The 56,640-nt window shown below is 62.8% G+C and carries 51 protein-coding genes, 1 tRNA gene and 1 pseudogene (2 of these 53 only partly in view); 21 read left to right on the forward strand and 32 right to left on the reverse strand.

All coding sequences use genetic code 11. The features are described 5' to 3' along the window. Nucleotides 1–809, reverse strand: partial view of a two-component system response regulator RssB gene (gene rssB / locus DM807_RS24280; protein ID WP_012271371.1) — the 5' portion only. It extends 373 nt beyond the left edge of the window; 809 of the gene's 1,182 nt are visible here — the first part of the coding sequence; its start codon is at nt 807–809; its stop codon lies off the left edge, out of view. Nucleotides 810–1,079: 270 nt separating this feature from the next. On the opposite strand from rssB, the gene DM807_RS24285 reads away from it, so the two are divergent. Beyond that, nucleotides 1,080–1,379 carry a PilZ domain-containing protein gene (locus DM807_RS24285; protein WP_012271370.1) on the forward strand — a complete coding sequence of 100 codons (300 nt, stop codon included), beginning with the start codon at nt 1,080–1,082 and terminating at the stop codon, nt 1,377–1,379. Nucleotides 1,380–1,413: 34 nt separating this feature from the next. Here DM807_RS24285 and DM807_RS24290 read toward each other — a convergent pair whose 3' ends face one another. Beyond that, nucleotides 1,414–2,121 (reverse strand): MlaA family lipoprotein, encoded by a 708-nt coding sequence (locus DM807_RS24290; protein ID WP_012271369.1) that lies wholly within the window; start codon nt 2,119–2,121, stop codon nt 1,414–1,416. A 200-nt stretch (nt 2,122–2,321) separates the two neighbouring features. Between DM807_RS24290 and pcrP the strand changes: the two genes are divergently transcribed. Together pcrP and DM807_RS24300 are read left to right on the forward strand one after the other, a co-directional pair. After that, entirely contained in the window at nt 2,322–2,885 is a 564-nt protein-coding gene (pcrP, locus tag DM807_RS24295) for an HAD superfamily inactivated hydrolase PcrP (protein WP_012271368.1), read from the forward strand. A 122-nt stretch (nt 2,886–3,007) separates the two neighbouring features. Continuing rightward, nucleotides 3,008–3,271, forward strand: coding sequence for a DUF4404 family protein (locus DM807_RS24300; RefSeq protein WP_019471256.1), 264 nt, complete (start codon nt 3,008–3,010; stop codon nt 3,269–3,271). A gap of 39 nt (nt 3,272–3,310) precedes the next feature. On the opposite strand, the gene queF is transcribed toward DM807_RS24300, so the two are convergent. Continuing rightward, nucleotides 3,311–4,141: an NADPH-dependent 7-cyano-7-deazaguanine reductase QueF gene (gene queF / locus DM807_RS24305; RefSeq protein WP_179028052.1), complete on the reverse strand. Its 831-nt coding sequence runs from the start codon at nt 4,139–4,141 to the stop codon at nt 3,311–3,313. A 68-nt stretch (nt 4,142–4,209) separates the two neighbouring features. Next, nucleotides 4,210–4,737 carry a cupredoxin domain-containing protein gene (locus DM807_RS24310; RefSeq protein ID WP_179028053.1) on the reverse strand — a complete coding sequence of 176 codons (528 nt, stop codon included), beginning with the start codon at nt 4,735–4,737 and terminating at the stop codon, nt 4,210–4,212. A gap of 182 nt (nt 4,738–4,919) precedes the next feature. Between DM807_RS24310 and cinR the strand changes: the two genes are divergently transcribed. After that, entirely contained in the window at nt 4,920–5,600 is a 681-nt protein-coding gene (gene cinR, locus DM807_RS24315) for a two-component system response regulator CinR (RefSeq protein WP_012271364.1), read from the forward strand. Continuing rightward, entirely contained in the window at nt 5,597–6,949 is a 1,353-nt protein-coding gene (locus DM807_RS24320; RefSeq protein ID WP_179028054.1) for a heavy metal sensor histidine kinase, read from the forward strand. The genes cinR and DM807_RS24320 overlap by 4 nt, the downstream gene beginning before the upstream one ends. A gap of 40 nt (nt 6,950–6,989) precedes the next feature. Here the strand turns inward: DM807_RS24320 and DM807_RS24325 are convergent, their stop codons facing one another. From DM807_RS24325 to DM807_RS24335, 3 genes are all read right to left on the reverse strand, one after another. Beyond that, nucleotides 6,990–8,231 (reverse strand): lipoprotein-releasing ABC transporter permease subunit, encoded by a 1,242-nt coding sequence (locus DM807_RS24325; protein ID WP_060515335.1) that lies wholly within the window; start codon nt 8,229–8,231, stop codon nt 6,990–6,992. A 61-nt stretch (nt 8,232–8,292) separates the two neighbouring features. Beyond that, the gene (gene lolD / locus DM807_RS24330) at nt 8,293–8,976 is read right to left on the reverse strand and encodes a lipoprotein-releasing ABC transporter ATP-binding protein LolD (protein ID WP_171577286.1); all 684 of its coding nucleotides are present in this window, start codon (nt 8,974–8,976) and stop codon (nt 8,293–8,295) included. 7 nt (nt 8,977–8,983) lie between these two features. Further along, nucleotides 8,984–10,234 (reverse strand): lipoprotein-releasing ABC transporter permease subunit, encoded by a 1,251-nt coding sequence (locus DM807_RS24335; RefSeq protein WP_012271360.1) that lies wholly within the window; start codon nt 10,232–10,234, stop codon nt 8,984–8,986. A gap of 93 nt (nt 10,235–10,327) precedes the next feature. Here DM807_RS24335 and DM807_RS24340 point away from each other — a divergent pair, with 93 nt between their 5' ends. Together DM807_RS24340 and DM807_RS24345 are read left to right on the forward strand one after the other, a co-directional pair. Beyond that, on the forward strand, nt 10,328–10,912 hold the full coding sequence (locus tag DM807_RS24340) for a PilZ domain-containing protein (protein ID WP_012271359.1): 585 nt from the start codon (nt 10,328–10,330) through the stop codon (nt 10,910–10,912). Nucleotides 10,913–10,943: 31 nt separating this feature from the next. After that, the gene (locus DM807_RS24345) at nt 10,944–11,660 is read left to right on the forward strand and encodes a glycerophosphodiester phosphodiesterase (protein WP_012271358.1); all 717 of its coding nucleotides are present in this window, start codon (nt 10,944–10,946) and stop codon (nt 11,658–11,660) included. 48 nt (nt 11,661–11,708) lie between these two features. On the opposite strand, the gene sthA is transcribed toward DM807_RS24345, so the two are convergent. The 3 genes from sthA to DM807_RS24360 all read right to left on the reverse strand — a co-directional run bounded on the left by sthA (nt 11,709) and on the right by DM807_RS24360 (nt 15,927). Next, the gene (sthA, locus tag DM807_RS24350; RefSeq protein WP_012271357.1) at nt 11,709–13,103 is read right to left on the reverse strand and encodes a Si-specific NAD(P)(+) transhydrogenase; all 1,395 of its coding nucleotides are present in this window, start codon (nt 13,101–13,103) and stop codon (nt 11,709–11,711) included. Between the two features lie 186 nt (nt 13,104–13,289). Then, nucleotides 13,290–14,306 carry an FAD:protein FMN transferase gene (locus DM807_RS24355; RefSeq protein ID WP_179028055.1) on the reverse strand — a complete coding sequence of 339 codons (1,017 nt, stop codon included), beginning with the start codon at nt 14,304–14,306 and terminating at the stop codon, nt 13,290–13,292. Between the two features lie 157 nt (nt 14,307–14,463). After that, entirely contained in the window at nt 14,464–15,927 is a 1,464-nt protein-coding gene (locus DM807_RS24360; RefSeq protein WP_012271355.1) for a glyceraldehyde-3-phosphate dehydrogenase, read from the reverse strand. Between the two features lie 167 nt (nt 15,928–16,094). Here DM807_RS24360 and mfd point away from each other — a divergent pair, with 167 nt between their 5' ends. Genes mfd through DM807_RS24375 form a run of 3 tightly spaced genes read left to right on the forward strand, consistent with a single transcriptional unit; the run spans nt 16,095 to nt 23,445 of the window. Beyond that, complete coding sequence (mfd, locus tag DM807_RS24365; RefSeq protein ID WP_060494072.1) at nt 16,095–19,544, forward strand: transcription-repair coupling factor; 3,450 nt, start codon at nt 16,095–16,097, stop codon at nt 19,542–19,544. A 9-nt stretch (nt 19,545–19,553) separates the two neighbouring features. Next, nucleotides 19,554–20,126: a CsiV family protein gene (locus DM807_RS24370; RefSeq protein ID WP_012271353.1), complete on the forward strand. Its 573-nt coding sequence runs from the start codon at nt 19,554–19,556 to the stop codon at nt 20,124–20,126. Nucleotide 20,127: 1 nt separating this feature from the next. Then, nucleotides 20,128–23,445 (forward strand): SNF2-related protein, encoded by a 3,318-nt coding sequence (locus DM807_RS24375; RefSeq protein ID WP_179028056.1) that lies wholly within the window; start codon nt 20,128–20,130, stop codon nt 23,443–23,445. 64 nt (nt 23,446–23,509) lie between these two features. Here the strand turns inward: DM807_RS24375 and nagZ are convergent, their stop codons facing one another. From nagZ to DM807_RS24390, 3 genes are read right to left on the reverse strand one after another with little or no spacing between them, the layout of a single operon-like run. Beyond that, nucleotides 23,510–24,508 (reverse strand): beta-N-acetylhexosaminidase, encoded by a 999-nt coding sequence (nagZ, locus tag DM807_RS24380; RefSeq protein ID WP_179028070.1) that lies wholly within the window; start codon nt 24,506–24,508, stop codon nt 23,510–23,512. Nucleotides 24,509–24,516: 8 nt separating this feature from the next. Then, the gene (locus DM807_RS24385; protein ID WP_012271350.1) at nt 24,517–25,056 is read right to left on the reverse strand and encodes a L,D-transpeptidase; all 540 of its coding nucleotides are present in this window, start codon (nt 25,054–25,056) and stop codon (nt 24,517–24,519) included. Nucleotides 25,057–25,096: 40 nt separating this feature from the next. Then, nucleotides 25,097–25,804 (reverse strand): TetR/AcrR family transcriptional regulator, encoded by a 708-nt coding sequence (locus DM807_RS24390; RefSeq protein WP_012271349.1) that lies wholly within the window; start codon nt 25,802–25,804, stop codon nt 25,097–25,099. A gap of 215 nt (nt 25,805–26,019) precedes the next feature. Here DM807_RS24390 and lexA point away from each other — a divergent pair, with 215 nt between their 5' ends. Continuing rightward, complete coding sequence (gene lexA, locus DM807_RS24395; RefSeq protein WP_012271348.1) at nt 26,020–26,628, forward strand: transcriptional repressor LexA; 609 nt, start codon at nt 26,020–26,022, stop codon at nt 26,626–26,628. 13 nt (nt 26,629–26,641) lie between these two features. Further along, nucleotides 26,642–27,118, forward strand: a complete 477-nt coding sequence (sulA, locus tag DM807_RS24400; RefSeq protein ID WP_012271347.1) for an SOS-induced cell division inhibitor SulA — start codon at nt 26,642–26,644, stop codon at nt 27,116–27,118. 50 nt (nt 27,119–27,168) lie between these two features. Here the strand turns inward: sulA and DM807_RS24405 are convergent, their stop codons facing one another. The 7 genes from DM807_RS24405 to DM807_RS24435 all read right to left on the reverse strand — a co-directional run bounded on the left by DM807_RS24405 (nt 27,169) and on the right by DM807_RS24435 (nt 35,433). After that, the gene (locus tag DM807_RS24405) at nt 27,169–27,402 is read right to left on the reverse strand and encodes a hypothetical protein (protein WP_003248777.1); all 234 of its coding nucleotides are present in this window, start codon (nt 27,400–27,402) and stop codon (nt 27,169–27,171) included. Nucleotides 27,403–27,452: 50 nt separating this feature from the next. Next, nucleotides 27,453–27,980 (reverse strand): DUF6586 family protein, encoded by a 528-nt coding sequence (locus tag DM807_RS24410; protein ID WP_179028057.1) that lies wholly within the window; start codon nt 27,978–27,980, stop codon nt 27,453–27,455. Between the two features lie 91 nt (nt 27,981–28,071). After that, nucleotides 28,072–30,681, reverse strand: a complete 2,610-nt coding sequence (topA, locus tag DM807_RS24415; RefSeq protein ID WP_012271345.1) for a type I DNA topoisomerase — start codon at nt 30,679–30,681, stop codon at nt 28,072–28,074. 100 nt (nt 30,682–30,781) lie between these two features. Beyond that, entirely contained in the window at nt 30,782–31,033 is a 252-nt protein-coding gene (locus tag DM807_RS24420) for a DUF1653 domain-containing protein (protein ID WP_012271344.1), read from the reverse strand. A 76-nt stretch (nt 31,034–31,109) separates the two neighbouring features. After that, nucleotides 31,110–32,285, reverse strand: a complete 1,176-nt coding sequence (gene fadA / locus DM807_RS24425; protein WP_012271343.1) for an acetyl-CoA C-acyltransferase FadA — start codon at nt 32,283–32,285, stop codon at nt 31,110–31,112. A gap of 31 nt (nt 32,286–32,316) precedes the next feature. Continuing rightward, nucleotides 32,317–34,464 carry a fatty acid oxidation complex subunit alpha FadB gene (gene fadB, locus DM807_RS24430; protein WP_179028058.1) on the reverse strand — a complete coding sequence of 716 codons (2,148 nt, stop codon included), beginning with the start codon at nt 34,462–34,464 and terminating at the stop codon, nt 32,317–32,319. A gap of 531 nt (nt 34,465–34,995) precedes the next feature. After that, nucleotides 34,996–35,433, reverse strand: a complete 438-nt coding sequence (locus DM807_RS24435; protein WP_179028059.1) for a hypothetical protein — start codon at nt 35,431–35,433, stop codon at nt 34,996–34,998. A gap of 110 nt (nt 35,434–35,543) precedes the next feature. Between DM807_RS24435 and DM807_RS24440 the strand changes: the two genes are divergently transcribed. Then, nucleotides 35,544–35,984, forward strand: a complete 441-nt coding sequence (locus DM807_RS24440) for a universal stress protein (RefSeq protein WP_012271340.1) — start codon at nt 35,544–35,546, stop codon at nt 35,982–35,984. Nucleotides 35,985–36,047: 63 nt separating this feature from the next. On the opposite strand, the gene DM807_RS24445 is transcribed toward DM807_RS24440, so the two are convergent. After that, nucleotides 36,048–37,976, reverse strand: a complete 1,929-nt coding sequence (locus tag DM807_RS24445) for an ATP-binding cassette domain-containing protein (RefSeq protein WP_179028060.1) — start codon at nt 37,974–37,976, stop codon at nt 36,048–36,050. Nucleotides 37,977–38,197: 221 nt separating this feature from the next. Here DM807_RS24445 and DM807_RS24450 point away from each other — a divergent pair, with 221 nt between their 5' ends. Continuing rightward, nucleotides 38,198–40,123, forward strand: a complete 1,926-nt coding sequence (locus DM807_RS24450) for a transglycosylase SLT domain-containing protein (protein ID WP_012271338.1) — start codon at nt 38,198–38,200, stop codon at nt 40,121–40,123. An 81-nt stretch (nt 40,124–40,204) separates the two neighbouring features. On the opposite strand, the gene DM807_RS24455 is transcribed toward DM807_RS24450, so the two are convergent. Continuing rightward, nucleotides 40,205–41,008, reverse strand: a complete 804-nt coding sequence (locus DM807_RS24455) for an MOSC domain-containing protein (protein ID WP_012271337.1) — start codon at nt 41,006–41,008, stop codon at nt 40,205–40,207. Nucleotides 41,009–41,063: 55 nt separating this feature from the next. After that, nucleotides 41,064–41,999: a chemotaxis protein CheV gene (locus tag DM807_RS24460; RefSeq protein WP_012271336.1), complete on the reverse strand. Its 936-nt coding sequence runs from the start codon at nt 41,997–41,999 to the stop codon at nt 41,064–41,066. Between the two features lie 350 nt (nt 42,000–42,349). Between DM807_RS24460 and DM807_RS24465 the strand changes: the two genes are divergently transcribed. The 3 genes from DM807_RS24465 (at nt 42,350) to DM807_RS24475 (ending at nt 44,770) form a co-directional block, all read left to right on the forward strand. Continuing rightward, on the forward strand, nt 42,350–42,859 hold the full coding sequence (locus DM807_RS24465; protein WP_179028061.1) for a histidine kinase: 510 nt from the start codon (nt 42,350–42,352) through the stop codon (nt 42,857–42,859). A gap of 365 nt (nt 42,860–43,224) precedes the next feature. Beyond that, nucleotides 43,225–44,121: a sensor histidine kinase gene (locus DM807_RS24470; RefSeq protein WP_012271334.1), complete on the forward strand. Its 897-nt coding sequence runs from the start codon at nt 43,225–43,227 to the stop codon at nt 44,119–44,121. Then, on the forward strand, nt 44,111–44,770 hold the full coding sequence (locus tag DM807_RS24475) for a response regulator (protein WP_179028062.1): 660 nt from the start codon (nt 44,111–44,113) through the stop codon (nt 44,768–44,770). The genes DM807_RS24470 and DM807_RS24475 overlap by 11 nt, the downstream gene beginning before the upstream one ends. Here the strand turns inward: DM807_RS24475 and yegS are convergent. Continuing rightward, nucleotides 44,754–45,641: a lipid kinase YegS gene (yegS, locus tag DM807_RS24480; protein ID WP_179028063.1), complete on the reverse strand. Its 888-nt coding sequence runs from the start codon at nt 45,639–45,641 to the stop codon at nt 44,754–44,756. The two genes, DM807_RS24475 and yegS, sit on opposite strands and share 17 nt — an antisense overlap. Before the next feature lie 230 nt (nt 45,642–45,871). Here yegS and DM807_RS24485 point away from each other — a divergent pair, with 230 nt between their 5' ends. After that, a complete protein-coding gene (locus DM807_RS24485; protein WP_179028064.1) occupies nt 45,872–47,119 on the forward strand; it encodes a glycosyltransferase family 4 protein in 1,248 nt (415 codons plus the stop codon). Here the strand turns inward: DM807_RS24485 and DM807_RS24490 are convergent. Together DM807_RS24490 and moaB are read right to left on the reverse strand one after the other, a co-directional pair. Beyond that, nucleotides 47,108–48,334: a molybdopterin-binding protein gene (locus DM807_RS24490; RefSeq protein WP_179028065.1), complete on the reverse strand. Its 1,227-nt coding sequence runs from the start codon at nt 48,332–48,334 to the stop codon at nt 47,108–47,110. The genes DM807_RS24485 and DM807_RS24490 overlap by 12 nt on opposite strands. Next, nucleotides 48,318–48,857, reverse strand: coding sequence for a molybdenum cofactor biosynthesis protein B (moaB, locus tag DM807_RS24495; RefSeq protein WP_012271329.1), 540 nt, complete (start codon nt 48,855–48,857; stop codon nt 48,318–48,320). The genes DM807_RS24490 and moaB overlap by 17 nt, the downstream gene beginning before the upstream one ends. 187 nt (nt 48,858–49,044) lie before the next feature. Between moaB and DM807_RS24500 the strand changes: the two genes are divergently transcribed. Further along, nucleotides 49,045–49,266: a YgdI/YgdR family lipoprotein gene (locus DM807_RS24500; RefSeq protein ID WP_012271328.1), complete on the forward strand. Its 222-nt coding sequence runs from the start codon at nt 49,045–49,047 to the stop codon at nt 49,264–49,266. Nucleotides 49,267–49,346: 80 nt separating this feature from the next. Beyond that, nucleotides 49,347–49,423, forward strand: a tRNA-Pro gene (locus DM807_RS24505). Between the two features lie 56 nt (nt 49,424–49,479). On the opposite strand, the gene mqo is transcribed toward DM807_RS24505, so the two are convergent. From mqo to DM807_RS24520, 4 genes and pseudogenes are all read right to left on the reverse strand, one after another. After that, the gene (mqo, locus tag DM807_RS24510) at nt 49,480–51,060 is read right to left on the reverse strand and encodes a malate dehydrogenase (quinone) (RefSeq protein ID WP_069943105.1); all 1,581 of its coding nucleotides are present in this window, start codon (nt 51,058–51,060) and stop codon (nt 49,480–49,482) included. A 184-nt stretch (nt 51,061–51,244) separates the two neighbouring features. Then, complete coding sequence (locus DM807_RS28200; RefSeq protein ID WP_370739379.1) at nt 51,245–52,012, reverse strand: methyl-accepting chemotaxis protein; 768 nt, start codon at nt 52,010–52,012, stop codon at nt 51,245–51,247. Between the two features lie 165 nt (nt 52,013–52,177). Further along, nucleotides 52,178–52,939, reverse strand: a pseudogene (locus DM807_RS28205) (methyl-accepting chemotaxis protein); the annotation flags it as partial. Between the two features lie 92 nt (nt 52,940–53,031). Beyond that, nucleotides 53,032–54,786, reverse strand: coding sequence for an ABC transporter transmembrane domain-containing protein (locus DM807_RS24520; RefSeq protein WP_179028067.1), 1,755 nt, complete (start codon nt 54,784–54,786; stop codon nt 53,032–53,034). Nucleotides 54,787–54,995: 209 nt separating this feature from the next. Here DM807_RS24520 and DM807_RS24525 point away from each other — a divergent pair, with 209 nt between their 5' ends. Then, nucleotides 54,996–55,169, forward strand: coding sequence for a PA1571 family protein (locus tag DM807_RS24525; protein WP_176729473.1), 174 nt, complete (start codon nt 54,996–54,998; stop codon nt 55,167–55,169). A gap of 59 nt (nt 55,170–55,228) precedes the next feature. On the opposite strand, the gene pdxB is transcribed toward DM807_RS24525, so the two are convergent. Both pdxB and tusA read right to left on the reverse strand, forming a co-directional pair. Continuing rightward, nucleotides 55,229–56,371, reverse strand: coding sequence for a 4-phosphoerythronate dehydrogenase PdxB (gene pdxB, locus DM807_RS24530; protein ID WP_060494697.1), 1,143 nt, complete (start codon nt 56,369–56,371; stop codon nt 55,229–55,231). 60 nt (nt 56,372–56,431) lie between these two features. After that, nucleotides 56,432–56,640: the 3' portion of a sulfurtransferase TusA gene (gene tusA, locus DM807_RS24535; RefSeq protein WP_012271322.1), read on the reverse strand. Its footprint extends 34 nt past the window's final position; only the last 209 of its 243 coding nucleotides appear in the window; its start codon lies beyond the right edge, outside the window; it ends in the stop codon at nt 56,432–56,434.

Consider the following 56,640-nt stretch of genomic DNA (forward strand, 5'->3'; position numbering starts at 1 on the left):
CCGACCATGGTTACGTGCTTGCCCAGCTTGCTATTGATCAGGCCGCGGTTGATGTGACTGAGCACTTCCGACGGCTTGAACTCGCGCATCTTGCTGCGCCTGAGCTCGAACATGAGCCGCGTGGTCATGAATTTCAACAGCACGGTGACAAAGGCCGACGACGCGCCGTGCCCGGAAACATCGGCGAGGTAGAAGGCGATGCGCCGCTCGTCCACGCGGAAGTAGTCGACAAAATCACCCGACAGGTACAGCGACGGAATGATTTGGTGCTCGAACGCAAATTCACCGGCCACCCAAGGGCTTTCCGGCAACATGTTCATCTGCACCTGGCGACCGGCGGTCTGGTCTTCCTGCAGCAGGTGCAGGCTAGCCTCCAGTTCACGGTTGGCCGCTTCGAGCTTGTCGCGGTAGCGCTGGTTTTCCAGCACCAGGCGCGAGCGGTCGAGGGCACGGCGCACCGAATGTTCGAGCACGGCCAAGTCTTCCAGCGGCTTGATCAGGTAGTCGGCGGCGCCCAGGCGCAACGCTTCCACCGCATCGCTCATGACGCCGGCACCGGACACCACGATCACCGGCAACTGCGGCGCCCGCTCGCTGACCTGGCGGATCAGTTCGAGGCCGCCCATCTGCGGCATGCGCAGATCGCAGATCACGAGGTCGGGCTGGTGTTCTTCGAAGACCTGAAGCCCCTGCTGGCCATTGCCGGCCTGGAGGACGCTGAAGCCACTGTCTTCAAGGTAGGCGGCGAGGCTCGCACGGACCACGTCGTCGTCATCGATGATCAGCAGCGTTGCACTGGTTTTCTGCATGTGGGCGAACGGCGCCGATTTGGGTTGGTGCAGCGGTGTCGGCAAGGCAGACGGCCAGCTACGGGAATTCTTTATAGTCACACTCTACTTGAGTTGTAGGACAAGAACACTTGCCCGGCAACTGTCAGAGGTACCTTGTAAGGCGCAGACGGTACTCCCATCCGCCAGGGGTTTCAAGCATGCAAGGGTCGACCTTGTCGCTCTTTACAGGGCAAATCACCGGGAGTTATAAGAAAGTCGACCAGCGCAACCCGATGGGAAGGATGCAGCATGCCCCACACGCCCTCCAGCCACAGCGAGAAACGCGACTTCATTCGCATGCGTATCGATACCGAAGTCAGCCTTGTGCACGAAGGCCTGGTAATTGCGGCGGTGTGCCTGGACCTGTCCAGCGGCGGCATGCAGGTACAGGCGCCGCAGCGCTTTGCGGTGGGGGATCGGATCGAGGTACGGATCGACTCCGACCACCCGGCGCTCAAGGGGCTGCATGCCAGCACCGAAGTGGTATGGATTGCCGACCAGCCGGGCGGGCAACAAAAGTTCGGGTTGCGGATTCTGGCCATGCATTGAACCTGGAGCCGCACAGCGGCCCCAAGCTCACCGATTAGAAGTCGTCTTCGACCTCGCCATCCTTGACCTTGAACTCGCGGTTCTGCAGGTAAGCATTGCGAATGAAGATGTACTTGTCACCCTGAATCAGCTTCTCGGCCGAGAGCAGGCTGGCGCGGGTGTCGATCACGTCCAGGGCGAAGATCGAGTTGCGCGTCGGCACGTGGTCGATGTAGCGGTAGGGTTCGGTGTAGGTGTCCGGGTACTTGGCCACACCGTCACGCACGGTGCTTGGGCCCAGCAGCGGAATGACCACGTACGGGCCGCTTGGCACGCCCCAGTAGCCCAGTGTCTGGCCGAAGTCTTCGTCGCTGCGCTGCAGGCCCATCTTGGTACCCACATCGAAGAAGCCACCCAGGCCAAAGGTGGTGTTGACGATCAACCGCGCAGTATCCACGCCCGCCGCGTGGGGCTTGAGCTGCAGCAGGTTGTTGGCCAGGTTGGTCACGTCGCCCAGGTTGCGGAAGATGTTGTGAATGCCATCTTCAAGAAACTGCGGGGTGACAGCCTGGTAGCCCTTGGCCAATGGCTTGAGGGCATAAGTGTCGACCGTATCGTTGAAGCGAAAGATCGGGCGGTTGACCGCTTCCCAGGGATCTTCCTCGGTGGCGGCCTGGGTAGCTGCCACGGGCGCCAGCAGCATGCTGGCGCAGACACAGGCCTGGGTGACTCGTTCGATCACACTGGCACCGATCCTACGCATAGATGTTTCTCCATCGAATTTCTCGGCCGCAAGCGCGACAGGCGCGCTGCTATCAAGGCGGCAGTATAGAGGCTTGCGGGCTGATAAACAGCTTTACACATTTTTGCTCAATATTTTGTGAACAACTGTTGCGCAATGACCGATGTCACAGTGCGGTAACAATCAGCGCATAGCCTGCGGACTATTTGGGGGAAGTTGCCATGGACGCTGCACCCGCCTTCACTGCTGTGCTGTTCGGCTTGCGCGGCTGCCTGGTGCAGGCCACCAATGGCGCACCCTCGCCCGCCCCCGGCGCTCTGGCCACCCTCGCCAGCCTGCGCCAGCGCCAGGTGCCCTGCATCTGGCTGGATGACCTCAACAGCACGCAAAGCAAGCGCCTGGCCCATGTGTTGCCCGCCTGGCTGCCAGGGCATTCGGTCAACGGCGTGCGCTGGCCGGCGCCAAACGCCTGCTGGCAGGCGCTGATGACCCTGGACAGCGAACGCCTGGACGGCTGCGTGCTGGTGAGTGGTGACCCGCGCTTGCTGCAGTCAGGCTTGAACGCGGGGCTATGGACGGTTGGCCTGGCAGCCTGCAGCCCGTTCTGTGACCGAGGCTCCGAGCAATGGCAAGGCATGACCCCAAAGGAACAGGACCAGGCCCGCGGCAAGGCCACGCTGGAGCTGTTCAGCCTGGGCGTGCATTCGGTTATCGACCACCTGGAAGCGCTGGACACCTGCCTGCAGGACATCGCCCAGCGCCGGCGCAAGGGTGAAAAACCCTGATACAGCACCTTTGACGCGGATCATGCAAATCGGCGACAGGTGGATTACGCTGAAGACAGGCCAGAACCTTTGCCGCTTCGCTGAGGTCCATGGCTTGCCAAGCCCTTGATGGAGAAATGCCAATGCCTGCCCGCGAATTGCAAGAGCGCCTGAACAGCTTGCGCGAGCAACTGGACCGCAACGTACCGCTTTCGGAAGACGAACTGGCCGCGTTGCACGAAGAAGCGCGCCAGATCGAGGCGCAACTGAAACTCGAAGAAGCCACGCCCGACAATAACCTGGTGGACGGGGTGAACCTGGCGATCGAGCGCTTCGAGGCCGACCACCCTGACCTCACCGCTACCTTGCGCAGCATCGCCAACTCACTGCACAGCATGGGTATCTGAAGTAGCGGGGCCGCAAAGCGGCCCCCGCATTCCTTGAACTTACTGCCGAACCAAACGCTTGTTATCCGGATTGATTACCCCGGTACTGCGGTACGGGTTGATGTCCAGCCCACCGCGGCGCACATAGCGCGCATACACCGTCAAATGCTCTGGCTGCAGCAGGTTCTTCAAGTCCAGGTAAATTCGCTCCACGCATTGTTCGTGGAAGTCGGCATGCTGGCGGAAGCTGACCAGGTAAGTCAGTAGGCTGGCGTGGTCCAGCGCCCTGCCCTTGTACTCGACCACCACGCTGCCCCAGTCCGGCTGGCCAGTGACCGGGCAATTGGACTTGAGCAGGTGGCTGTGCAGGGTTTCTTCCACCACCTGCGCCGGGTTGCAGCGCAGCAGCTCTGGCTGCGGCTGCTCGTAGTTGCTGATGGCCACGTCCAACGCATCGATGCACTGCCCCGGCAACGCTACCACCCCCTGGGCTTCAACTTCGGCCAAGGTGCGCACCTTCACGCCCACAGGCTTGCCGGCAGCGGCGGACAGGTCTTTCTCCAGGCATGCCTGCAACTCGCCCAGCGAGGCGAACACTGTCTGGTTCAGTGAGTTGAGGTACAGCTTGAACGACTTGGACTCGATGATGTTCGGCGAATCGGCCGGGATGGCGAACTCGCCGATCGCCACCACAGGCTTGCCCGAAGGCAGCAGCCAGCTCAGCTCGAAACAGTTCCAGTAATCCACGCCCTGCCAGGGCAAGGTCTGTGCAGTGACGCCCAGCTCGGCCCACTTGGCAGTACGCGGGATCGGGAACAGCTGCTCCGGGGAGTAGGTGGCGATGTATTCGCTGGATTTGCCCAGCGGGGAGTGTTCGGCAGCGGGATGCATGGAAACTGACCTACAGGTTCGAAATTGCCCTTAGTCTACCGGTTTTGCACCCCGCCTTGCAGGGCCAGTCACTCGATGGTCAATGCCCCGACCATGCCGGCCTGGTAATGCCCCGGCACGTTGCAGGCAAACTCGATGGGTGCCGACTTACGGAAGGTCCAGGTCAGCTCGGCGCGCTGGCCGGGCATTACCAGCACGGTGTTGCCACCACCGTGGCCATGGCCACCGCCGTGACCCATCATTTGCCCGTGGTTCGCCATCTGACCGTGGTCCATGCCTTCGTGGTTCATGGCCTCGGTGAACATCTTGCCTTGCATGGCGACCATTTCCTTCTGGTGTTCGGCATGCATGGCCTTGTCGCCCAGGTTGAACTCGTGTGGCAGCTCGCCCTCGTTGACCAGCACGAAACGCACGGTCTCGCCGGCTTTTACCTGCAGGCTCTTGGGCTCGAAAGCAATGTCCTTGAGCACCACGTTGACCGTGCGGGTGGCCTTGGCCGCTGCAGCCGGCTCGCCAAAGGCGAAGGTTTGCGCCTCGCCGGCAAAGGTCGGCAGGCTGGCCAGGGCAAGGGTGGCGGCAATGAACAGGCGCTTCATGATGACTCCGGGAATACACAACGAGAGAGTGCCACCTTAGTCAGGGGCGACTGGCAGCTACCTGACGGGAAGATTACAACTTTGTCAGCTTGGGCGAGCCGGCGCATCGTCACGTATCATTTCAGCCACCGCATCGCCCGCTCCCACAGGGTAGGCACAAACCTTCAGATTATGGACAGTGCATGAAACTGCTGATCGTCGAAGACCAGGCCCGCACCGGCCAGTACCTGAGCCAGGGCCTGAGCGAGGCCGGCTTTGCCACCGAGTTGGCCACCGATGGCGAGACCGGGCAGTTCCTCGCCCTGACCGGCGACCACGACCTGCTGATCCTCGACGTGATGCTGCCCGGGCGCGACGGCTGGCAAATCCTTCAGGCCGTGCGCCAGGCTGGCCTGGATACACCCGTGCTGTTCCTGACCGCCCGCGACGCCGTCGAGGACCGCGTGCATGGCTTGGAGCTGGGCGCCGATGATTACCTGGTCAAGCCGTTCGCCTTTTCCGAACTGCTGGCCCGGGTACGCAGCCTGCTGCGCCGGGGCGCCAGCCCAAGCCAGGACACCACCCTGAGCCTGGCCGACCTGCGCCTGGACCTGATCCGCCGCCGCGCCGAACGCGCAGGCACCCGTATCGACCTGACCGCCAAGGAGTTCTGCCTGCTCGAACTGCTGCTGCGCCGCCAGGGTGAGGTGTTGCCAAAATCGCTGATCGCCTCGCAGGTGTGGGACATGAACTTCGACAGCGATACCAATGTGATCGAAGTGGCAATCCGCCGCCTGCGCCTGAAAATCGACGACCCGCACCCCAACAAGCTGATTCACACAGTGCGCGGCATGGGCTACGTACTCGAAGAACGCACTGAATGATGCGCCGGGTATCCCTGGGCAGCCGGCTGGCGCTGCTGTTCGCCGCCTGCACCGCCACCGTATCGCTGGGCGCCGGCCTGCTCTTCAGCCGGGCCAGCGAGCAGCACTTCGTCGAACTCGACCAACAACTGCTGGACTCGCGCCTGTCGCTGTTCCGTACACAACTGGCCGGCGTCAGCACGCCGGATGAGCTGCAGGCGCGCCTGCCCGCGCTGCGCGACGAATTGAGCCACCAGGCCGACCTGGCCCTGCGCATCAGCGGCAGCGACGGCGCCACGTGGTTCGAAAGCCGCAGCGGGCTACCGCAGGCACCGCTGCCCGCCGGGCTGGCCACCTTGCACGCGCAAGGCACCGACTACCGCAGCCTGGCTGTACACCTGGCGCAGGGCGCCGCGCAGTCGCCGCAACTGACCCTGTACCTCGACATCACCCACCACCAGCATTTTCTGCAGGGCATGCAGCGGCTGATCTGGCTGACTGTCGGCCTATCGGCGCTGGCCACTGCGCTGCTCGGCGCCTGGGCCGCCCGCAGCGGCCTGCGCCCACTGCGGCAGATGGGCCAAGTGGCCGCCAGCGTGTCAGCCCGTTCGCTCACCACCCGCCTGCCGCTGGCGCAGATGCCCGAAGAGCTGGCCGAGTTGGCCGGCAGCATGAACGCGATGCTGCAGCGCCTGGACGATGCCTTCCAACGCCTGTCAGCGTTTTCAGCTGACATCGCCCACGAACTGCGTACACCGCTTTCCAACCTGCTGACCCACACCCAGGTCACCCTCACCCGCCCACGTAGCCTCGAGGAATACCGCGAAGCGCTGCATGGCAACCTGGAAGAGCTGCAATGGATGGCGCAGATGATCAACGACATGCTGTTCCTGGCCAAGGCCGACCACGGCCTGCTGGTACCGGGGCAAGCGCCTTTGGTGCTGCATGACGAAGTGGATGCACTGCTGGAGTACTACGCGCCACTGGCCGAGGACAGCGGCGTACGGATGCTGCGCGAAGGCGAGGCGATGCTGCAGGGCGACCGGCATATGCTGCGCCGGGCGTTGTCCAACCTGCTGGACAATGCCTTGCGCTTTACCCCGGCGGGAGGGCAGATAAGGGTGACGCTGGAACCGGGAGCGAAAATCAGTGTGGCCAATACCGGGCAGGCTATCGAGCCGACTGCGTTACCGCGACTGTTCGACCGCTTCTACCGAGTGGACCCGGCGCGGCGGGAAGGCAGCAGTGAGCATGCGGGGTTGGGCTTGGCGATTACCCGGTCGATCGTGCAGGCCCATGGCGGGTGCATTCGGGCAGAGTGCGGGGATGGGTGGACGCGGTTTGTGATCGACTTCACTGAAGGCCGGTGAAATTGGGGCTGCTTTGCAGCCCCATAATTTCAGGCAAGCATCAAACCGCCAGACCGATCGCCGGCTGCACCTGCGACGCCCGGTAAGCCGGGTAAATGGTCGCCAGGAAGCTCATCACCAGGCCAGCCGTGCAAATCATGGCCACATCACCCCATTGCAATTGCGACGGCAAGCTGCTGACGAAGTACACATCCGAGGTAAAGATGTGCTGCCCGCTCACCCGCTCCAGCCAACCAACGATTTGACTGACATTGAACGCCGCAATCACGCCCAGCACGCCGCCGATCAGCGTCCCGACAACACCAATCAGGCTGCCCTGAACCATGAACGTGCCCATGATCTGCGCTGGCGTGGCGCCCAAGGTACGCAGGATGGCAATGTCCGGCCCCTTGTCGTTCACCACCATCACCAGGGTGGCGATGATATTGAACGCCGCCACCGCGATGATCATCATCAGCAGCAGGCCGATCATGGTCTTCTCCATTTTCATGGCGCTGAACAGGCTGCCCTGGGTGTGCGACCAGTCATCGGCGCGGTAGGCGTCGCCGAGCCCTGCAGCAATTGCCTTGGACACCTGCGGCGCGGCATACAGGTCATGCAGCTTCAGGCGCACGCCCTGCACCTGGCCCGGCGCCCAGCGTTGCATCTCGGCAGCATCAGCCACATGGATATAGGCTTGCGAGCCATCCAGCTCGGCGCCCACCTTGAAGATCCCGACCACGGTCAGGCGCTGCATGCGCGGGGTAATGCCACCCGGCTCCTTGCTGATTTCCGGCACGATCAAGGTCAGTTTGTCGCCAGTGTTCAGACGAAAACGCCGCGCCGTCAGCTCGCCGATGACCACACCGAACTCACCTGGCTGCAGGTCTTGCAAGCGGCCCTGCACGATGTGCTGGCCAACGATCGAGACCTTGCCCTCCTCGGCCGGGTCGATACCACCCACCTGAATCGGCTGCATCGCACCTTTGTACGACAGCATGCCTTCCATCTCGGTAATCGGCGCCACCGCCATCACCGCCGGGTTCTGCATGGCAGCGTCGGCCACCTTGTGCCAATCGTCCAATGGCTGCACGCCGAGGATGGCGGCATGCGGCACCAACCCGAGAATGCGCGAGCTCATTTCGCGCTGGAAGCCGTTCATCACCGACAGCACCACGATCATCGCCAGCACGCCCAGCGACAGGCCGATCATCGACGTCATCGAGATGAACGAGATGAAGTGGTTGCGACGCTTGGCTCGGGTGTAGCGCGCGCCGATAAAAATGGGCAAGGGTCTGAACATGTACGAAATCACCCAATGAAAACAGGAAAACGGGGCGGCACCAGCCACCCCGAGCAGTCGATCAGATCGCCACCAGATGGCCGTCGTCGAGCTTCAATACACGGTCCATCTGCCGCGCCAGGTTGAGGTCATGGGTAACCACCAGGAATGCCGTGCGCGAGGCGCTGGACAGCTCCTGCATCAGTTCCTGAATGCCCTGAGCGGTATGGTGGTCGAGGTTGCCGGTCGGCTCGTCGAGCATCACCAGGCCAGGGCGGTTGACCAGCGCTCGGGCAATCGCCACGCGCTGGCGCTCGCCACCGGACAGCTCGGCCGGTTTGTGGTTCAAACGGTGGCCCAGGCCTACGCGCTTGAGCAGCGCCTCGGCACGCTCACGGGCCTCGGGGATGGGCGTGCGGCCGATCAGCAGCGGCATGCACACGTTCTCGATGGCGGTGAACTCTGGCAGCAGGTGGTGAAACTGATAGACAAAGCCCAACTCACGGTTGCGCAGCAGGCCACGGGCACGCTCGCCTAGCGCGGACAGCTCTTCGCCCGCCAGCCACACGCTGCCTTGGGTCGGCCGGTCGAGGCCACCCAGCAGGTTGAGCAAGGTGCTCTTGCCAGAGCCCGAGCTGCCGACGATGGCGATACGCTCACCGGCGTGCAGCTCCAGGTTGAGGCCGGACAGCACCTGCACCGACTCCGGGCCCTCGTCGTAGGACTTGCCCAGGTTGCGGCAACTCAGAACGGCTTTATCACTCATGCGCGACTCACTCATAACGTAGCGCCTCTGCAGGCTGGGTGCGGGCCGCACGCCAGGCCGGGTACAGGGTGGCGAAGAAACTCAGGACCAGCGCCGCACCGCAGACCATGTACACGTCCTGGGCCTGGATCTGCGACGGCAGGTAATCGATGAAGTACACGTCGGCGTTGAGGAACTTGTGCCCGATCAGTTTCTCGATGCCGGCGATCGCCGCGCTCACGTTCAGCGCGGCGACGATCCCGACCACGGCGCCGATCAGGGTACCGATCACCCCGATCACCGTGCCCTGGACCATGAAGATGAGCATGATCTGCCCAGGCGTGGCGCCCAGGGTGCGCAGGATGGCGATATCGCCACGCTTGTCGTTGACCACCATCACCAGGGTGGAAATGATGTTGAACGCCGCCACAGCCACGATCAGCAGCAACAACAGGCCGATCATGGCCTTTTCCATGCGGATCGCCTGGTACAGGTTGCCGTGGGTACGGGTCCAGTCACGGCTGTAGAACTCCTGGTCGCCCAGCTGCTGGGCAATGCTCCAGGCGACGCGCGGCGCCTGGAACAGGTCGTCGAACTTCAGGCGCAGGCCCTGTACCTGGTCGGGCTTCCAGCGGTGCAGGCGGGACAGGTCGCTGATGTTGGTCAAGCCCAGGTAGCCGTCGATTTCGCCCGCGCCAACATGGAAGGTACCCACCACGGTGAAGCGCTTCATGCGCGGGAACATGCCGGCGGGAGTCACGCTGACTTCCGGGGCGACGAAGGTGAGCTTGTCGCCGATGGCCACACCCAGCTTGGCCGCGGCCTTGTCGCCGATCATGATGCCCCACTCGCCCGGCGCCAGCTGGTCCAGGCGGCCTTGCAAGACGAAGTTGTCGATGATTGACACCTCGCGCTCGCGAGCCGGGTCGATGCCGTTGAGCAGCACCTTCTGCACCTTGCCATCATGGGTCAGCAAGCCCTGCATCTGGGTGAACGGCGCAACCGCCACCACCTGCGGATTCTGCTTTACTTGTTGGGCAAGGGCCGGCCAGTCGGCAATGGGCTGGCCGCTCTCCAGCGTGGCATGGGGGATCATGCCCAACACGCGGGTGCGCATCTCGTGGTCGAAACCGTTCATCACCGACAGCACCACGATCATCACCACCACGCCCAGGGCGAGGCCGATCATCGAGGTCAGGGAAATGAACGAGACGAAGTGATTACGGCGTTTGGCACGGGTATAACGCGTACCGATGAATGCGAAAAGAGGTCTGAACATGTCGGGGCTTGTTCGGATGAAAGGGAACGTCCTTGTGGCGAGGCGCCTACGGCGGCTTTACACTCGGACCACCGCCGCTACCTTGGGTTCGCCATGACGACATTAGACGAAGAAGATCGCCGCGAATACTACCGCATCGAAGATCGGATCGCACTTCAAATAAGCCCCCTCAGCGCGGCCGAAGCCCTTGACCCAGATGTGTTGCAAGATGATTCCCCGCTGTTCAACCTGCTCAGCGAGCTGCACCTGTCCGACTTCGAGTCGCAGCACCTGTTGCGCCAGCTGAGCGACAAGGACCGCACCCTTGCCGCCTTCCTGCGGGCGCAGAACAAGCGCCTCGACCTGCTCAGCGCGGTGGTTGCGCAAACCCTGCTGGGTGAAGTCGGCCAGCCGTTGCCGGTGGTCATTTCCGAAGGCGGCATCGAGTTCACCCAGGCCACGCAGATTGCCCCCGGCACTCGGGTCAAAGTGAAAATGGTGCTGATGCCACGCGCCCATGGCCTGCTGCTGCGCGGCAAGGTCACCCATTGCGACCCGCGCCCGGAGGGCGGCTTCGAGGTCGGCACCGAATTCATCGACATGACCGACGCCCAACGGCAATTGCTGGCCCGTTATATCCTGCAGCGCCAGCAACAGCAGCGGCGCCAGCAACTGGGGCAGAACGACCCTGCCTCCTGAGCCCATTTCTCTCTGATTTGAAGGAACGAACGTGACCCTGATCTACGGCCATCGCGGCGCCAAGGGCGAAGCGCCCGAGAATACCCTGAAGAGCTTTCAGCAATGCCTGGCCCATGGCGTGACCCGCTGCGAGCTGGACCTGCACCTGTCAGCCGACAACGAGCTAATGGTCATCCACGACGCCACCCTCAAGCGCACCACTGGGCGGCGCGGCAAAGTGGTCGAACACCCGGCCGCCGACCTGATCAAGATCGATGCCCGCAAAGGCGGCCCGGGCCATGTGCAACCCTGCCCGATTCCGAAACTGGAAGAACTGTTCGAAAAATGCCCGTTCGATCACTGGCAGCTGGAAGTAAAAAGTGCCTCGCGTACCCGTGCCGCCACCACCGTGCTGGCGATTCGCGAACTGGCCCAGGCGTATGGCCTGCTGGACAAGGTCACCATCACCTCCAGCTCACGTGAAGTACTGGGCGCTGCCCTGGAACTGGTGCCGGACGTGAAGCGCGGGCTGGTGGCCGAATACGCCTGGCTCGACCCCCTGAAGGTGGCACAGAACTATGGCTGCGAGCTGCTGGCATTGAACTGGACACTGTGCACCCCCGAGCGCCTGCTCAAAGCACAGGGCCAGGGTTTGCACGTGTCGGTATGGACAGTCAACGAGCCGGCACTGATGCGCCGGCTTGCTGACTTTGGTGTGGACAGCCTGATTACAGACTTTCCCGGTTTGGCCAAGACCACCCTCGGGTAGGGTTGAAATCGGTCTCTCCGACCGGCTCAGGCCACCGGTCGGAGCCGCTCAAAAAAGCCGGTTCAGGCCGTCGTAGGCTGCTACCCGATAGGCTTCGGCCATGGTCGGGTAGTTGAAGGTGGTGTTGACGAAGTACTTCAGGTTGTTGTGCTCACCCGGCTGGTTCATGATCGCCTGGCCGATGTGGACAATTTCCGAGGCCTGGTAGCCGAAGCAGTGCACGCCGAGGATTTCCAGGGTTTCGCGGTGGAACAGGATCTTCAGCATGCCCTGCGGTTCGCCGGCAATCTGCGCACGCGCCATGCCTTTGAAGAACGCCTTGCCCACTTCGTATGGCACCTTGGCCTGGGTCAGCTCTTGCTCGTTCTTGCCGATCGAGCTGATTTCCGGAATGGTATAGATACCGGTCGGCACGTCGTTGACGAAGCGCCAGCTGCCATTGTCGACGATGCTGCCAGCGGCCGAGCGGCCCTGGTCATGGGCGGCACTGGCCAGGCTAGGCCAGCCAATCACGTCACCGGCACCGTAGATGTTCGGCACGGTGGTGCGGTAGGCCTCGTCGACCTCGATCTGGCCGCGGCTGTTGACCTTGATGCCGATGTTTTCCAGGCCCAGCTTGTCGGTGTTGCCGGTACGGCCGTTGCACCACAGCAAGGCGTCGGCCTTGATCTTCTTGCCCGACTTCAGGTGCAGGATCACCCCGTTGTCCAGGCCTTCGACGCGCTCATACTCTTCGTTGTGGCGCACGGTGATGTTGTTGTTGCTGAAGTGGTAGCTCAGCGCCTGGGAGATTTCCGAATCGAGGAAGCTCAGCAGCTGGCCACGGTTGTCGACCAATTCCACCAATACACCCAGGCCACTGAAGATCGATGCGTATTCGCAACCGATCACACCGGCACCGTAGACGATCAACTTGCGTGGGGTGTGGCTGAGGCTGAGGATGGTGTCGCTGTCGTAAACGCGCGGGTGGTGGAAGTCGATGTCGGCCGGGCGGTAGGGGCGCGAGCCGGTGGCAATGATGATGTGCTTGGCGTTGAGCTTCTCGACCACGCCGTTCGGGCACACCACTTCCACGGTTTGCTCGTCGGCGAAGCTGCCGGTGCCGAAGAACACGTCGACGCGGTTACGGGCGTAGTAGCCGGTGCGCGATGCAACTTGCTTGGAAATCACCTTTTCGGCGCTTTTCAGCACGTCCGGGAACGAGAACCAGCGCGGCTCGCCGATGGCACGGAACATCGGGTTGGTGTTGAACTGCATGATCTGCCGCACCGAGTGACGCAGTGCCTTGGACGGGATGGTACCCAGGTGCGTGCAGTTGCCACCGACCTGGCGACGGTCATCGACCATTGCCACCTTGCGCCCTGCTTTGGCGGCGTTCATTGCCGCGCCTTCACCGGCCGGGCCGGAACCCAGCACCACTACGTCGTAGTTGTAGACAGCCATGCGTACTCCTTCAGAACTGGCCCGCAAGCCACGGTCGCTCGCGGGGCGCGATCATGCCGCCGGGGCGTCATGAGAAAATTCGGGTGCAGTCTAATCAAGCGTGAACGCCGCGCACATTAACCCTTGGTCGCGTCGTAGGCCAATTTCGCCCGCACTACATATGGTTCACCCATTCCCTGGCGGCAATCATCCCTTCTTGTGCTTTCGCTCGCCTTTCACCGCCCGTTCGAACGCGGGCGTAGCTCGGGAGACGAAGCCACCCTCGGCTCGAGTCACCAATACCGCGGCCAAGCCATGCGCCACGGCAAAATCCCAGCCACGCTCAGGGCCAAGGATCAACAGCAGCGTCGAATAACCGTCGGCCTGCAGCGCCGAGGCGTGCAACACCGTGACGGCCGCCAGGTCATGTTCGACCGGGCGCCCCAGGCGGGCATCGAAGGTGTGCGAATAGCGCCGGCCATTCTGCTCGAAATAGTGCCGATAGTCACCCGAGGTCGATACTGAAAGGCCATTGACCGGGATGATCTGGCGGGCGATCTGGCGGTCTTCGCGGGGCAGCTCCAGGGCAATGCGCCAGGGGCTGCCATCGGGCTTGCGGCCGACCGCCTTCAATTCGCCGGTAGCCTCGGCGACGAAGCTGGCCACGCCCATGGCCTGAAGGCGTGCGGCGATCAGGTCGACAGCGTGGCCGGCGGCGATGCTGTTGAAGTCGAGCTGTACCGGGGCATCCTTGCACAGAGACTGGCCTTTGACGTGCAGGTGCTGGTAACCCACGCGCAGGCGTACCTGGGCCAGGGTTTGCGGGTCGGGCACCTGCTCGTGGCGGGCCTGGGGGCCAAAGCCCCACAGGTCGAGCAGCGGCTCGACGGTGAGGTCGAAGGCGCCTTCGCTCTGCTCGGCCAGCTGTTGGCCAAGGGCTACCAGTTCGAGCATGTCGGGCGGCAGGGCCAGGCACTGATTGGCCGGTAACTGGTTGAAAAGGCTGACGACGGAGTCACCGCGATAGGTCGAATAGTGCTGGTCGATGTCGCTCAGGATGGCTTCGACCGCTGCCTGCACCTGGGCCGGCGCCGGGCCGCCGGGCTCGCGGACGTACTGGATGCTGTAGCTGCTGCCCATGGTCGGGCCGCCCAGGCGCTCCAGGGTGGGGCCTTGGTTGCAGGCGGTGAGCAGCAGGAAGATGAACAGTAAGGCTGTGCGCAAAAATTCGGTTCCTGGGTGCTTGGCTTGAGTTTTGTGGTGTGGCACATATCGAGCGCCGCGCGGGCGGCGCTCGATCTCACAGGCGCCACACAACTTACTCCAGGCAAAAAAAACGGGAACCCGAAGGTTCCCGTTTTTTTATTGCCTTACAAGCGAATCAGCGTGGAAACGCTGGCGGGTTCACACCGGCCATGTCTTCCATCACACGAACCACCTGGCAGCTGTAACCGAATTCGTTGTCGTACCACACGTACAGGACAACGCGGTTGTCGTTGGCGATGGTCGCCTCTGCGTCAACCACACCGGCGTGGCGCGAGCCCACGAAGTCGGTCGAAACCACTTCCTGCGAGGCCACGTAGTCGATCTGCTTGTGCAGTTCCGAGTGCATGGCGGTCTGGCGCAGGTACTCGTTGATCTCGTCGCGAGTCGTGGCCTTTTCCAGGTTCAGGTTCAGGATGGCCATCGAAACGTTCGGCGTCGGTACGCGAATGGCATTGCCGGTCAGCTTGCCCTTCAGCACTGGCAGAGCCTTGGCAGCAGCGGTGGCGGCGCCGGTTTCGGTGATGACCATGTTCAGCGGCGCGGCACGGCCACGGCGGCTGCCCTTGTGGAAGTTGTCGATCAGGTTCTGGTCGTTGGTGAACGAGTGAACGGTTTCGACGTGGCCGTTAACGATACCGTACTGGTCGTTGATGGCCTTGAGCACCGGCACGATGGCGTTGGTGGTGCACGAAGCAGCCGAGATGATCTTGTCATCGGCAGCGATGTCACCGTGGTTGATGCCATGCACGATGTTCTTCAGCGCGCCCTTGCCAGGTGCGGTGAGGATCACGCGGGCAGCGCCCGGGCAGGCCAGGTGCTGGCCCAGGCCGTCGGCATCACGCCATACGCCGGTGTTGTCGACGATCAGCGCGTTGTCGATGCCGTACTGGGTGTAGTCGACTTCGCTCGGGCTCTTGGCGTAGATAACCTGGATCAGGTTGCCGTTGGCGGTGATGGTGTTGTTGGCTTCATCGATGGTGATGGTGCCATCGAACGGGCCGTGCACCGAGTCACGGCGCAGCAGGCTGGCACGCTTGACCAGGTCGTTCTCGGCGCCTTTGCGCACGACGATGGCACGCAGGCGCAGGCCGTCGCCGCCACCGGTCTTCTCGATCAGGATGCGCGCCAGCAGGCGGCCGATGCGGCCGAAGCCGTACAGCACGACGTCGGTGCCTTTGCGCGCCGAAGCGTTCTGCTGGCCAACCACGTCGGCCAGCTCTTCACGGACGAACTGCTCGGCAGTGCGGCCATTGCCTTCCTGCTTGAACTTGTTGGCCAGCTTGCCCAGGTCGACCGAAGCGGCGCCCAGTTTCAGCTCGCTCATGGCTTTGAGCAGGGGGAATGTCTCGTGGACGGACAGTTCGGTTTCGTCGGTTTGACGATGACGCGCAAAGCGGTGCGCCTTGAGGATCGAGATAACCGAACGGTTGATCAGGCTACGGCCATAAATCGAGCTCACCACGTTGTTGTTGCGGTAGAGCTGACCGATAAGCGGGATCATCGCTTCAGCCAGAGCTTCACGATCAATCCACTCACCAAGACACTGGTCGGGCTTCTGAGTCACGGGAACCTTCCACATGTAGGGACAGAAAAAAGGGGCTACATTATGACGCCCCAACGCAGAACCGGCAATGAGCGCCTGTCGCAGTGACGCAAGCCAGCGTTCACGCCCTTTCGAGCCTGACAGCCGGCACCGTCACCGGTACAATCGGTCTCTTTGCCGCAACGCTTGGAGTGCAATCTCCCGTGTCAGTTCTGCGCCTTCCGCACATGTCGGCCACGGCCGGCAAACAAACCTGGGGCAACCTGCCCGGTGCCGCCCTCAGCCTTGCCATCGCCGAGGCCGCCACCAGCGCTGGCCGCTTCACCCTGCTGCTGACAGCCGACAGCCAGGCCGCCGACCGTCTGGAGCAGGAGCTGCGCTTCTTCGCCCCGGACCTGCCGGTGCTGCCGTTCCCCGATTGGGAAACCCTGCCCTACGACCTGTTCTCGCCGCACCAGGACATCATTTCCCAGCGCATCGCCAGCCTGTACCGCCTGCCGGAACTGAGCCACGGCATCCTCGTGGTGCCGATCACCACCGCCCTGCACCGCCTGGCACCCACGCGCTTCCTGCTGGGCAGCAGCCTGGTGCTGGATGTGGGCCAGACCATCGATGTGGAACAAATGCGCACGCGCCTGGAGGCCAGCGGCTATCGCTGCGTCGACACCGTCTACGAGCATGGCGAGTTCGCCGTGCGCGGCGCGCTGATCGATCTGTTCCCGATGGGCAGCAAGCTGCCCTACCGCATCGACCTGTTCGATGACGAGATCGAGACGCTGCGCACCTTCGACCCCGAGACCCAACGCTCGATCGACAAGGTGGATTCGGTGCGCCTACTGCCGGCGCGTGAATTCCCGATGCAGAAAGAGGAAGTGACCCGCTTCAAGGCACGCTTTCGCGAGCGCTTCGATGTCGATTTCCGCCGCAGCGCGATCTTCCAGGACCTGGCCAGCGGCATTATTCCCGCTGGCATCGAGTACTACCTGCCGCTGTTCTTCGAAGAAACTTCGACCCTGTTCGACTACCTGCCGGCCGACACCCAGGTGTTCTCGCTGCCTGGCGTGGAACAGGCCGCCGAACACTTCTGGAACGACGTGCGTGGGCGCTATGAAGACCGCCGTGGCGACCTCAGCCGGCCGCTGCTGCCACCGGCCGAACTGTTCCTGCCGGTGGAGGACTGCTTCGCCCAGCTCAAACAATGGCCTCGGGTGGTGGTCAGCAGCGAAGACCTCGACCCAGGTGTGGGTCGCGAACGCTTTCCGGCACGCGCGCTACCCAACCTGGCCATCGAAGCCAAGGCCAACCAGCCGCTGGCCGAGCTGGCCAACTTCCTCGACCAGTTCCCCGGCCGCGTGCTGTTCACCGCCGAATCGGCGGGGCGCCGTGAAGTGCTGCTGGAGCTGCTCGAGCGGCTGAAGCTGCGCCCGCATACCGTCGACGGCTGGGACGACTTCGTTACCGGCAGCGAGCGCCTGGCAATCACCATCGCGCCGCTGGACGACGGCCTGCTGCTGGACGACCCAGGCCTGGCCCTGGTCGCCGAAAGCCCGCTGTTCGGCCAGCGGGTGATGCAACGCCGGCGCCGTGACAAACGCGGCGAAACCGCCAACGATGCAGTCATCAAGAACCTCACCGAGCTGCGCGAAGGCGCACCGGTGGTGCACATCGACCATGGCGTTGGTCGCTACCTGGGCCTGGCCACGCTGGAAATCGACGGCCAGGCCGCCGAATTTCTCACCCTGGAATACGCCGAGAACGCCAAGCTGTACGTGCCAGTGGCCAACCTGCACCTGATCGCCCGCTACACCGGCAGCGACGATGCGTTGGCACCGCTGCACCGGCTGGGCTCGGAGGCCTGGCAGAAAGCCAAGCGAAAAGCCGCCGAACAGGTGCGCGACGTGGCCGCCGAGCTGCTCGACATCTATGCCCGTCGCGCCGCACGCAAGGGCTATGCATTTGCCGACCCGTCAGCCGACTACGCCACCTTCAGCGCTGGCTTCCCGTTCGAGGAAACCCCGGACCAACAGGCCGCCATCGAAGCCGTGCGTGCCGACATGCTGGCGCCCAAGCCGATGGACCGCCTGGTCTGCGGCGATGTGGGCTTCGGCAAGACCGAAGTGGCCATGCGCGCGGCATTCATCGCCGTGCACAGCGGCCGCCAGGTGGCCGTACTGGTGCCCACCACCCTTTTGGCCCAGCAGCACTACAACAGCTTCCGCGACCGCTTCGCCGACTGGCCGGTGACGGTGGAGGTGATGAGCCGCTTCAAGTCGGCCAAGGAAGTGGCCGCCGCTGCCGCCGACCTTGCCGAAGGCAAGATCGACATTCTCATCGGCACCCACAAGCTGCTGCAGGACGATGTGCGCTTCAAGGACCTGGGCCTGGCCATCATCGACGAAGAACACCGCTTTGGCGTGCGCCAGAAGGAACAGCTCAAGGCCCTGCGCAGCGAGGTCGACATTCTCACCCTGACCGCCACGCCGATTCCGCGCACGCTGAACATGGCTGTGGCGGGCATGCGCGACCTGTCCATCATCGCCACGCCGCCGGCGCGCCGCCTGTCCGTGCGCACCTTCGTCATGGAGCAGAACAAGAGCACGGTGAAGGAAGCGCTGCTGCGTGAGCTGCTGCGCGGCGGCCAGGTTTACTACCTGCACAACGATGTGAAAACCATCGAAAAATGCGCCGCCGACCTCGCCGAGCTGGTGCCCGAGGCTCGCATCGGCATTGGCCATGGGCAAATGCGCGAACGCGAGCTGGAACAGGTGATGAGCGACTTCTACCACAAGCGCTTCAACGTGCTGGTAGCCTCGACCATCATCGAAACCGGCATCGACGTGCCCAGCGCCAACACCATCGTCATCGAACGTGCCGACAAGTTCGGCCTGGCCCAGTTGCACCAGCTGCGCGGCCGAGTTGGCCGTAGCCACCACCAGGCCTACGCCTACCTGCTCACGCCGACCCGGCAGAAGGTCAGTGCCGACGCCGAAAAGCGCCTGGAAGCCATCGCCAACACCCAGGACCTGGGCGCGGGCTTTGTGCTGGCCACCAACGACCTGGAAATCCGCGGTGCCGGCGAGCTGCTGGGCGAAGGCCAGAGCGGGCAGATCCAGGCCGTGGGCTTCACCCTGTACATGGAAATGCTCGAGCGCGCGGTCAAGGCAATCCGTAAAGGCACCCAGCCAAACCTTGAACAACCACTGGGCGGCGGCCCGGAGATCAACCTGCGCCTGCCGGCGCTGATCCCCGAGGACTACCTGCCCGACGTGCATGCGCGGCTGATCCTGTACAAACGCATCGCCTCGGCTGCCGACGAGGAAGGCCTCAAGGACCTGCAGGTCGAGATGATCGACCGCTTCGGCTTGCTGCCCGAGCCAACCAAGAACCTGATGCGCCTGACTTCGCTCAAGCTGCACGCGGAAAAGCTCGGCATCAAGAAAGTCGATGCCGGCCCCAACGGCGGCAAGCTCGAGTTCGAAGCCGAAACCCCGGTCGACCCGCTGACCCTGATCAAGCTGATCCAGGGCCAGCCCAAACGATACAAGTTCGAAGGTGCTACCCAGTTCCGTTTCCTGGTGCCGATGGAACGCCCCGACGAACGTTTCAATACCCTGGAGGCGCTGTTCGAGCGCCTGACCCCACAGCCTGCCTAAGGAAGACCCATGCGTGCCATCCGTTGCCTGACCCTGCTGCTGGCGCTGTTCGCCCCAGCTGCCTTCGCCGAAGGCCTGTATCAGGTAGAAATGATTCTGGTGCGGCAGAACAGCGTGCCCGCCTTCACCAGCCCGTTCGCCCCCGAAGACTGGAGCGCCGGCGCCCCGCGCTTGGCAAAAGACGCCGAACGCCGCCTGGCGCTGGAAGACGAAGCCACCCGCCTGGAAGCCACCGCCGACTACACCGTGCTGCTGCACAAGGCCTGGCAACAGCAAGTAGGCAGCGAGCCCAGCCGCATCGCGCTGGGCGAAGGCGCCGAGCGGTTCGGCCACTTCCCTATCGAGGGCAACCTCAGCGTCGCTGAAGGCCGCTTCATCGCGGTCGAGGCCAACTTCTGGGTCAACCAGCTGGACAGCAACGGCAACGTGCTGCAAAGCGAGCAGTTCAAGCAGAGCAACAGCAACGTCAAGGGCGGCCAGCTGACCTTCCTCGACGGTGGGCACCTGGCGGTGCTGCTGAAGGTGACACCGCCGGGCACGCCGAAAATGCCGGTGATGGACCCGGAGATGATGGAGCAGTGATGTGAGCGATGGCGATGCGCAGCAACTGCTGAGGGCCTATCCGGGGTGGGTCGACTTCATCGAAGCCGGCACGATGGCACGAGGCCGCAGCTATGCTGCGCAAGCGCGAGCACGCATCCTGTCGCTGCACGGCGCAACGATCGAAGCCATCTGCAAGGGCTCCACAGGCGAGACCTACCAGCAGAACATCCGGCTGGTCGTTAACTACGGGGACCTGCGGGTATTTGGGCGCTGCAGCTGCCCAGTTGGGCTCAACTGCAAACACTGCGTCGCGGCGCTGCTGCAATTGCAGGACGGCCTCGACGCCGCAGGCCCCCATGAACAATCCGCCCTGTCGCTGCCACCGGACCTCAACCTGTGGGTGCAAACCCTTGAGTCCCCCTCCCAACCTGCATCGCCTCAAGGGCCAGCACGCAAAGGCCCGGCAATCTATTACCGCATTCACGTGGATCACGGCGTCTGGCGACTCGAGCCGATCAAGGGCAACCGACAGGCAGACGACACCTTGAAGATCGGTCGCATCACATCGATGCCCGAAATGCTCTACTACACACCTCGCTACGTCACAGAAGACGATGCGCGGCTTTTGCGCCTGATTGATTCGCGCAGCGAAACCACTACGCCCATGGCGCAACTGGAAGGCAAGCAGGGCGGGGAGCTCTACAGCTATGCCCTGGCCACCGGTCGCCTGCTATTTGAGGACGACTTGGCGCCACTGTCCCCTGGGCCGGAGCTGCATGCCGAGTTTCGCTGGGTCAGGCTGGACAATGGCAGCTACCGTGGCGCCTGGTACCACGATGATCACCAGCAGTTGCGGGCAGTGCCCATCGAGCCCATGCACTATGTCGACCGACAGCGGCATTTGACCGGCAAACTGCGCCACGACCTCGACCCCTTCATTGCCAGCCAGCTTGCGCGCGCGCCCATCGTGCCGGAGCATCTGGTCATCCCCTTGAGTCACCGATTGAACGCCTTGAACCGTCACGTCCCCACGCCCACTGCGGTGAGCACCGAACATATCGAAGACATCACGCCAAACGGGCGACTGACGCTGGGCAGCCTCGAATTCAGCGCCTACATGCCCAAGACCGGCCGTATGCAGCGACAACTGCAACACCGTGCCGCGCTGGCATTCGACTACGACGACCTGCGTACCAGCGGTAACGACGAAAAGCCGCTGACCCGCCTGGTCGGCAACACCAGCCAGCGCATCCGCCGCCAGCCGCAAGCCGAACAGGCCCTGCGCAAGGTGTTACGCGACCTGGGCTTCAAGGCCGCCACCCGGCAGAGCAAGGCGCTGCCCGACAGCGCCGGCGAAATGTTCCAACTGCCCGACGACGAGGCCTGGCTGCGTTTCGCCCGCGAAGGCCTGCCGCGCTTGCGCCATGCCGGTTGGAACATAGACGTCCAGCGCGACTTCGCCTTCAACCTGCAGGAGGTGGACGACTGGTATGCGAGCATCGACGAGGCGCCCGGCCATGAATGGTTCGACCTGGAGCTTGGCATTGTGGTCGATGGCCAGCGTCACAGCCTGCTGCCGATCGTGTTGCAACTGCTACGCAGCAGCCCAGAGCTGCTGCGCCCCAGCGAACTGGCCCGGCGCAGTGACGACGAGCACCTGCTGATCGACCTCAACCGTGGTCGCCTGGACAGCCCGGCCCTGCGCGTCGCCCTCCCGTATGGCCGCGTCAAAGCGGTCATGGCCACCCTGGGCGAGCTCTACCTGCACGAACACACAACCGGCCCGTCCCTGCGCATGGAACGTGCCGACGCCGCGCGCCTGAACGAAATCGAAGGCCTGCCCCTGCAATGGGAAGGCGGCGAGCACGTTCGCGACCTGGGCCGGCGCCTGCGCGATGCCCGTGATTTGCAGGTTGAACCACCGACAGGGCTGCAGGCCAGCATGCGCCCCTACCAGCAACAAGGCCTGAACTGGTTGCAGGCCCTTCGCGAGATGGGCACCGGTGGCATCCTGGGCGACGACATGGGCCTGGGCAAGACCCTGCAGGCCTTGGCCCACTTGCTGCTGGAGAAAGAATCCGGGCGCTTGAGTACACCGGCACTGGCGGTCATGCCCACCAGCCTGATACCCAACTGGCTCGACGAAGCCCAGCGCTTCGCCCCCGATCTGCGCGTACTGGCACTGCATGGGCCGGGGCGCAGCAAGCATTTTGCCACGCTGCATGAGTACGATCTGGTCCTGACCACCTACGCCCTGATGCCACGCGACCTCGAACACCTGCGCACACAGGCCTGGCACGTCCTGGTACTGGACGAGGCGCAGAACATCAAGAGCAGCACCAGCAAGGCCGCCCTCGCCGTCTGCGAGCTGCAGGCCGGCCAGCGCCTGTGCCTGACCGGTACGCCGATGGAAAACAACCTGGGCGAGCTGTGGTCGATCTTCCACTTCTTGATGCCCGGCTGGCTGGGCGACCTCAAACGCTTCAACCAGGACTACCGCACGCCGATCGAGCGCCACGGCGACAGCGAGCGCATGGCCCACCTGGCCAGCCGCATCCGCCCGTTCCTGCTGCGCCGCACCAAGGAACAGGTGGCCACCGAGCTACCGGCCAAGACCGAGATGGTGCACTGGGTCGAACTCAGCGACGCCCAGCGCGATACCTACGAGGCCGTGCGCGTGGCCATGGACCAGAAGGTCCGCGACGAAATTGCCCGCAATGGCGCCGCACGCAGCCAGATCGTCATCCTCGACGCGCTGCTCAAGCTGCGCCAGGTATGCTGCGACCTGCGCCTGGTCAAGGGCGTGGAAAGCAAAGGCAACCAGGCCGACAAGGGCAAGCTGGGTGCACTGCTGGAAATGCTCGAAGAGCTGCTCAGCGAAGGCCGCCGCGTGCTGTTGTTCTCGCAGTTCACCTCGATGCTGGCGCTGATCGAACAGGAGCTGGAAAAGCGCAAGATCCGCTACAGCTTGCTGACCGGCGACACGCGCGACCGTCGCACACCCGTGCGGCAGTTTCAGCAGGGTGACAGCGAAGTGTTCCTGATCAGCCTCAAGGCGGGGGGCGTGGGCTTGAACCTGACAGCTGCGGACACCGTGATCCACTTCGACCCCTGGTGGAACCCGGCCAGCGAAAACCAGGCCACCGACCGCGCCTACCGCATTGGCCAGGACAAGCCGGTGTTCGTGTTCAAGCTGATTACCCGGGGGACGGTGGAAGAGAAGATTCAGCTGTTGCAGCAGGAAAAGGCGGCGCTGGCGGCCAGCTTGCTGGACGGCGGCCAAGCCGGGCAGTGGCGGCTTGGCGACGAAGAAATCGAGGCACTGTTTGCGCCGCTGCCTGGAAAGCGCGGGCGTTGAGGCCGCACCTTCTGCTACCTGTACCGGCCTCTTCGCGAGCGCGCCCGCGAAGAGGCCAGCGCGATCAATCGACCAGCTGAGCGTCCTTCAACGCACCCAATGCCTCCAGCCAGCGCGGCTGCTGACGGTAATCGGTCCGCGCAAACCCTTGCCCGCGCATACGCGCAATCCGCGGCGACGGCTTGACCTTCATGCGCTGTGCCGCACTCAGCGCCAGCTCTGCCGCCGCCCGGTCATTGCATACCAGGCCCATGTCACAGCCGGCGCTTAACGCCGCCTCGATACGACTGGCCGCGTCCCCCACCACATGCGCACCGGCCATCGACAGATCATCGCTGAAAATCACCCCGTCAAAGCCCAGCTCACCACGCAGGATGTCCTGCAGCCAACGCCGCGAGAAGCCAGCTGGCTGGTTATCGACCTGCGGGTAGATGACATGCGCCGGCATCACTGCCGCCAACTGCCCGCTCAGGCGGGTGAACGGCACCAGGTCGGCCTGGCGCAGTTGCTCCAGGCTGCGCTCATCGGTAGGAATCGCCACATGCGAGTCCGCCTCGGCCCAGCCGTGCCCAGGGAAGTGCTTGCCACAGGCCGCCATGCCGGCCGCATTCATACCACGAATGAACGCCCCGGCCAGTTGCGTGGCACGCAGCGGGTCACCCTCGAAAGCTCGGCTGCCAACCACGGCACTACGCTGGTGATCCAGGTCGAGCACAGGGGCAAAACTGAGGTCCAGGCCAACCGCCAATACCTCGGTCGCCATCAGCCAGCCACACTGCTCTGCCAGGTAATCGGCATTGTCATTGTCGGCCAGCGCGCGCATGGCTGGCAGCCGCACAAAGCCCTGGCGCAGGCGCTGTACGCGGCCACCTTCCTGGTCCACCGCCAGGATCAGCTCGGGGCGAATAGCGCGGATCGACGCGCACAACTCGCGCACCTGACGCGGGCTGTCGATGTTGCGGGCAAAAATGATCAGGCCAGCCACTTCGGGCTGACGCAACAGGTGACGGTCTTCGGCGGTCAGCCATTTACCGGCGATATCCACCATCAGGGAGCCTTGCAGGCTGACGGTCATGGGTAATCCTTCATTGAAAACTTCAGAGACGCCCACTGGGGGCAGGCGGCTTGCTCGATACGTACCGGGCAATGGGCCGGCACCCGCTCGAACAGGCTTAGCAAGTCGGTGTTGCGCAGGCGTATGCAGCCATGGGACAACGCTATGCCCATGGGTTCCGTGTCAGGGGTGCCGTGCAGGTAGATATAGCGGCGAAACGTATCGACCGCGCCCAGGCGGTTGACACCGGGTTCGCAGCCGCTGAGCCAGAGGATGCGAGTGAGGATCCAGTCGCGATCTGGATTTTTCGCATGCAACTCCGGCGACCACACCTCTCCAGCCCAGCGCCGCCCGACCAATACCGCATTCAGCGGCAGCCCCGCGCCAATCTTCGCCCGCACCTGATGCATGCCACGCGGCGTGCAGCCTGAACCATTGCGCTCACCGGCACCGTTGCGCGCCGTGGAAACCGGCACACGCACGCGCAGCTGGCCACGGGCAAAACCGTACAGGCATTGATCAGCAAGGGAGATGTGCAGCAGATCGAGATCGGGCATGAGCGCTAGCTTAGCCGAAGCGCCCTGCCTCGCCCAGCCTTCAGGCCTTGGCTGTGGCGCTACTGATCTTGGTGCGCGGGCGCAACTGCGCAGTGGCCATGGCATCGTCGGTGACACCGCTGTCGGCGCGCATGCCTGCGGCCAGGAACGGCACCATCAGGCGCATCACCTGCTCGATCGAGGTGTTGATGCCAAAGTCGGTCTCGGCAATCGCCCGCAGGGCCTTGATACCAGACATGCTGAAGGCCGCAGCACCAAGCATGAAGTGGACGCGCCAGAACAGCTCCAGTGGCGGAATGCGTGGCGCAGCCTCGTTGACCAGCAGCATGTAGCGGCGGAACACCTTGCCGTACATGTCTTCCAGATAACGCCGCAGGTGGCCCTGGCTCTGGCTGAACGCCAGGCCCAGCAGGCGCATGAAGATCGACAGGTCGTTGTTGCTGCGCGGCTGCACGGCCAACGCCTGCTCTACCAGCATTTCCAGCAGTTCTTCGAGGGTCGGCTTGTGCTCCGGCTTGGCCTGGCGCCGCTCCAGCTCACGCTCGAGGCTGGTGCAGAACGGGCCGAGGAAGCGCGAGAACACCGCCTGAATCAGTGCCTTCTTGGAGCCGAAGTGATAGTTGACGGCCGCCAGGTTGACCCCGGCCTTGCTGGTAATCAGCCGCAACGAGGTTTCGGCGAACCCCCTTTCCGCGAACAGCTGCTCGGCAGCATCGAGAATGCGTTCAACGGTTTCCGATTGGGCCATGACTACTCCGACTACTCCGCCAGACAAACAAGTGTTTGAAACATACGTTTCAGCCCTGCTTCTGTCAAGGCTCGGTGACCGGGCGGTCGCCATTTAAAAGTGCCAGACGCCCGGCTGCAAGCGCCACCTGTACTGTTTATTGCGCCTTTTGGCTTGCAGCGCATCCAGTACTGTATATAATCCCAGTCACTGTACAAAAAGACAGAGCGCTCACCATGTTGAAACTGACGCCACGCCAAGCCGAAATTCTCGCGTTCATCAAGCGCTGCCTGGAAGACAACGGCTTCCCGCCGACCCGCGCCGAAATCGCTCAGGAGCTGGGTTTCAAATCGCCCAACGCCGCCGAGGAGCACCTCAAGGCCCTCGCCCGCAAGGGCGCGATCGAAATGACGCCAGGCGCCTCGCGCGGCATCCGCATTCCTGGCCTGGAAACCAAAGCCGAAGAAAGCGGCCTGCCGATCATCGGCCGGGTTGCTGCTGGCGCGCCGATTCTTGCCGAACAGCACATCGAGCAATCCTGCAACATCAACCCTGCCTTCTTCCACCCCCAGGCCGACTATTTGCTGCGCGTACACGGCATGAGCATGAAGGACGTCGGCATCTTCGATGGCGACCTGCTGGCGGTACACACCTGCCGCGAAGCGCGTAACGGCCAAATCGTGGTAGCGCGCATCGGCGACGAAGTCACCGTCAAGCGCTTCAAGCGCGAAGGCAGCAAGGTCTGGCTGCTTGCCGAAAACCCCGAATTCGCCCCCATCGAAGTCGACCTGAAAGAACAGGAGCTGGTGATCGAGGGCTTGAGCGTCGGCGTCATTCGCCGCTGATCCAGGAGGCGTCATGCAGCAGTTCATTCACGCACCCGAGCAAGCCCAGTTGCCCCTGTTCGAAGCATTCCTCGCCCAACCCGTGCTACCTGGCCTGAAAGCCAGTGAACTGGCACGCAAGAGCAGCCAGCCGGACCTCTTCAGCGAATTGTCGCTACGCGGTGCCCCAGAGCACTGCCAAAGCCTGCTGGCACCCGTCCTGCGCGAGCTGAGCGAAGAAGATGAGGCCCGCTGGCTGACCCTGATCGCTCCGCCATCGAGCCTGACACAGGCCTGGTTACGCGATGCTGGGCTCAACCGTGAACGTATTCTGCTGCTGCAACCCCGCAGCAATCAAAGCCCACTGCAACTGGCCTGCGAAGCTTTGCGCCTTGGCCTCAGTCACACCGTGGTCAGCTGGCTGGGCAACGTCAACGCCACCTCACGCCAGCAACTTCTGCGCGCAGCCAGCACCGGAAACGCACAAAGCCTGAACATCCGCCTCGGCTGATGTCCAGGCTTTGCCTGGTAATTCAAAAAGCTTGATACGCCGCTGCACCCTCAGTGCAGCACGCGCGGCCCTTCATCACGCTCGAGCTCGCCATCCATCAGGCGACCGGCCATCTGCACGCCCACACTGAGCATGGCCTTGGCCACTTCCACATGCTGCCCCTGCAGGAACACCTTGGCGTCTTCCGAGAAATCCAGGGTTACCAGAGAGCCCTCATCCTCGGCGCGACGCAGTTCGATGCGGCCATCAGGCAACTCGACAATTTCCAGAAAAGACGTAGACATAGATGGCAGTTCTCCGCGAAAGGCCGTTATTGTACCAGCCGCTGCGACTATCAGCACTCACTCAACGCGTCGCGGAAACGTCTCACCAAGCCCTTGAGGTTGTTGCGCCAGCTTTCCAGCTCGGCACGCGACAGCGCTGCAGGCTCAGGTTCAGGTTCAGGTTCATCGAGATTGACCGCTTGAATCAGGGGTTGGGTAACGTCGGTTTTCGGCGCTTTCCTGGCGACCGGTGGTCGGAACAAATCGGCATAAGCACGGAGCATTTGCGCCAGCCACGTTTCACGCTGGCGAGCCAATTCCAGCAACTCTGCCACTTCCGGAATGGCGATGCCGCTCAGGGCGTCGTCAGCCAAGGCTTGCTCGACCCCTGCAACCACCGGCAAGCGGTAGAAGCCACCAATTTCATGGCACAGCCCCAGCAGCGCACCATACAGATGGAACAGCGCCGACTCGCGCTCGGCCTGGACCAGGCCCTGGGCATTCATGGCCTGGCTTTGTTCGGCCTTGGCCATTGATTCCAGGGCGAGACCGGCAAAAAACAGTTTCTGATTGGTGCGGGTATAGAGTTCCTGGGCCATTTCAGTGTGCTCCCATGAGGCTGCAAGGCGGATAGCTGCATCATAAATGATTGGGGCCGCGAAGAGCGGCCCCAATTACAACGCCAAACGATCAGCGCTTGTCTTCAACCTTCCACGCATTACCGTCGTAGAACGCCTTCCAGCCGGTCGGCTTGCCATCGACCTCGGACTGCACGTACTGCTCCTTGGTCTTGCGGCTGTAGCGAATTACCGCCGGGCGGCCATCTGGGTCTTTCTGCGGCGCATCGCACAGGAAGTGGTACTTCGGGTCGATCTCATGCTTGTGCGGCACGATCTCGAGCACCAGCGGCGCGCGGGTTTCGCGGTTTTTAGGGAACTGGCTGGCAGCCAGGAACAACCCCGAAGCACCGTCGCGCAGCACATAGGTGTCGTCGACCTTCTCGCACTTGAGCTCCGGCATGTCCACCTTGTCCATCTTCGGTGGTGCCGCCTCGCCACTCTTGAGCAGCTTACGGGTGTTCTTGCATGCCGGGTTGGTGCAGCCGAAGAACTTGCCGAAACGACCGGTCTTCAATTGCATCTCGCTGCCGCACTTGTCGCACTCCAGGCTAGGCCCTTCGTAACCCTTGATGCGGTAGCTGCCCTCTTCGATCTCATAGCCAACGCAATCGGGGTTGTTACCGCAGATGTGCAGCTTGTGCTTCTCATCCAGCAGGTAAGCGTCCATCGCCGTGGCGCAGATCGGGCAACGGTGCTTGCCCAGCAGCACGCGCGACTCCGATTCGCCCTCGTCATCAGCGGCAATTTCGTCGCCCGGCACCAGGTTGACGGTGGCCTTGCAGCGCTCTTTTGGCGGCAAGGTGTAACCCGAGCAACCCAGGAACACACCGGTGGACGCGGTGCGGATCATCATTGGCCGGCCACATTCCTTGCACGGAATGTTGGTCATGGTCGGCTGGTTGGCGCGCATGCCGTCTTCGCTGGACTCGGCAGTCTGCAGCTTCTTGCTGAAGTCGCCGTAGAACTCGTCGAGCACGTTCTTCCAGTCACGCTCGCCCTGGGCCACGTCGTCGAGGTTCTCTTCCATGTCGGCGGTAAAGCCATAGTCCATCAGGTTGGAGAAGCTCTCCGACAGGCGCTCGGTAACGATATCGCCCATCTTCTCGGAGTAGAAGCGGCGGTTGTGCAGGGTCACATAGCCACGGTCCTGAATGGTGGAAATGATCGCCGCGTAGGTCGATGGGCGGCCGATGCCGCGCTTTTCCATTTCCTTGACCAGGCTGGCTTCGGTGAAGCGCGCCGGTGGCTTGGTGAAGTGCTGGCTCGGGTCGATCTGGATCAGCTTTAGCGCTTCACCCTGAACCATTTCTGGCAGCACGTCGTCTTCGCCCGGCTTGCTCTGCTGTGGCAGCACACGGGTGTAACCGTCGAACTTGAGGATACGACCCTTGGCACGCAGCTCGAAATCACCGGCAGCCACGGTAACGCTGGTGGACAGGTACTGCGCAGGCGGCATCTGGCATGCCAGGAACTGGCGCCAGATCAGCTCGTACAGGCGCTCGGCGTCACGCTCCATGCCACTGAGCTTGGTCGGGTGGGTATTCACGTCAGAAGGACGAATCGCTTCGTGCGCCTCCTGGGCGCCTTCCTTGCTGCCGTATACCAGCGGCGCTTCCGGCAGGTACTGCTTGCCGAATTCACGCTCGATGTAGCTGCGCGCCATGTCCAGGGCATCAGCCGACAGGTTGGTCGAGTCGGTACGCATGTAAGTGATGTAGCCGGCTTCGTACAAGCGCTGGGCCATCATCATGGTTTTCTTTACCCCAAAGCCCAGGCGGTTACTGGCTGCCTGCTGCAGGGTCGAAGTAATGAACGGCGCCGACGGTTTGCTGCTGGTCGGGCGATCTTCACGCTTGACCACGCTGTAGCTGGAAGCCTTCAGCTTCTCTAGCGCAGCCATGGCCTGGGCTTCGTTCAGCGGCTTGAAGGCCTCGCCCTTCTCGCGCGCCACCTCAAAACGCACCTTGGCGTTCTTCGCGGTGCCGAGGTCGGCGTGGATCTCCCAGTACTCTTCCGGGATGAACGCGCGGATTTCACGCTCGCGCTCCACCACCAGCTTGACCGCTACCGACTGCACACGGCCAGCGGACAGGCCACGGGCAATCTTGGCCCACAGCAGTGGCGAGACCATGTAACCGACCACGCGGTCAAGGAAGCGCCGCGCCTGCTGGGCGTTGACCCGGTCGATGTCCAGCTCGCCCGGCTGCGAGAAGGCCTCCTGAATGGCCTTCTTGGTAATTTCGTTGAACACCACGCGCTTGTAGCGGGTGTCGTCGCCGCCGATGGCCTCGCGCAGGTGCCAGGCAATGGCTTCCCCCTCACGATCCAAGTCGGTTGCGAGATAGATGGTGTCGGCATCCTTGGCCAGGCGGCGCAGTTCTTCGATCACCTTTTCCTTGCCAGGCAGGATTTCGTACTTCGCCTTCCAGCCATGGTCGGGGTCGACACCCATGCGCGCTACCAGCTGGCGACGAGCTTTTTCTTTCGGCGAAAGGGCCGGAGCCTCACCCGCGGCCTTGCCACGCTTGGCGGCCGGCTCTTTGCTCGCGCTGGCCGAACCGCTGGTGGGGAGGTCTCGGATATGGCCGATACTCGACTTCACCACGTACTGGTTGCCCAGGTACTTGTTGATGGTCTTGGCCTTGGCCGGGGATTCCACAATGACCAGCGATTTGCCCATGGATCGGAGTATTCCTGAATCTGAAGATGAAAAACACGTCAGGTGCCAGACGCGGCACCGCTATATATAGTGGCAAAAGTGTGAGGTCAAGCTCGGACGATCACTCGTGCGACTTGCCCAGCAACCCAGGCAGCCCTTCTTCGGCCTTGACCAAAGCAAAGCGTGGCACCTGCTCGCCGTCAACCTCGACGCACTCCTGGAACATCGAAAGGGGGCGCACCCAGAAGCTGTAATCACCATACAGGCATTGGTAGAACACCATCCACTCTTCGCTTTCGGAGTGCCGCGCAACACTGAAGACACGGTACTCAGGCCCTTTGTAATGCCGGTATACGCCTGGTTGTATCTGCATGTTGCACACCCTCTTGAAAAAACCTGAAAAAAACAAAACCGGGGCACATGGCCCCGGCTGCTGTCCTGCTACGCGATCAGACGCGTTCGAAGACAGTGGTGATACCTTGCCCCAGGCCGACGCACATGGTCGCCACCCCCAGCGTACCGCCATTTTGCTTCATGACGTTGAGCAGGGTGCCGGAAATCCGCGCCCCGGAGCAACCGAACGGGTGGCCCAAGGCAATCGCGCCGCCGTGCAGGTTAACCTTCTCATCCATCTTGTCGAGCACTTTCAAGTCTTTCAGCACTGGCAGGGCCTGTGCAGCGAAGGCTTCGTTGAGCTCGATGAAGTCGATGTCGGCCATGGTCAGGCCGGCACGCTTGAGGGCTTTCTGGGTCGAAGGCACCGGGCCGTAGCCCATGATAGCCGGATCGACACCGGCCACCGCCATCGAACGGATCACTGCCAATGGCTGGATCCCCAGGTCCATGGCACGCTGGCCGGACATGACGATCATGCACGATGCGCCATCAGTGATCTGCGACGAGGTACCGGCCGTGACAGTCCCCCCTTTCGGGTTGAATGCCGGCTTGAGCGACGCCAGGCCTTCGAGGGTGGTTTCCGGGCGAATGGTTTCGTCGAAATCGAACACCTTCAGGAAGCCGTTCTCGTCATAGCCCTGCATCGGGATGATCTCGTCCTTGAACTTGCCTTCGACCGTGGCCTTGTGGGCCAACTGGTGCGAACGCACGCCGAACAGGTCCTGCTGCTCACGGGTGATGCCATGCATCTTGCCGAGCATTTCTGCAGTCAGGCCCATCATCCCGGAAGCCTTGGCGGCATGCAAGGACAGGTGCGGGTTGGGATCGACGCCGTGCATCATGCTGACGTGCCCCATGTGCTCCACGCCACCGACCACGAACACATCACCGTTACCGGTCATGATCGCCTGGGCGGCAGTGTGCAGCGCGCTCATCGACGAACCGCAAAGACGGCTGACGGTCTGGGCCGCAGAGGTGTGCGGGATCTGGGTCATCAGCGACGCCATGCGGGCGATGTTCCAGCCCTGTTCCAGGGTCTGGTTGACGCAGCCCCAGATCACGTCCTCGACTTCTTTCGGGTCAACCTTGCCGTTGCGTTCCAGCAACTTGCTGATCAGGTGCGCCGACATGTCTTCGGCGCGGGTATTACGGTGCATGCCACCCTTGGAGCGGCCCATTGGCGTGCGACCGAAGTCGACAATCACCACGTCTCTTGGATTCAGGCTCATATCAAATCTCTCGCTCTAGCTCGTTGACCGCTCAGTTGAAGAAGCGCTGGCCGTTCTTGGCCATTTCACGCAGCTTGGCGGTCGGGTGGTACAGCGGCCCCAGATCGGCATACTGATCGGCCAGGGCGACGAATTCGGCAACACCGATCGAGTCGATGTAACGCAGCGCACCACCGCGGAAGGGAGGGAAACCAATGCCGTAGACCAGGCCCATATCGGCTTCGGCAGCGGTTTCGACGATGCCGTCCTCCAGGCAGCGCACGGTCTCCAGGCACAGCGGGACCATCATCCAGTTGATGATGTCTTCGTCGGTGACTTCACGCTGCTCGAACACGATCGGCTTGAGCACATCGAGCACGGTGGCGTCGAAGACCTTCTTCGGCTTGCCGCGCTTGTCGGTTTCGTAGGCGTAGAAGCCTTTACCATTCTTCTGGCCCAGGCGGTTGGCCTCGTACAGCGCATCGACGGCCGAGCGGCGCTCGTCCTTCATGCGGTCCGGGAAACCTTCGGCCATTACGTCGCGACCATGGTGGCCGGTGTCGATACCGACCACGTCCATCAGGTAGGCCGGGCCCATCGGCCAGCCGAACTTTTCCATTACCTTGTCGATGCGCACGAAGTCGACACCGGCACTGACCAGCTTGGCGAAGCCGCCGAAGTAAGGGAACAGCACGCGGTTGACCAAAAAGCCCGGGCAGTCGTTGACCACGATCGGGTTCTTGCCCATTTTCTTGGCGTAGGCCACGGTGGTGGCAACCGCCACTTCACTGGACTTCTCGCCACGAATCACTTCCACCAGCGGCATCATGTGCACCGGGTTGAAGAAGTGCATGCCGACGAAGTTTTCCGGGCGCTTGAGCGCCTTGGCCAGCAGGTTGATGGAAATGGTCGAAGTGTTGGAGGCGAGGATCGCATCGCCCTTCACCTGGCCTTCCACTTCCGCCAGTACCGCTTGCTTGACCTTCGGGTTCTCGACCACGGCCTCGACGACGATGTCGACATTGGCGAAATCGCCATAGGACAGGGTCGGGCGAATGGCGTTGAGTGCCTCGGCCATCTTGGCCGGGGTCAGGCGGCCCTTCTCGACGCGGTTGCCGAGCAGCTTGGAGGCCTCGTTCAGGCCCAGCTGGATGGCTTCCTCGCGGATGTCCTTCATCAGGATCGGGGTGCCCTTGACCGCCGACTGGTAGGCAATGCCGCCACCCATGATGCCGGCGCCGAGCACGGCGGCCTGCTTCACGTCATGGGCGATTTCGTCATGCGCCTTGGCCTTGCGCTTGAGCTCCTGGTCGTTGAGGAACAGGCCGATCAGGCTCTCGGCGACCGAAGTCTTGGCCAGCTTGGCAAAGCCTGCGGCTTCGACTTCCAGCGCTTTGTCGCGACCGAAGTTGGCGGCTTTTTGAATGGACTTGATGGCTTCGACCGGGGCTGGGTAGTTCGGCCCGGCCTGGCCGGCGACAAAGCCCTTGGCGGTCTCGAAGGCCATCATCTGCTCGATGGCGTTGAGCTTGAGTTTCTCCAGCTTTGGCTGGCGCTTGGCCTTGTAATCCAGCTCGCCACTGATGGCGCGCTTGATCAGGTCGAGAGCACCGGCCAGCAGCAGCTCAGGGGCGACCACGGCGTCAACGGCACCCACTTTCAGGGCGTCCTCGGCACGGTTTTCCTTGCCGGCGGCGATCCACTCGATGGCGTTGTCCGAGCCGATCAGGCGTGGCAGACGCACGGTGCCGCCGAAGCCAGGGTAGATACCCAGCTTGACTTCTGGCAGGCCGATCTTGGCGCTGTTGGACATGACCCGGTAGTCGGCTGCCAGGCACATTTCCAGGCCGCCGCCCAGGGCGATGCCGTTGATGGCGGCAACGGTGGGCACTTCGAGGTCTTCGAAGGCGTTGAAGATGCGGTTGGCTTCCAGGTTGCCGGCGACCAGTTCGGCCTCGGGCAGCTTGAAGTTGTCGACGAACTCGGTGATGTCGGCGCCGACGATGAACACGTCCTTGCCACTGCTGACGATCACGCCCTTGACCGAGGCGTCGGCCTGGATGGCTTCGACGGCCTGGCGCAGCTCGTTCAGGGTCAGGCGGTTGAACTTGTTGACGGACTCACCCTTGAGGTCGAACTTGAGCTCGACGATGCCACTTTCAAGAGCCTTAACCGTGATGGCTTTACCTTCGTAAATCATCAACTGATCTCCACGATATGGAAGCTGAACTGTACACGCCGATCGCTGCAGCAAAAGCAGGCCTAGCTGCCCTGCTCCAGGCACACCCGTCAGCGCGCTAGTCGGAAGTATGGCTTGGCGTCATGACATACAAACGCTCAATTCATACGCCCGTTTGATTTGGGTGTGCACACATTCTCCGAAAAGATCGGCGTTGTCAAATGCTCACGAGCACGGGGAAAACGCGACTTTCCAGTCATTTTGTATCGGATGGGTACAAAACATGATGACAGTGATCGCCGAGCATTCATGTCAGCGATTGACCACACGCGCTGGCAGTGTGCTGCAACTTTCGGCTTGCGTGGCAAGCGCGGGCGGCTACACTGGCACTTGCTTGAATGAATACCCGGCCTGCCTGGCCTTTTCTGCGCAGCAGAACGCAAAGCGGCGACTTGGCACCCCACCCCTTCAGGGTTCTGCCAAGCCGCCGCTTTGTCGTTTGAGAACAGGTTTATCGCGCGTGACGCCTACCCTGCGGGAGCAAGGCGGGACTCAGGCCAGGGTTTCGAGGGCGTAGGCAACATCCTGCAATACAGCCGTATCGCCCCGCTCGGTCCAGTACAAGGCAATCATCCGCGCATCGGCCTCGACCTTGTAGACGCTCACCGGCAGGCGCGCCAACGCCTCCATGAAGCGCGGGTCTTCGCAGGGTTCGCGCCACTGGTTCCACCACACCCCCGGGCTGACCTGCCAGAAGCTAAAGCTGTCCTCATGCCCACGGCGCCTGGCCCGGTGGTACTGCGGGCAAGGGCTTGGCGGCTCCTTTTCCAGCCAGTGCGGCCACTGCTGCGGCGCCAGTTGCATGGCCAGGCCCATGCGCCGCGCCTCCAGGCGCAGCTTCATCTGCTCGCTCTGCTTGCGCGAGCTGCGCAGCCAGGAAAGCGGGCTGAGAATCAGCGCAAGGATTGACACCACCAGCAATACCGTCATATCAGTACATCCCATAAAGCGTTGCAAATGAGCTGGTTAGCCATTTTTCACGGTAGACCCGCCCGAAAGCGACCATACTTCTTCTATCGCGATTGTCAGGAGTACCGCTCATGTCCTACGAACATCTTCTGGTTGCCGTCGACCTGACCGAAGAATGCGACCCGGTGATCAAGCGCGCCATGGCGCTGGCCGCGCCTTCGAACGCCAAGGTTTCGCTGGTGCACATCGTCGAGCCGATGGCCATGGCATTTGGCGGTGACGTGCCGATGGACCTGTCGCAACTGCAACAGCAGCAGTTCGACCAGGCCAAAGAGCGCATGGACCGCCTGTTCAATAAATACCCGGACATCAAGCGCGGCGACTCCCACTTGACCTACGGCCAACCGCGCCAGGAAATCCACCAGCTGGCCAAGGACCAGAACTGCGACCTGATCGTGGTCGGCAGCCATGGCCGTCATGGTCTGGCGCTGCTGCTGGGCTCCACGGCCAATGACGTGCTGCATGGCGCGCCGTGTGATGTGCTGGCGGTACGCCTGCTGAAGAAAGAATGACTTAACCAGATCTGGCCTCTTCGCGGGCTTGCCCGCAAGGAGGCCAGATCTGGCTGACGCCGATCAGCCTTCCAGCTCAGCCCAGCGCTCTACCAACGCATCCAGCTCACCTTGCAGCCTCTCGATGCTGGCCAGCACTGCCGAGGTTTCCGCGATCGGCCGCTGGTAGAAGCCCGCCGCATTCACTTCTTCCTGAGCCTCAGCCATGCGCTGTTCAACTTCGTCGATCTGCCCTGGCAGCATCTCCAGCTCACGCTGCAACTTGTAGCTGAGTTTCTTTTTCGAAGCCTCTTCCACCACCGGTGCCGCAACGGGCGCGGGCTTGGCCTCGACCTTCTCCACAACCGCGCTGTTGAGTGCGGACTTGCCACCCTTGCTCTCGGTCACGCCCAGCAGTTTCGGCGAGCCGCCCTGACGAATCCAGTCCTCGTAACCCCCCACATACTCACGCACCTTGCCCTCGCCTTCGAACACCAGGGTGCTGGTGACGACGTTGTCGAGGAAGGCCCGGTCGTGGCTGACCATCAGCACGGTGCCCTTGTAGTTGGACAGCACCTCTTCGAGCAGCTCGAGGGTTTCCACATCCAGGTCGTTGGTCGGTTCGTCGAGTACCAGCAGGTTGGCCGGCTTGCTGAACAGCTTGGCCAGCAGCAGCCGCGCACGCTCACCACCCGACAGCGCCTTGACCGGCGTGCGCGCACGCTGGGGGCTGAACAGGAAATCGCCAAGGTAGCTCAGCACGTGGCGGTTCTGACCATCGATCTCGATGAAATCGCGGCCTTCGGCCAGGTTGTCGATCACGGTCTTTTCCAGATCGAGCTGGTGGCGCATCTGGTCGAAATAGGCCACCTCAAGCTTGGTACCGCGCTCCACTTTGCCCGCGGTGGGCTCAAGGTCGCCCAGCATCATCTTGAGCAACGTGGTCTTGCCGGTACCATTCGCGCCCAGTAGACCGATACGATCCTGGCGTTGCAGGACCATGGAGAAATCCTTGACCAGCAGGGGACCGTCCTTGTGATGGAAGCTGACATTTTCCAGCACCATCACCTGCTTGCCGGATTTGTCCGCTGCTTCGATCTGGATGTTGGCCTTGCCCTGGCGCTCACGGCGCTCGCCACGCTCCACACGCAACGCCTTCAGTGCACGCACGCGGCCTTCGTTACGGGTACGCCGGGCCTTGATACCCTGGCGAATCCACACTTCTTCCTGGGCCAGGCGCTTGTCGAACAGCGCGTTGGCGGTTTCTTCGGCGGCCAATGCGGCCTCCTTGTGCACCAGGAAGCTGGCGTAGTCGCCGTTCCAGTCGATCAGGCCGCCGCGATCCAGCTCAAGGATACGGGTGGCCAGGTTCTGCAGGAAGGAACGGTCGTGGGTAATGAACAGCACCGCGCCGTTGAAGCCGCGCAGGGCCTCTTCAAGCCAGGCGATGGCGCCGATATCCAGGTGGTTGGTTGGCTCATCGAGCAGCAGCAGGTCGGGCTCGGACACCAGAGCCTGAGCCAGCAGCACACGGCGGCGCCAGCCACCGGACAACTCGGCCAGGGTCTTGTCGGCCGGCAGCTGCAAGCGGCTCAGGGTGCTTTCCACCACCTGCTGCAGGCGCCAGCCGTCACGGGCTTCCAGCTCGTGCTGAACGTGCATGAGTTTTTCCAGGTCTTCGTCGCCCTGGATGTTCATGCTCAGGTGATGGAACTGCGCCAGCAACTCGCCCACACCGTCCAGGCCAGCGGCAACCACGTCGAACACCGTGCGCTCGTCGGCCACCGGCAGCTCCTGAGGCAGCTCGCCGATCTTCAGGCCAGGGGCACGCCAGATTTCACCGTCATCGCCCTTCTGCTCGCCCTTGACCAGGCGCAGCATGCTCGACTTGCCGGTGCCGTTGCGGCCGATGATGCACACCCGCTCGCCACGAGCGATCTGCCAGGACACTTTGTCCAGCAGCGGCATGGCGCCGAATGCGAGGGACACATCGCTGAATTTGAGCAGGGTCATGTTGGTCTCCATAAATCGGGCGCGCATTCTACCTGACTTGGGCCTCGACGGCACCCGCCAGCCCCACCGGCGAGCGACAGGTGACATCTGGTCGTACTTAATATCCCGATACAAGCACAGTGCTTTCACCCGCCGCCGGCAAACGGCTAAGCTAAGGCAATAGCTTTCAACAGTGCTGGCTCCGCCGTCACTTCCCCATGGTTCAACTGCCCGGACGTATCATGCGCAGCCGCCTGTTACATATTGCATCCTGCCTGCTGCTTACCGCCGCCACCTGCGCGGCGCAGGCCACCGACCTGACCCTGCAACGCCAGTATTATGACGAGGCCAAGCGTGCGCTGGCCAAAGGCGACAAAGGCCCATACCTGCGCTATGCCCAGGCCCTGAGCGACTACCCGCTGACGCCCTACCTGGCCTACGACGAGCTCACCGCCCGCCTGAAAAGCGCCAGCAACCAGGAGATCGAAGGTTTTCTCGCCAAGCATGGCGACCTGCCCCAGGCCAACTGGATGAAGCTGCGTTGGTTGCGCTGGCTGGCCGAGCGCGGCGAGTGGGACACCTTCGTCAAGTACTACGACCCCAAGCTCAACTTCACCGAACTGGACTGCCTCAACGGCCAGTACCAGCTCAGCCACGGCCTGCGCGCCGAAGGCTACGCCACCGCCGATAAGCTGTGGAACGTCGGCAAGTCGCAACCCGCTGCCTGCGACACACTGTTCGGCATGTGGGCAGCCGAAGGCCAGCTGACCGAGGCCAAGCGCTGGGAACGCACCAAACTGGCGGCCCAGGCACGCAACTATGGCCTGGCTAACAACCTGGTCAAAACCCTGACTACCCTCGGCCCGCAGGGGAGCCTGCTGGTCGACGTGGCGCAGAAGCCCGAGCTGCTCAACCAGCCGTCACGCTTCACCCCGGTCAACGAAGCGATGTCCGACGTGGTCAGCCTCGGCCTTCGTCGCCTGGCCCGGCAGGACCCGGAGCGAGCCATGGCGCTACTCGACGACTACGCCCAGCGCATGCACTTCTCCCGCGACGAAAAGGTGGCCATCGCCCGCGAAATCGGCCTGACCCTGGCGCGTCGTTACGACCCGCGCGCGCTCGACCTCATGACCCGCTACGACCCCGAGCTGCGCGACAACACCGTCAGCGAATGGCGCCTGCGCCTGCTGCTGCGCCTGGGCCGCTGGGAAGACGCCTACGAGTTGACCAAACGCCTGCCCCAGGACCTGGCCAGCAGCAGCCGCTGGAAGTACTGGCAGGCTCGCAGCCTGGAGCTGGCACAGCCAAACAACCCGCAGATTCCACTGCTGTACAAGACCGTGGCGCGTGAACGCGACTTCTATGGTTTCCTGGCCGCCGACCGGGCACAGACGCCTTACCAACTGAACAACAAGCCGCTGCCGCTGAGCCCGCAACTGGTCAAAAAGGTGCGCAATACGCCCGGCATTCAACGCGCACTGGAATTCCACGCCCGTGGCCAGATCGTCGAAGGCCGCCGCGAGTGGTACCACGTCAGCCGTCACTTCACCCGCGACGAAATGGTTGCCCAGGCACGCCTGGGCTATGAGCTGCGCTGGTATTTCCCGGCTATCCGTACTATCAGTCAGGCGCAGTACTGGGACGACCTGGACATCCGCTTCCCGATGGCCCACCGCGACACCCTGGTACGCGAGGCCAAAGTTCGCGGCCTGCATTCGAGCTGGGTATTCGCCATCACCCGCCAGGAAAGCGCCTTCATGGAAGACGCACGCTCACCGGTGGGCGCCAGCGGCCTGATGCAACTGATGCCGGCCACCGCCAAAGAGACCGCGCGCAAGTTCAGCATCCCGCTGGCATCACCCGCGCAAGTGCTGAACCCAGACAAGAACATCCAGCTGGGTGCGGCCTACCTGAGCCAGGTCCACAGCCAATTCAACGGCAATCGAGTGCTGGCTTCGGCGGCCTACAACGCCGGCCCCGGGCGCGTGCGTCAGTGGCTCAAAGGCGCCAAGCACCTGAGTTTCGATGTATGGGTGGAGTCGATCCCGTTCGACGAAACACGCCAGTATGTGCAGAACGTGCTGTCGTATTCGGTGATCTACGGGCAGAAGCTGAATTCGCCACAGCCGCTGGTGGATTGGCATGAGCGGTATTTCGACGACATGTAAGGGTTGCTGAGCCTGTACAGCCCTTGCAGGAGCGGCCTGGTGTCGCGCCTACAAGGGCCAGTGCTGGCGCTGGAAACACGGCTATTCCAGAACCTCTACCTGCATCCCTACCTCCAACCGCCCACTGCCATCCACCGCCAGGTTTTGCCCGAACAGCACATCCCCCTCCTTCTCGCGAAAGGTTTTGAGCGTCGCCATCGGCTCACGGTCGGCACTGCGCTCCCCGGTAGCCGGATCGATGGTGGTGAAAATGCACCGCACACTGGGCTTGAGCACGCGAAATTCCAGGCTGCCTATACGAATTCGCTTCCAACCATCCTCGGCAAACGGCGCTGCCCCCTGCACCACCAGGTTGGGGCGAAAGCGCAGCATCTCCATGGGCCGGCCGATGCGCCGGTTGAGCTCGTCCAGCGAGCCCTGACCAATCAACAGCAACGGGAAGCCATCCGGAAACGCCGCCCGATCACTGTTGAAGCCATAACCATTGGGCAGGTAACGCGCACGCGGCTCCGGGCAATGCACCAGGCGTACGGCTTTACCCAGCAACTCGCTCAGCCAGGCCGCCGCGGCATCGCCGGCGTCCGGCACACGCAGGGTATCGCGCCAGATGGTCACGCCGCGCAGGGCGTCATCCGCAGGCGGCACAGGCACCTGCAACAGATCCTGCCCAGGGGCCTGTAGCAGCAACTGACCGCTGTCGTCTTCGCGCGCGTCGATCTGGCCAAGTTGTGGCCAGGCACGCTGGGTCAGGAAGCGTCCGTTTTCCTCCTCGACCACCATCCAGCGGCGGTCGCCTTGCACGCCCAACAACCCCACGGCTGCGGTCTGCAGGCTTTGCGCCCGCCCCGACTTCACCGGGTATCGATACAACTCACTTAGAAACATCCCTGCTGCCTCGCGTCATGCCAAAAGCCAAGCTTATACTTGGCCGGCTCAACGTTCACGCAGTGGCGCTATCCAGCAACAGGCGTTGCTTGACCACGTCGACCAAGCGATCAGGCTGGAACTTGGAAAGGAAGTTGTCGCAGCCCACCTTCTTCACCATGGATTCGTTGAAGCTGCCCGACAGCGAGGTATGCAGCACCACATAAAGGGGCCGCAGGCGCGCATCGCTGCGGATCTCGGTGGTTAGCCGGTAGCCATCCATTTCCGGCATTTCGGCATCGGTAAACACCATCAGCAGCTTCTCGCACACGTCCTCGCCAGCATCCGCCCAGCCCTTGAGCATGCGCAGCGCCTTCAGACCATCACTGGCCACGTGCAGCTTCATGCCCAACTGGGACAAGGTATCGCGCAACTGCGCCAGGGCCACACTGGAGTCATCCACCAGCAACACCTCGCGGCCACGGGCCCGGGCCAGCACCGGGTCGGCGAGTTTATCGCCAGAGACCCGAGCGTTGTATGGCACGATTTCAGCCAGCACCTTCTCCACGTCGATCACTTCGACCAGTTTTTCGTCGACCTTGGTGATGGCGGTCAGGTAATGCTGGCGACCGGCACTGGTCGGCGGCGGCATGATCGACTCCCAGTTCATGTTGACGATGCGGTCGACACCGCCCACCAGGAAAGCCTGCACCGAGCGGTTGTATTCGGTGACGATGATCGTGCTGTCCGGCCCCGGTTGCAGCGGGCGCATGCCAATCGCCTGGGACAGGTCGATCACCGGCAGGGTTTGCCCGCGCAGGTTCACCACACCGCAGACGAAGGCATGGCGCTGGGGCATCAGTGTGAGCTTGGGCAGTTGCAGCACTTCCTGCACCTTGAACACGTTGATCGCGAACAACTGGCGACCGGCCAGGCGAAACATCAGAATTTCCAGGCGGTTCTCACCCACCAATTGCGTGCGTTGGTCTACCGTGTCGAGAATGCCAGCCATTGGAAAGCCCCCAGGCTCAAGTCGAAAAAAGTGAAATCATCTACCCTGTATCGGCGGCTCCACACACACCTTGACCCCTGCGGGAAAATGCTGCGAGGGCAATTGATATCACCATGCCATCATGCTTTACTGCGGGCATCCAGCGCAAATCAAGGCTTCGGCAAAAGTTCCCCACCCTAGCCTCGCATCAGGGAAACCCTTAGCAGCAATCGGGTGCAACCTGATGTTCGCGATATCCTTTAGCCATTAATGTGACGCCATTCTCATTGCATGAATGGAGTCAGGCTTTTGCTAGCTATCGTTTTGGCGTGCCCGCCCCCCGCGCCTCATCCACGCGCGGGGACCTGATGATGGACACTGCCTTATCGTTCGATGACGCCCTGCAGGGCTTCCTGCTGGATGCCCAAGTGCTGCTGACCCAGGCCCAGGAGTGCCTGCAGCATCTGGAGCTGATCGACAATGACCTGGACGCCTGTCGCTGCCTGGAAAACGCCCTCGACAGCCTCGCCCGACAGGCCACACGCCTGGGCCTGCGTGAAGTCGCCCACTACACCACTGCCCTGCAACAGTTGCTCGCCCCGGCCTGCCACGGTGCTTGCTTGCAACGTGCCGCCTTACCTGCGATAGGGGCCTGCCTGACCCTGCTGGCCTGGCAGCTGGAGCTGGTAGATACCCGGACCGGGCGGTTGAACCTGGACATCGGCGAGCAGCTGGTGCTACTGGGCGAGTTGGCCAAGGTCGTGCAACAGCCCTTTGCGCCAGCCTGCGCATTTTGCAATGAGCAAGGCAGCGAGTGCATTCACCCGCACAGCCACATGGCAGCCGGCACGCACCCCAGCCGCTCTACCACCACGTATTGACTTTGCATGAAGTGCAACTAAGGCTGCTTGTTCAAGTACCACCATGGTCGAACTTGAAAAGTGCTTCAAGTTTTTCAGTGTCACGTTGAAACTTGACCGCGCTAGTTGCAGCACAAGTGCACAGTGAGTGACTAAAGGGTGGCACTTTGCTACCCGAAACTGCCCGACCAGCAGGCGTTTCAAAGCGTTACCCAGCCGCGACCGATGCAATGCGAAGTGGTAATATGCGCCCCCACAAACGCTTGCTACCGGAAGCAAGGTTGCAAGATCACGTGTTTAAAAAAATATCGAAAGTACTGCGCCAAAGCCTCTGACCAGCATTGTGCAAGGCCTCCATCAGCAAGACTTCAGTGGCTTCCCTATCTATGTTCCCACGCTTGAAGACTTCTCTGCGTTGCTGCCCCCGCGCTGCCCTGCTGCGTTGGACGACGGTCGGGCTGTGCGTGGCCTCGCTGCTTGCCAACCTGGCGCTGTACCTGACCCATCAGGCAATCCCGCCCAGCCTGCTGATGCTGCAGCTGGTCGCCACGCTGGGCGCCGCTGTGCAACTGGGCCTGGGCGCCAGGTCGATCAGCCTGCGTCCGGCCGAGCTGGCCGAGCGCATGCTCAAGGTGCAGGAAGATGAGCGTCAGCACCTGGGCCGGGAACTGCACGACGACATCGGCCAACTGCTCACCGCCGCCAAGCTGCAATTGCAGTGGTTGCAGCGGCGCATGCCCGACGAGTTGCAGAACCACTGCGACGCCCTGCGCAGCACGCTGGATGACACCTTGGGCAACGTCCGGGATGTATCTGCCCTGCTCAACCCGCGGCAGTTGGCCAGCCTGGGCCTGGAAGCCAGCCTGCGTGCGCACCTGGTACGTACCTTGGCCAGCAGCGGGGTGCACTGGAGCCTGGCGTGCAACCAGCGACTGGGCGGCATCGACGAGACGGTAGCCATGGCAGTGTTCCGTATCACCCAGGAGGCGGTGACCAACATGCTGCGTCACGCCCAGGCGCACAACCTGGTCATTCGCCTGCAGCGCACTCCAGAGGGGCTTACTTTGTCGATCCACGACGATGGCTGTGGTTTCGTACCCGCCCGCCACCCGGCCGAGGCCGGCCAGCGCGGCCTGGCCGGCATGCAGGAGCGGGTAACCGCGCTGCAGGGCAGGCTCGACATTACCAGCCAACTTGGCCTGGGCACGCAGATCGAGGCGATGTTCCCGTGGCCTCCGCGCACCCAGCAGCGCGCCAGGAGTACGCCCGCCCATGACCTGTAGGCTGCTGCTGGTAGACGACCACTCATTGATCCGCGCCGGGGTACGTGCGCTGGTCTGCGATATCCCCGGCTATGATGTGATCGGCGAAGCCGACGATGGCAGCCAGTTGCTCGAACAGGTTCTCACACTGGCCCCAGACATCGTCTTGCTGGACATCTCGATGCGCTCGACCAGCGGCCTGGACGCTCTCACCCAGCTGCGGGCCAGCGGCAGCACGTGCAAGGTGCTGATCCTGTCGATGCACACCGACCCGGACCTGATCATGCGGGCCCTGGAAAGCGGCGCCCACGGCTATCTGCTCAAGGACACCAGCGCCACCGAGCTGGAACAGGCCCTGAGCGCCGTGCGCAACGGCGAGCGTTACCTTAGCCCGGCCATTGCCCACACCGTCATCAACCAGGCGCTGCGCCACACCAAGCAAGGCAAGCAAAGCGCTGGTGAGCGGCACAACCTGACGGCACGGCAACTGGAGATCCTGCGCCTGATCGTGCGCGGCAAGTCCACCCGGGAAATTGCTACAGGCCTGGGCCTGTCGATCAAGACCATTGAAACCCACCGTTCGCAAATCATGAAGCGCCTGCAAATTCACGACGTAGCGGGCCTGGTGCTGTTCGCCGTGCGCGAGAAAATCATCAGCCTGGACGACTGAGCAATGGCGACTCGGCCGGCAGGTGCAGGCGCAACGCCGCAGGCCTGGCCTGAAAGCGCAGGTTGGCAGCCTGCAAGGGCTCGCCATCAAGGTTGATGTCCAGCCCTTGCGCGCTCTTGATCTCGACCCACGGCAACCTGGCCCGAATGAACAGGCCGTCACCGGCCAACAAGTCACGTAGCGCCCCTACCACTTCCTGTGGCGCAGGCAGGATGGCGATATCAAGCAGACCGTCGTTGATGATGGCCTCAGGGCATAGCACCTGCCCGCCCCCCGCCTGACGGCCATTGCCGATACCCAGCGCCAATAAGTCCCCTTGCCAGTGGAAGTCCGGGCCCTGCAACTCCACCGAAGCCGCCTGCAGCTCACTGAAGCGCGACAACCCGGTGAACAGGTAGGCGGCAGCGCCCAACACCTTCTTGAGGTCTTCCGAGGTATTGGCGGTGACCTGGCTGCCAAAGCCGCCAGTGGCCATGTTGAGGAACAGCTGGTCACCAGCCTGCCCCAGGTCTATGGGTTGTGGCGCGACATTCAACAAAGCCAGCGCCGAGGCTGGCAACTGGGGGATGCCAGCGGCCTTGGCAAAATCGTTGGCCGTACCCAATGGCAACAAGGCCAGGCTGGCGCTGGTGGCGGCCAACCCCATGGCCTCGGCCACATCGCGTAATGTGCCATCACCTCCACCGGCGACGATATGGCTGTAACCCGCAGCCAGTGCTTCAGCGACCAACCGCTGGGCGTCGCCCGCCTCCCAAGTGACTCGTACATCCAGCACCCAGCCACTATCGCGCAGCTCGCGCACGGCGCTGCGGACCTCTTCGTTCATCGCCTGCTTGCCGTGCAGCACCAGCATTGCCTTGCGCCCTTGCATGTGCGCGTCTCCGTAAAATGGGCCAACCCAGATCTCGACCACTGGCACGCCCGGATCGTTGCATACCCTGGCAAAGAATCGTGCAGGCCGGTCATTTTTCCCACGCCTGGGAATGCCCGGCTATGCTCAGCAGATACACCTTTTGCCATGGACGCGCCCGGCAGTGGCTCCCCCACTGCTGCCAATGGGCGCGTTTTGCTATCTGCAACCTTTCACGAGGATTCCGGGTAATGCGCATTCTCTGGACACTGCCTTACTTGCCCTGGCCGACCACCAGCGGCTGCAAGACCCGGCAATACCACTTGCTGCGCGCACTGGCTCAACGCGGCCACCGGATCACCCTGCTGGTGCAGTCGAAAATCCCCCTCAGCGATGGCGCTCGTGATGCCCTGGAACCACTGCTCGAACGCCTGATCGTTTTGCCCCGCCGCCCGCTGCACAGCCCGCTGAACCTGCTGGCTTCACCCATCATCGACTACCCCATGCGAGCCATCATCAATGGCCTTTCCTCTTGCCTGCGGCACCGCTTCGAGCAGTTGCTGGACGAGCCCTGGGACGTCATCCAGATCGAGCACAGCTACAGCTTCCAGCCGTTTGAAAAAGCCCTGCAGGCCCGAGGGCTGCCCTACATGCTCAGCGAGCACACCTTGGAGTCGGTAATGGGCGGCGCTTGCCACGACCGCCTGCCGCTGTGGCTACGCCCGCTCAACGCCTTCGACCGCTGGCGCTATCGGCGCTGGGAACATCGCGTACTGCGCCAGCCCACCGAGCTGGTGGCGGTCAGCACCCACGATGCCGAACTGATTGGCCAGATCAGCGGGCGCCCAGTGAACGTGGTGGTCAATGGTGTAGATTGTGATTTTTACCAGCAGGTACAACCTGCGCTGCACAGCCAACGCCTGTTGTTCGTCGGCAACTTCGAATATGGCGCCAACCTGGAGGCCATCGAATGGGCGCTGGAAGACATCATGCCGCAGGTATGGATGAGCAACCCAGCGGTACGCCTGGCAATTGCCGGGCATGCAATGCCCGCCAACTGGAAATTGCACTGGAACGACCCGCGCATCGAGTGGTTGGGCTACCGACCCGACCTGCGTGAACTGCAGCGGCGCTCCGCGCTGTTTTTCGCGCCACTGCGCTATGCCGGTGGCTCGAAGGTGAAAATCCTCGAAGCGATGGCCGCCGGCCTGCCAGTAATCACCACCGGCAAGGGCGTTTCAGGCCTGAGCGCGAACAATGGCGAGCATTACCTGGGCAGCGACGACGGTGACCAACTGGCGCTGCTGATCACCCAGCTGCTCAACCAGCCCTGGCGCATGAGCCAGTTGAGCACGGCCGGGCGCCAGTTCGCCCGCCAGCGCCACGACTGGAGCGTGGCCGCCCAGCAACTGGAGAATGTGCACATGCGCCTGACCCAGGTGGCCCCGGCCGAGGCCGCGCCGCTGGCCAATGCCTGGCTGGGTCGCTCAGCCAAGTAACTCGCTGAAGGGGATGAACGGCACGCTGTCACCGCGCTTTGGCGTGCTGCCCTCACGCACCTCTACCAAGCCCTCGGCCCAGGCCGCGCTACGCAGCACACCCGAGCTCTGGTTCTTGTAGATGCGCACCTGGCCCTGCTCGATGCGCGCACGCAGGTATTCGCGGCGCGTCCCAGGCTTGGGCCAGTCAAAGCCCGCTGGCATATCGAAGCGCAATGGCGTGACGTCGGCCACACCCTGGCGGCGCAGCAGGTAGGGCCGGGTCAGCAGGCCAAAGGTGACCAGCGTCGAGGCCGGGTTACCTGGCAGGCCGATCACCGGCACGCCCTGGAAGTGGCCAAACGTCAGCGGCTTGCCCGGCTTGATCGCCAGCTTCCACAGCGCCAGCTCGCCAGCTTCGCGCAGGGCAGCACCAAGGTAGTCGGCCTCGCCCACCGAGACACCGCCGGTGGACAGGATCAGGTCTACGCCCCCCAGCTCGGCCAGGCAGGTGCGGGTACGGGCCAGGTCATCTGGCAGGATGCCGGCGTCGACCACTTCGCAGCCCAGTCGCTGCAGCCAGCTGACCAGCAACCTGCGGTTGCTGTTGTAGATTTGCCCAGGCCCCAGCGGTAGGCCGGGCTCGACCAGTTCGTCGCCGGTAGACAGCACCGCCACTTTCACCTTGCGCACTAGATCCAGGCGGCCATACCCCAGGGTCGCCGCCAGGCCCAGCTCGATCGGCCCGAGGCGGGTACCGGCGCTCATTACCTGTTCGCCCTTGCGGGTTTCCTGGCCCTGAGGGCGTATGTTCTGTTCGGTTTGCAACGCTTCGAGAAAACGCACCCGGCCATCTTCGAGCACTTCGGTGTTTTCCTGCATCTCGACGCAGTCGGCCCCTTCCGGCACCGGTGCACCGGTGAAGATCCGCGCGCAGGTGCCCGGTTGCAGCGGCTGTGGCGCATGGCCGGCGAAAATACGCTGGCTGACCGGCAGCGGCTGGCCCTGCCAGTCGGCTTTACGCAAGGCATAACCGTCCATGGCGCTATTCGGCCAGGGCGGCAGGTCGAGCGACGCCACCAGGTCGGTGGCCAACACACGGCCTTCGGCTTCGGCCAGCGGCAAGTTCTCGGTGTCGCGGATCGGTGCCGCCTCGGCCAATGCCAGCAGCTGCTCCAGGGCCTGTTCCACCGGCATCAGCGGCCGGGCCTGGCTGAGCTTAGCCACGGCTGTCACAGACCGCTGCCTGCTTCAGATGCGCCACGAAGTTGCACGGGCGATGACGGGCATCGAGCTGCTCGGCAAGGATGCCATCCCAGCCGGTGCGCACCGCATTGGTCGAGCCCGGCAGGCAGCACACCAGGGTGCCGTTGGCCAGCCCGGCCAACGCACGCGACTGCACGGTGGAGGTGCCAATGTCGGCCACGGAGATCTGCCGGAACAGCTCGCCAAAGCCGTCCACCTGCTTGTCCAACAGGCAGGCCACCGCCTCGGGGGTGCTGTCGCGGCCGGTAAAACCGGTCCCCCCGGTAATCAACACCACTTGCACGCTGTCGTCGGCGATCCAGGTGGCGACCTGGGCGCGGATCTTGTACAGGTCGTCCTTGAGCAGCACGCGCTCGGCCAGGCGATGGCCGGCGGCGCTCAGGCGGTCGACGAACATTTGCCCAGAGCTGTCGGTTTCGAAGGTACGGGTGTCGCTGACCGTGAGCACGGCGATGTTCAACGCCACGAAGGGGGTATCTGCCTTGGCTTTCATGGGGATCCGTCACAACAAGATGAGATGGCCGCAGTTATATCACAGCGCACCTTTTCCGGCGTTGCGCCCATCGCCCTTGCCCTGGGTCAAGGGGACGAAATCGTCGCTATGCTGCACTGGGAGTGAACTTGCACTAACGTCCTGCGTCATAAATGTCATCTAGCACCATCGCACTTGGAGAAACACGATGATCAAACGGACCCTCCCCGCCTTCCTGCTCGCCCTGGGCCTGGGCGCCCTCGCCGGCTGTGCATCGCCGACTGTCATTACCCTTAACGATGGTCGCGAAATCCAGGCCACCGACACGCCGAAGTTCGACGAAGACTCCGGTTTCTACGAATTCGAGCAGCTGGACGGCAAGCGCACGCGCCTGAACAAGGACCAGATCCGCACCGTCAAAGAGCTCTGATCAAGCCACCGTTTTGGCAATGGCCCTTTAAACAACAAGGGCTTGCTGGCGAAAACGGGATGCAGTAGGATTTTGTTCATCGGAGTGTAGCGCAGCCAGGTAGCGCGTCTCGTTCGGGACGAGAAGGCCGCAGGTTCGAATCCTGTCTCTCCGACCAGGTTCTGCTAAAAAAGCCCGCCTTGCGCGGGCTTTTTGTTGTGCGCGAGAACGACGTCAGTGCGCGGCTTGGGCTTCAGCTTCTACGGGCATGTGCAACAACTGCAAGCGCTCGCTGCTCCACGCGCGGGTCTGGTTGGTCAGCGCCAGGTCGTTGTTCAGCTTCTGGCCGTAGCTCGGCACGATTTCCTTGAGCCTGGCCTGCCAGGCAGGCGACTGGATGCGGTCCTTGAAGGTCTTTTCCAGCACGGTCAGCATGATCGGCGCGGCGGTCGAGGCGCCAGGCGAAGCGCCCAACAGCGCGGCGATACTGCCGTCCTGCGCCGCCACCACTTCGGTACCGAACTGCAACACACCACCCAGTACCGGGTCCTTCTTGATCACCTGCACCCGCTGGCCAGCCTGCAGCAGCTTCCAGTCTTCGTTCTTGGCGTTGGGGAAGTACTCGCGCAGCGCGTTCATGCGGTCATCGAAGCTGAGCATCAATTGCCCCATCAGGTAGGTGCTGAGGTCGATGTTGTCGATACCGGCATTGAGCATGGGCAACACGTTGTGGCTGTTCAGCGAGGCGAACATGTCCAGCAGCGAACCGTGCTTGAGGTACTTGGTGGAGAACGTGGCGAACGGGCCGAACAACAGCACCTGTTTGCCATCGATCATCCGCGTGTCCAGGTGCGGCACCGACATGGGTGGAGCGCCAACCGAAGCCTTGCCGTACAGTTTGGCCTGGTGACGCGCGACCAGGTCAGGGTTATCGGTCATCAGGAACTGGCCCCCCACCGGGAAGCCCGCATAGCCTTCGGCCTCGGGGATGCCCGACTTCTGCAACAACTTCAGTGCGCCGCCACCGGCTCCAATGAAGACGAAGCGGGCATTGACAGCCTTCTCCTTGCCGCCGTTGGCCAGGTCGGCCACGACTACATGCCAGGTGCCATCGTCGTTACGTACGATGTCACGCACTTCATGACGCACATTCAGCGACACGTTGGGGTTGCGAGTCATTGCAGCGAACAGCTGGCGGGTGATTTCGCCGAAGTTCACGTCGGTGCCGATGGCCATGCGCGTGGCGGCGATCTTCTGCCCCGGGTCACGGCCTTCCATGACCAGCGGCGCCCATTGGCGAATCTGCTCGTGGTCCTCGGAGATTTCCATGCCGCGGAATAGCGAGCTGTGTTGCAGGGCATCGACGCGCTTGTGCAAGAAGGCAATGTTCTCGTCTCCCCAGACGAAACTCATGTGCGGCACATTGTTGATGAACGATCTTGGGTTGTTCAGCACGCCCTGCTCGACCTGGTAGGCCCAGAACTGCTTGGACACCTCGAACTGCTCGTTCACCCCCACGGCCTTGCTGATGTCGATGCTGCCATCCTTGCCGACGCTGGTGTAGTTCAGCTCGCAGAATGCAGAGTGACCGGTGCCGGCGTTGTTCCAGGCGTTGGAGCTTTCCTCGGCGACCTGGTCCATGCGCTCGTAGACGTCGACCTTCCAGGACGGTTCCAGCTCGGTGAGGTAAGTGCCCAGGCTGGCACTCATGATGCCGCCACCGATCAACAGCACGTCGACGGTTTTCTCAGGCTCGGCAGGTTTGGAACAGCCGATGACGCCCAGGCAGAGGAACGTCAGCAGAAATTTCTTCATTGATGTTATCCAGTTGTTGTGTGCACGCGCGCCGCCTGGAGCAGGGAATGTGCCAACTGGGGTTGGGCTAACAAATATGGGGTAAAACGAAGGGCCGCATGGCGGCAACCCGCCACAGGGCAATGGTTTTAGCGGTCTGGTGGCGGATTTCCCCCAGGGGCCGTGTGACGGCCCCTTTTCAAGGTCAGGCGCTCAGGCGCGAGGTGACTTCGCCCAGTTGCCCCGACAAACCATGCAGGCGATGCCCCGCCTGCTCGGTATGCTGCACCGCTTCCTGGTTGGCCGTGGCAATGCGGGTAATCTCGATCAGGTTGCGCGAGATATCGTCGGCTACGCTGGTCTGCTCTTCAGCTGCCGTGGCGATCTGCCGGTTCATATCGCGTATCGCCTCCACAGCCTGGGTGATACGTTGCAGCATCTGCCCGGCCTGCTCGACCTGTTCAGCCCCTTCCTGGCTTCGCTGCTGGCCGCTTTCGATGGCCTTCACCGCCTCCACCGCCCCAGACTGTACCGCTTCGATGATCTGGTTGATTTCGGCAATCGACGCCGCCGTGCGCTGGGCCAGGCTGCGCACCTCATCGGCGACCACCGCAAAGCCGCGCCCGGCTTCACCAGCACGGGCCGCCTCGATGGCCGCGTTGAGCGCCAGCAGGTTGGTTTGCTCGGCAATGCCACGAATCACTTCCAGCACTTTGCCAATGCGCGTGCTGTCATGCTCCAGATCGCGGATCACCGACGCCGTGCCAGCGATTTCACGGTTGACCACACCGATGATGTCGATGGTCTGCTGCATCACCTGCTCGCCCGCCTGGGCGCTGTGGTCGGCGTCATCCGCTGCACGGGCTGCCTCGGCGGCGTGGCGAGCCACCTCCTGTGCGGTGGCGGACATCTCGTGCATGGCCGTCGCCACCTGGTCGGTACGCTGGAACTGGTCATGAGTACCGCGAGCCATGTCGCCGGCAATACTGCGCAACTGGCCACTGGCGCCTTCCAGCTCCTGCGCGTTGTCCTGCAACCGGCCAACCGTGTCGGCCAGGAAATCGCGCAGGGTGTTGGCCGCCCGCGCCAGCCGCCCCAGTTCGTCCTCACGGCGGCTGTCGACCCGGGCGGCAAAGCGGCCTTGGCTGAGTTGCGCAACATACTCGATCAACTGGCGGATCGGCTCGATCAGGCTGCGATTGACCAACCACAGGCTAAGCAGCCCCACCATCACCGCAGAAGCCAGCATCACCAGCAGGCCCAGCCATACCGTGCGCTCGGCGCTGGCGCTGATGCTCGTCGCACGCTGGCGGGCATCGGCACGCAGTTGCTCGACCAGTTGGCTCATCTGCTCACTGGCGGCGCGATCCACGCCCTTCACCGCCTGGTCGCCTGCTACCGGGTCGCCACCTGCGGCAAGGAAGGCCTGCCGCCCCTGCGCATAGGCCTGGCCCAGCTGGCGGTGGCTGTCGCGCAATTGCTGTAGTGGCTCCTTGAGCCTGGCGTCGCTGCTGTCGATTAGTTGCCCGAGCAATTGTTGCACCTGCTGCTCGCGGGCCTGGAACTGCTGCCAGTACTTGTCCATCTCTGCCGGTTGGCGCCCGCGCAGCAGCACGTTCTTCCATTCCTGCACCTGGATCTTGAACTGCAGGTTGGCTTCGTCAATCAATTGCGAGGCCCGCAGCGGCCCGTCCACCAACTCGGCGTAACCACGCACGCTGGACGACAGAAACTGGAAACACACCAGGGCGATCAGCAGCATCGCCACCACGCTGCCGCCGAGCAGCGAGAGAATTTGCACTCTGAGGGATTTACGCAACATCGAGGGTCTCGGAACCAGAGGGGTAGGCTGAGGCCGCTGTACAGCCCCATTACTGGCAGGCCAAAAAAAGGCTGCCATCAAGCAATGGCAGCCAGGTCAAGCACTTACGCAACAGTTGAGGCAGATACTCTCAGGCAATTACTACAAAAATATTACAAAGCCGCGACAAGCTAACCGGTGGTGAACTGCAGCGCTGCCAGCCGCGCATACAGCGGGCTTTCCTCGATCAACTGACGGTGAGTGCCCACCGCCACTACCCGACCCTTGTCGATGACCGCGATGCGCTCGGCATGCTGCACCGTGGCCAGACGATGGGCGATCACCAGCGTGGTGCGCCCAGCCATCAGGCTGGGCAGCGCTTGCTGGATCAAGTGTTCGCTTTGCGCGTCAAGGGCACTGGTGGCTTCGTCCAGCAACAGGATCGGCGCATCGACCAGCAATGCCCGGGCAATCGCCAGGCGCTGACGCTGCCCGCCGGAAAGCCCTATGCCGCCTTCCCCTAGCGGTGTCTGGTAGCCCTGCGGCAGTTGTTGGATAAACGCGTCAGCGTGGGCACCGCGAGCTGCGGCTTCGACTTCAGCCAAGGTTGCCTCGGGCCGGCCATAACGGATGTTGGCCTCTACCGTGCCACGGAACAGCGACGGGTTTTGCGCCACCAGGGCGAACTGCCGGCGCAGTTGGTCAGGATCGAATTCGGTAAGCGCCTGGCCATCGAGCAGAATGCGCCCTTGTTGGGGGTCGTAGAAGCGCAGCAACAAATCGAACAGGGTCGACTTGCCTGCCCCCGAGGGGCCGACCAGCGCTACGGTCTGCCCGGGCTCGATGGCCAGGCTCAGGCCATCCACTGCCGCCACCGTGGGCCGTGACGGGTAGGCGAACACCACCTGCTGCAGCTCGATACGCCCGCTGGCCCGCTGCTGTGGTTGCCCCTGTACCACGGCGGGCGGCAGGATCGCACTGTGCGCCGCCAACAGTTCGGCAATGCGCTCGGCCGCACCTGCGGCGCGCTGCAGCTCGCCAATCACTTCGCTGAGCGTACCGAAAGCGCTGCCGACGATCAGGCTGTAGAACACGAATGCAGCCAGTTCGCCTGCGGAAATACGCCCGGCGATCACATCCATGCCCCCGACCCACAGCATCACACCCACCGCCCCCAGCACCAGCACGATCACCAAGGTGATCAGCCAGGCACGCTGAGCAATTCGCTTGCGGGCCACAGTAAACGCCGCTTCGACTGTGCCGGCGAACAGTTCGCGGTCGTGCGCCTGGTGGTTGTAGGCCTGTACGGTCTTGATCTGCCCAAGCGTCTCGGCCACGTAGCTGCCTACATCGGCGACCCGGTCCTGGCTTTGCCGTGACAGGCTGCGCACCCGACGGCCGAACAGCAGAATCGGTGCCAGCACCAGCGGCAGGGCCACCACCACGATGCTGGTGAGCTTGGGGTTGGTGATGAACAGCAACACCACGCCGCCAATGACCATCAGCGCGTTGCGCAGGAACATCGACAGCGATGAACCGATGACCGATTGCAGCAGGGTGGTGTCCGCTGTCAGCCGTGACTGGATCTCGGAGCTGCGGTTGTCTTCGAAAAAACCTGGGTGCAGACCGATCAGGTGGTCGAACACGGCACGACGGATATCGGCCACGCAGCGCTCACCAATCCACGACACCAGGTAGAAACGGCTGAAGGTGCCCACTGCCAGGGCCAGCACCAGCACCAGGAATAGCCCGATGGTCTGGTTGAGCTGGTGCGCGGAGCGCGTCATGAAGCCCTGGTCCACCAGCAAGCGGATGCCCTGGCCCATGGACAACGTAATGGCGGCGGTAACCACCAAGGCCAGCAGCACTTGCCGACGATAGGGGCGAACGAACTGCCAGGCCAGGCGCAAGGCGCGGCGTTGACGTGGGGAAACCGATTCGGGCATGGCGACGACCACAATGCTGGGGAAACCGCAGACTACCATTCATCCCGAGCGGGGGAATGGCTTCAGGGTGCTATAACGCATTGGTCTAAGCAGATGATGGAGCTTTCACAGGGTTTCTGTTGGACTGTTGCTGCCGTGACACAGAAGCTGTCACAGGCCAGTCACGGCACAAGGCTACCCTGAGCTCGAACCTGAAGAGGAGACAGTGCATGAGCTTGCAGCATGGCAGTGACAACCAGAAGCCCCAGACCACTCAGCAATCACAGGTATGCGGTTCGATCATCGACGCCAAGGGACGTGAAGTGCCCATCACCGAGCAGATGATCCAGCAGGCCTGCAAGGCCCTGGAAGAAAGCCGGGTCGAGCGCGTACGCAAAGGTTGATCGGCGAATTTTTTGCAACCCGGCGCTTGCGCCGGGTTTTTATTGCTCGGCAAGGTCGCTTAGACCAACGCCCCACCCAAGGCACTGACCAACTGCGCCAACTGCGGCGACTCCCCGCGCAAGCGCACTGCCAGCCCCTCGATTTCGCGCCGTGGCGGATAGTGCTTGCGCAACTGGTCGAACGCTGCTCGCTGTAACTGCGGGTCATCGCTCAGGCTACGACGGAAATCGGCATCGTCGCGGCGCGGGTCGTACACGGCGCGGCACAGGGTGGCCAGCGCCCAGGCCGGGTCGGTACTGGCATCCAGTTCGACCTGCGCCAGTGCTGGCCGGGGCAACAGGTCGGCCAGTTGCACCTGCTCGTCTACTCCCAGGAAGCGGCAAAGCGCCTGGTAGATCTGTGCCGTGCCACGTTGGCGACCATCGAGGCTGTAGCCGGCAATGTGTGGCGAAGCCAGGGTGCACAGGTCGGCCAACTGCAAGTCGACCTGCGGTTCACCTTCCCACACATCCAGCACCGCATGCACGTCTTCGCGGTCCAGCAGCAGCTCGCGCAGGGCGATGTTGTCCACCACCGGGCCACGGCTGGCATTGACCAACCAGGCCCCAGGGCGCAACTGTGCCAGCTGCGCCGGCCCCAGCAGGTGCCAGGTGGGGTGTTCGCCGCCGCGCTGCAATGGGGTGTGCAGGCTGATCACATCACACTGCTGCACAATGGTTTCGAGGCTGACGTAGTCTCCACCCTCGGCGGCTTGGCGCAACGGGTCGCAGACCAGCACCTTCCAGCCCAACCCGTGCAGTACCCGCACCAGGCGCCCCCCCACCTCTCCCGCGCCCACAACGCCGTAGACGCGTTCGGCCAGCGCTACGCCATCCAGCTCGGCCAGGGTCAGCAAACTGCCCAGCACGTAATCGACCACGCCGCGGGCATTGCAGCCCGGCGCGCTGCTCCAGGAGATACCGGCTTGGGCAAAGTAGTCCAGGTCCAGGTGATCGGTGCCGATGGTGCACGTGCCGACAAAGCGTACACGGCTGCCTTCGAGCAGTTGGCGGTCGACTTTGGTCACCGAGCGCACCAGCAGGATATCGGCGTCCTTGACGCTGGCGGCATCGAGGCTTCGGCCGGGGTAGCGGCGAATTTCACCGAAACCCTGGAAGAAGGCATCGAGCAGCGGGATGTTCTCGTCGGCAACTATCAGCATGGCGCTCTCCTGTCTGGGGAACGCAGTGTAGGCGGTACGCCGGGCTTGATCCAGAGCGATTCAGTCGGCTTTTTTGCGGATCCAGTACAGGAACGTGCCGGCGTCTTCTTGCTGCTGTAGCAGCTCATGGCCGAGGAAGTTGCAGAACTTGGGAATGTCGCGGCGTGTCGACGGGTCGGTGGCGATGACCTTGAGCAGGCCGCCGGCGGCCAGGTTACGCACGTGCTGGTGCAGCATCATCACAGGTTCCGGGCAGTTCAGGCCGGTGG

Origin of the sequence: Pseudomonas hunanensis, assembly GCF_013393325.1 — a bacterium.
Lineage (GTDB): Bacteria > Pseudomonadota > Gammaproteobacteria > Pseudomonadales > Pseudomonadaceae > Aquipseudomonas > Aquipseudomonas putida_P.

Excerpts from the sequence above, each read along its gene's own strand:
- DM807_RS28200 (WP_370739379.1), bottom strand. The coding sequence starts at position 52,012 with ATGGCTCGCGGTACTCATGACCAGTTCCAGCGTACCGACCAGGTGGCG.
- DM807_RS24445 (WP_179028060.1), bottom strand. The coding sequence starts at position 37,976 with ATGACCCTGCTCAAATTCAGCGATGTGTCCCTCGCATTCGGCGCCATG.
- DM807_RS24520 (WP_179028067.1), bottom strand. The coding sequence starts at position 54,786 with ATGCCCGAATCGGTTTCCCCACGTCAACGCCGCGCCTTGCGCCTGGCC.
- sthA (WP_012271357.1), bottom strand. The coding sequence starts at position 13,103 with ATGGCTGTCTACAACTACGACGTAGTGGTGCTGGGTTCCGGCCCGGCC.
- DM807_RS24460 (WP_012271336.1), bottom strand. The coding sequence starts at position 41,999 with ATGGCTGGCATTCTCGACACGGTAGACCAACGCACGCAATTGGTGGGT.
- moaB (WP_012271329.1), bottom strand. The coding sequence starts at position 48,857 with ATGAAAGCCAAGGCAGATACCCCCTTCGTGGCGTTGAACATCGCCGTG.
- DM807_RS24385 (WP_012271350.1), bottom strand. The coding sequence starts at position 25,056 with ATGCCCGATCTCGATCTGCTGCACATCTCCCTTGCTGATCAATGCCTG.
- DM807_RS24420 (WP_012271344.1), bottom strand. The coding sequence starts at position 31,033 with ATGCAGATACAACCAGGCGTATACCGGCATTACAAAGGGCCTGAGTAC.
- DM807_RS24335 (WP_012271360.1), bottom strand. The coding sequence starts at position 10,234 with ATGTTCAGACCTCTTTTCGCATTCATCGGTACGCGTTATACCCGTGCC.
- DM807_RS24500 (WP_012271328.1), top strand. The coding sequence starts at position 49,045 with ATGATCAAACGGACCCTCCCCGCCTTCCTGCTCGCCCTGGGCCTGGGC.
- topA (WP_012271345.1), bottom strand. The coding sequence starts at position 30,681 with ATGGGCAAATCGCTGGTCATTGTGGAATCCCCGGCCAAGGCCAAGACC.
- DM807_RS24485 (WP_179028064.1), top strand. The coding sequence starts at position 45,872 with ATGCGCATTCTCTGGACACTGCCTTACTTGCCCTGGCCGACCACCAGC.
- DM807_RS24340 (WP_012271359.1), top strand. The coding sequence starts at position 10,328 with ATGACGACATTAGACGAAGAAGATCGCCGCGAATACTACCGCATCGAA.
- DM807_RS24435 (WP_179028059.1), bottom strand. The coding sequence starts at position 35,433 with ATGACGGTATTGCTGGTGGTGTCAATCCTTGCGCTGATTCTCAGCCCG.
- lolD (WP_171577286.1), bottom strand. The coding sequence starts at position 8,976 with ATGAGTGATAAAGCCGTTCTGAGTTGCCGCAACCTGGGCAAGTCCTAC.
- DM807_RS24440 (WP_012271340.1), top strand. The coding sequence starts at position 35,544 with ATGTCCTACGAACATCTTCTGGTTGCCGTCGACCTGACCGAAGAATGC.
- DM807_RS24370 (WP_012271353.1), top strand. The coding sequence starts at position 19,554 with ATGCGTGCCATCCGTTGCCTGACCCTGCTGCTGGCGCTGTTCGCCCCA.
- DM807_RS24325 (WP_060515335.1), bottom strand. The coding sequence starts at position 8,231 with ATGTTCAGACCCTTGCCCATTTTTATCGGCGCGCGCTACACCCGAGCC.
- DM807_RS24285 (WP_012271370.1), top strand. The coding sequence starts at position 1,080 with ATGCCCCACACGCCCTCCAGCCACAGCGAGAAACGCGACTTCATTCGC.
- DM807_RS24475 (WP_179028062.1), top strand. The coding sequence starts at position 44,111 with ATGACCTGTAGGCTGCTGCTGGTAGACGACCACTCATTGATCCGCGCC.
- pcrP (WP_012271368.1), top strand. The coding sequence starts at position 2,322 with ATGGACGCTGCACCCGCCTTCACTGCTGTGCTGTTCGGCTTGCGCGGC.
- fadB (WP_179028058.1), bottom strand. The coding sequence starts at position 34,464 with ATGATTTACGAAGGTAAAGCCATCACGGTTAAGGCTCTTGAAAGTGGC.
- DM807_RS24290 (WP_012271369.1), bottom strand. The coding sequence starts at position 2,121 with ATGCGTAGGATCGGTGCCAGTGTGATCGAACGAGTCACCCAGGCCTGT.
- DM807_RS24455 (WP_012271337.1), bottom strand. The coding sequence starts at position 41,008 with ATGTTTCTAAGTGAGTTGTATCGATACCCGGTGAAGTCGGGGCGGGCG.
- mqo (WP_069943105.1), bottom strand. The coding sequence starts at position 51,060 with ATGAAGAAATTTCTGCTGACGTTCCTCTGCCTGGGCGTCATCGGCTGT.
- DM807_RS24525 (WP_176729473.1), top strand. The coding sequence starts at position 54,996 with ATGAGCTTGCAGCATGGCAGTGACAACCAGAAGCCCCAGACCACTCAG.
- DM807_RS24320 (WP_179028054.1), top strand. The coding sequence starts at position 5,597 with ATGATGCGCCGGGTATCCCTGGGCAGCCGGCTGGCGCTGCTGTTCGCC.
- DM807_RS24310 (WP_179028053.1), bottom strand. The coding sequence starts at position 4,737 with ATGAAGCGCCTGTTCATTGCCGCCACCCTTGCCCTGGCCAGCCTGCCG.
- DM807_RS24405 (WP_003248777.1), bottom strand. The coding sequence starts at position 27,402 with ATGTCTACGTCTTTTCTGGAAATTGTCGAGTTGCCTGATGGCCGCATC.
- DM807_RS24470 (WP_012271334.1), top strand. The coding sequence starts at position 43,225 with ATGTTCCCACGCTTGAAGACTTCTCTGCGTTGCTGCCCCCGCGCTGCC.
- DM807_RS24450 (WP_012271338.1), top strand. The coding sequence starts at position 38,198 with ATGCGCAGCCGCCTGTTACATATTGCATCCTGCCTGCTGCTTACCGCC.
- fadA (WP_012271343.1), bottom strand. The coding sequence starts at position 32,285 with ATGAGCCTGAATCCAAGAGACGTGGTGATTGTCGACTTCGGTCGCACG.
- DM807_RS24390 (WP_012271349.1), bottom strand. The coding sequence starts at position 25,804 with ATGGCCCAATCGGAAACCGTTGAACGCATTCTCGATGCTGCCGAGCAG.
- lexA (WP_012271348.1), top strand. The coding sequence starts at position 26,020 with ATGTTGAAACTGACGCCACGCCAAGCCGAAATTCTCGCGTTCATCAAG.
- cinR (WP_012271364.1), top strand. The coding sequence starts at position 4,920 with ATGAAACTGCTGATCGTCGAAGACCAGGCCCGCACCGGCCAGTACCTG.
- DM807_RS24360 (WP_012271355.1), bottom strand. The coding sequence starts at position 15,927 with ATGTGGAAGGTTCCCGTGACTCAGAAGCCCGACCAGTGTCTTGGTGAG.
- pdxB (WP_060494697.1), bottom strand. The coding sequence starts at position 56,371 with ATGCTGATAGTTGCCGACGAGAACATCCCGCTGCTCGATGCCTTCTTC.
- queF (WP_179028052.1), bottom strand. The coding sequence starts at position 4,141 with ATGCATCCCGCTGCCGAACACTCCCCGCTGGGCAAATCCAGCGAATAC.
- DM807_RS24465 (WP_179028061.1), top strand. The coding sequence starts at position 42,350 with ATGGACACTGCCTTATCGTTCGATGACGCCCTGCAGGGCTTCCTGCTG.
- yegS (WP_179028063.1), bottom strand. The coding sequence starts at position 45,641 with ATGCAAGGGCGCAAGGCAATGCTGGTGCTGCACGGCAAGCAGGCGATG.
- sulA (WP_012271347.1), top strand. The coding sequence starts at position 26,642 with ATGCAGCAGTTCATTCACGCACCCGAGCAAGCCCAGTTGCCCCTGTTC.
- DM807_RS24300 (WP_019471256.1), top strand. The coding sequence starts at position 3,008 with ATGCCTGCCCGCGAATTGCAAGAGCGCCTGAACAGCTTGCGCGAGCAA.
- DM807_RS24410 (WP_179028057.1), bottom strand. The coding sequence starts at position 27,980 with ATGGCCCAGGAACTCTATACCCGCACCAATCAGAAACTGTTTTTTGCC.